We start from the raw sequence: 57671 nt of genomic DNA, 5'->3' as shown, positions 1-57671 counted from the left end.
CACCGGCAGCAGGGCCAGGGAGGCGATGAGCGCGCCGAAGCCGAGGGTGCCGCGGGCCAGGTGGCGCGGGACGCTGTCGCCGGCGAAGCGGCCGGGCGGGGGTGGGTCCGCGCGGACGCCGGTGTCGCCGGCCGGCTCGGTGCGGATGGTCGTCGTCGGGTCAGCTGCCATGGTCGGGGCTCCTCGCTCCGGTCGGTTCCTCGTGCAGGGCCTCACGTACCGCCGAACGGGCCCGGTGCAGGCGGGACTTCATCGCGGTGGTGGTCAGCCCGAGCCGGTCGGCGACGGTGCGGCCGGGCAGGCCCTGGATGTCGCGCATCACCAGCACCCGCCGCTGGTCGTCGGACAGGGCGGCGACGGCGGCGGCGACGCGTTCGGCCTCCAGGCGCTGCAGGGCGTCCTCCTCGGCGGAGCGCGCGGTGACGGCCCCCGCTCGGCCGGTTCCGTCGGCCGGTGCGGGCCGGAGCAGTGTGCGGGTGCGGCGCAGGCACTCGTTGCGGACGATCCGGAACATCCAGGACGCCAGCGCCCCGGAGGCGCGCAGCATGCCGATCCTGCGGTAGAGGATGATCAGCGCTTCCTGGGCGGCGTCCTCGGCGTCCTGAGGAGTGGCGCGGAGCGTGTGCGCGAAGCGGTGCACGTGCGGGGAGGAGCCGTGCACGAGTGCGGTGAGCGGCCGGGGCCGTACTCCTGTCGGCGGACCCGTCAGACCCCGGTGTCAGGCCCCCGTGCCCCGGCCGTGCGGGGCCGTTGCCACTCGTCCCGTCGGCGGGCGGTCCCGCCACAGGCGCAGGGCCACGTCGACCAGCGGGATCCGGGGCAGGCCGGGGACGTCGTCCAGGGGGTGCCAGGCGGCCATGTCGGTCGAGCCGTCGGTCTCCCAGCGCAGTTCGCCGCCGGTGACGCGGGCCTCGTAGACGAGGCGTACCCCGTGGTGGTCGACGGCGCGGCGCAGGCCCCGGCGGGGGCGGGTCAGATTGAGGGAGTGGACGCCGAGGAGCCCGGTCACCTCGACGCGGTAACCGGTCTCCTCGGCCAGTTCGCGCAGGACCGTGTCGTGCGGGTCCTCGCCGTGTTCCATGCCGCCGCCGGGCAGCACCCACTCGGGGGTGCCGTCCTCCGCCGGGGAACGGGCCAGCAGGATCTCTCCGTCACGGACACACACGGCGTAGGCCGCCACCCTCAGATTCCGGCGCACGCCGGGACGTTAACGCGCGGGCCGCGGATTGGCAGGCGAGTATTCGGGCGGGGACCAGCGCAGCGGCAACTCCGCCGGGGTGTCGAGGGCCTCGGTGAGGGTGAAGCGGAGGGTGCGGGTGCCGTCGGGGCCGTGCTCCACGCGCGCCCGGCCGGTCAGGCGCAGGGTGCGGCCGGTCGTCCAGTCCAGGAAGAGCAGGCCGGCCCGCGGGTCGGTGGTGAGGTTGCCGAGGGTGAGGAACATGGAGTTGCCGGGGTAGTCCGGCCAGCTCAGCTCGCGCGGAGAGTCGACGCGGACGAAGCCGGGGTTGCCGCCCCGGTGGCTGGCGTCGGCGCCGTCGTCGTGCACGGTGGCCAGGAAGAACGTGTCGGCGGCCGTGATGAACCCCGCCTGGGAGGGCGTCAGTTCGTCACCGCGCGCCGCCTCGGCCGGCGGGCGGTCCACGAACTCGTAGGACTGCCGTTTCTGCAGGTACTTGGGGCAGTTGGCGAAGACCCGGTCGGCCTCGACGGCGAAGCCGCGTTCCGTCGGCCGGGAGCGGCCGCCCAGGCGCATACGGCGGCGGGTGCGCGGGTCGAGGGCGATGGTGCCCACGTGGGTGCCCGGGGTGGCGAGGGCGGCCGCCAGCGGGTCCGCGGGAGCGGGGCCGCCGATGACGGAGAGCTGTCGGGGCCCGGTGGCCCGGAGGAAGCCCGGGGCACCGGAGAGGACCGACGCCCACACCGCCCCCGTCACCGGGTCGGCGGCGCCGAGGAAGAGCAGCGGCTGGAGCTCCAGGAAGGCGGCGGCCACCGGTTTGATGCCGCCGAGCACGGACCGGCCGACGTGGTCGGCGAGGTCGCGTACGCCGGCCCGGTCCTGCACGGCTCGGGAGCCGGCGTGGTAGACGCCCGTCATCGGCGATCCCTCCATCTCGTGCGTTTCGAGCGTTCCAAGCGTTTCGAGCGTTTCGAGCGTTTCGGCGAAGACCGCTGGCCGGTCAGAAGAAACCGCAGGTCGGGGCGGACTCGGCCGGGGCGGGTGCGCCCTGGACGCCGGTCGGGACGGAGATCTCCAGACGGGTGCCGTCGGGGTCGTGGAAGAAGATGCCGCCGGAGGCCGCGCCCTCGCCGTGGGCGACCACACCGTCGTAGGCGAAGTCGACGCCGTAGGCGCGCAAGGCCGCCTCGTACTCCTCGACCCGGTCCACGGACGCGGCCTCGAAGGCCAGGTGGTGCAGGCCGGCGCGGTGCGGGTCGTAGCCCTCCTCGGCCTGCTGCCACAGGGTGAGGACGAGGCTGTCGCCGTCGCCGAGGAAGGCGTACCGGCGGCCCTCCTCCTTGCCCTCGCCGATCACGGTGAAGCCGAGGACGTCCCGGTAGAAGTCGAGCGAGCGGGCGATGTCGGTGACGTTGAGGCCTATGTGGCCGGTGCGCAGAGCGGTCATGGCTGTGCCCCCCCTTGGGTGGTGGTCCGGCCGGGAAGTTCCCTAACCGGCGTCTTTGACGTTAGTGGTTAGAGAGGGGTGCGTCAACCGGTCACGTACCCTTAAGTGGTTAGTACGCAAGGAGGCCCCGGATGTCCGCACCCCTCGACCCCCGCCCGCTGACCGGGGAACCGCTCTCCCTCGATCTGCTCAACACCCGGTGGCGGGGCGACGGCGGGCCGCAGGACCTGCTCACGGACACCGACGGGCTCGCGGTGTGGCTGGCCGCCAACGGCCTGGACGGCGACTTCGCCGCCGACGCCGCCGCGCTGCGGCACCTGCTCACCGCGCGGGACGCCCTGCGGGCCGCCGTGGACGAGTCACGTCCGGACGGCGTCGACGCCGTGCTCGCCCACGGGCGCGTCCGGCCCACCCTGACCGCCGAAGGGCCCGGCGAGCGGCCGGAGTTCGGCGACCCGGCGTGGGGGCCGGCCTGGCTCGCCGCCCGCGACTACCTCCGGCTGCTCGCCACCGCGCCCGACCGGATCCGGGCCTGCGCGCACGAGGCGTGCGTCCTGCACTTCTTCGACACCTCCCGCAACGGCACCCGCCGCTGGTGCTCCATGGCCGCCTGCGGCAACCGCGCCAAGGCGTCCCGGCACTACGCCCGTTCGAAGGACGCCTGACCCGGCCGGGCCGGCGCCTCACAGGAATGTCACAGCCGGCCCCGTACGCCCGTAACGTCCATCGCGGGTTTTCCCCATAGATCCCCTTCGATTCGGCCAATCTCCCCCAGAACTCCTTCCCTTGGGCAAGGCTGTGCGGTCGTCCGACGCACGTTCCTTCAGCTACAAGGGATGCCGATGACCCACACCCCCCACCGCGGCCCGGCACCGGTCGCGAGACGCGTGGCCCGCACAGCCGTGGCCGCCGGTCTCGTCGCCGCGCTGGCCGCGGCAGGTCCGATACCCGCCGCCCTCGCCGCGACCGCCGACGACCCGGCGCCCGCGCCCGCCACCCAGCCCGCCAAGTCCGCCGACGACAAGCTCGGTTCGGACGACGCGCAGCTACTGGCCGAGGCCAAGGCCGATGGCGACCGGACGGTCACCTTCATGGTGGCGACCACACCCGGCCGGACCGAGCAGGTCCGCGACCAGCTGACCGCCGAGGGCGGCACCCTGATCGGCAGGACCGACGACAAGCTCGGCTACGTCCGCGCCACCGTCCCGACCGGCAAGGCCGACAAGGCCCTCACCGCCGCCACCAAGCTCTCCTCCGTACAGGCCATCGACCTGCGCCAGGAGATCGCCCTGGACGACCCGGCCCCCGGCAGCACCGCCGACGCGACCGGCCACGGCGCCGGCTACCCCGCTCCCGGCCGGAAGACGCCCGCCAGGAACCCGTACAACCCGTCCTTCGAGACGGGCGCGGTGTCCTTCGTGAAGGACCACCCGAGGTACGACGGCCGCGGCGTCACCATCGGCATCCTCGACTCCGGCGTCGACATCGCCCACCCGGCGCTGCAGAAGACCACCACCGGCGAGCGCAAGATCGTCGACTGGGTGACCGCGACCGACCCGGTCACCGACCGCGACGGCACCTGGCTGCGGATGAACGCCTCGGTGACCGGCCCCGTGTTCACCGCCGGCGGCCGCACCTGGAAGGCGCCCGCGGGCGCGTACAAGCTGCAGACCTTCGCCGAGTCCGCCACCCGCGGCGGCGACATGGCCGGCGACCTCAACCGCGACGGCGACACCACCGACGTCTGGGGCGTGCTCTACGACCCCGCCGCCAGCACCGTCCGGGTGGACCTCGACAACGACGGGGACTTCACGGACGAAGAGGCCATGAAGCCGTACAAGGACGGCTTCCAGATCGGCTACTTCGGCACCGACGACCCGGCCACCGCCATCGCCGAGCGCATCCCGTTCGTCGTGGAGATCCGCAAGGACGTCACGTACGACCAGGCCGGCGACAAGTCCGACTACGTCAGCATCGGCGTCATCGAGGGCCGGCACGGCACCCACGTCGCGGGCATCACCGCCGCCAACGGCCTGTTCGGCGGGAAGATGAACGGTGCCGCGCCCGGCGCGAAGATCGTCTCCTCCCGGGCCTGCACCTGGACCGGCGGCTGCACCAATGTCGCGCTCACCGAGGGCATGATCGACCTCGTCACCAAGCGTGGCGTGGACATCGTCAACATGTCGATCGGCGGCCTGCCCGCGCTGAACGACGGCAACAACGCCCGCGCCGAGCTCTACACCCGGCTCATCGACCAGTACGGCGTCCAGCTGGTGATCTCCGCCGGCAACGAGGGCCCCGGCACCAACACCATCGGCGACCCCGGCCTGGCCGACAAGGTCATCAGCGTCGGCGCCTCCATCTCCAAGGAGACCTGGGCGGCCAACTACGGCTCCGTGGTGAAGAAGAAGTACGCCATGCTGCCCTTCTCCTCCGCCGGCCCCCGCGAGGACGGCGGCTTCACGCCGACGCTGACCGCGCCGGGCGCCGCCATCAACACCATCCAGACCTGGGCGCCGGGCTCCCCGACCGCCGAGGCCGGCTACAGCCTGCCGCCCGGCTACGCCATGCTGCAGGGCACCTCGATGTCCTCCCCGCAGGCCGCCGGGGCGAGCGCGCTGCTGCTGTCCGCCGCCAAGCAGCGTCACATCCCGCTGTCGCCGCTGACCCTGCGCACCGCGCTGACCAGCACCGCGCGCACCATCAAGGGCGTGCCGGCGCACGTCCAGGGCGCGGGCCTGATCCGTATCGTGCAGGCGTGGGACGCCATCAAGGACGGCGCGACCGCGCACGACTACACCGTCAAGGCGCCGGTCGACACCGCGATCGACCAGCTGCTGAAGGAGCCGGGCTTCGGCACCGGCCTCTACGACCGTGAGGGCGGCCTGAAGGTCGGCCAGAAGAAGACGTACGACATCACCATCACCCGTACGTCCGGCCCGGCCGGCACCGTCGAGCACGAGCTGGAGTGGAAGAACAACGACGGCACCTTCAAGCTGCTCGGTGACGACGAGGTCGAACTCCCGCTGAACAAGCCGGTCACCGTCAAGGTGCGGGCGAAGGCGAAGAGCGCCGGCGCGCACAGCGCCATCCTGGAGCTGGACGACGAGGACACCGAGGGCGTCGACAAGCAGATCCTCACCACCGTCGTCGCCTCCCACGAACTGGCAAAGCCGTCGTACGCGTTCACCAAGTCCGCCTCGGTGCAGCGCAACAGCAGCACCTCGTACTTCGTGACCGTGCCGCAGGGCGCCAGGACCCTGGAGGTCGCGCTCGGCGGGCTGAAGGGCGACAGCCAGACCCGGTTCATCACCATCAACCCGTACGGCGTGCCGGTCGAGGACAGCTCGACGATCTACTGCTACCCGCACTACTCGGTGCCGGACAGCCCCAACACCTGCCGTCCCGACCTGCGGACCTACACCGACCCGCTGCCCGGCGTCTGGGAGATCGAGGTCGAGTCGCGGCGCACCTCGCCGTTCCTCGACAACCCGTACAAGCTGGACGTCTCGGTGCTCGGCACGGTCTTCGAGCCGGCCGTGCGGACCGTCCCCGAGGCCACGGTCGGCACGCCGGTCACCGCCGAGTGGACCGTGACCAACGACTTCGCGGCCCTTCAGGGCAAGCTGGAGGGCGGCTCGCTGGGCTCCGCGAAGATCGCGACGCCGACCATCGGCCACCACGAGTCGCAGCGCAGCACGGTCGTCGTCCCCGAGGGCGTCGAGCGGTTCGACATCGCCATCGGCTCGACCTCCGACCCGAACGCCGACCTGGACCTGACCGTCCTCAAGGACGGCGTCACCGTCGGCCAGTCCGCCGACGGCGACTCGGAGGAGTCGGTCAGCCTGACCGAGCCCGCCGCCGGGACGTACACGGTCGTGGTCGACGGCTACAGCGTGCCGGCGGGCACCACGACGTTCTCCTACAAGGACGTCTACTTCTCCGCCGACCTCGGCACGGTGAACGTCGACACCACCAGGAGCGTCTCCATCGCCAGCGGCGCGTCCGCGACGATCTCCGGTGACGTGGTCGCCCGGTCGGCCGGCCCCGAGGGCCGTCAGCTCTTCGGCGAGGTCCGGCTGATCAACGCCCGGGGCACCGCGGCGGGCACCGGCACGGTGGTGATCCAGAAGGTCGTCGGCTAGCGGCACACCGGCGGCGACCGTCGCCGGCCTGCCGTACACCGGCGCTCCGCGCGGCCGGCGGTCGCCCGCGGAGCGCCGGCCGAGAGAACGAAAAGAGGGGCGGGTGCTCCCCAAAGCACCCGCCCCTTTTTCCCTGGGCCCGACCGGGCGGTACCGCCCCCCGCGCGGCGCCGTCCTCGGGTCCCGGTCCGGATGGCTACGACCCTAGGCCCGCCCGGGACGCCCCGGACGGCCCCGCACCTGGCACCCGGTGGCCATGGCCGCAGCCTGCCAGCCGGGCGGCTCCCGCGGTGAGGGGCGGAAGATCCGGTACCGTCGGCCCAGCCGACCTGACCGTCACGAACCGCCAGGGGGAACGTTGCTGGACTCCATCGGCATAGACGGCTCCACGCACGACGTCTACCGGGCCCTGCTGCTGCACCCGTCCTGGACCCTGGAGGACATCGCCCGGGAGACCGGTCTGGCCCCCGCCGAGGTCCGTGCGGCGCTCGACCGGCTCACCCAGCTGTCCCTGCTGCACGAGGCCACCGACCACCAGTTCGTGCCGGTCAGCCCCGAGGTGGTCATCTCCCCGCTGCTGCTGCGCAAGGAGGCCGAACTCGACGAGCAGCGCGCCCGGTTGTCCCGTGAGCGGGCCGCGCTGGCCACCCTCGCCGCCGAGTACACCGCGATCACCGCGCACCGCGGGGACAGCGGGGTGGAGCGGCTGGAGGGCGTGGACGCGGTACGGGTCCGGCTGATGGAACTCGCCCACGGCGCCCGCTCCGACGTCCACACCTTCGTGCCGGGCGGCGCGCTCAGCGCCGCCGCGCTGGAGGCGGGACGGCCACTGGACGAGCAGAACCTGGCGCGCGGGGTGCGGATGCGGACCGTCTACCTCGACAGCGTGCGCAACGACTCCGCGACCGTCGAGTACGCGACCTGGCTGGCCTCCGTCGGCGGGGAGACGCGGACCGTGCCGACGCTGCCGATGCGCATGATCCTGTGCGACCGCGCCGCCGCCGTGATCCCCATCGACCCCGACGACAGCAAGCAGGGCGCCCTGCTGATCCGCTACCCCAGCATGGTGCGGGCGCTGGAGGAGCTGTTCGACCTGGTGTGGGAGAGCGCGGTACCGCTCGGCGAGCCGCCCCAGGAACCCTCGGACGACGCGCCCACCGACCGGGAGAGCGCGCTGCTGAGGATGCTGGCGGGGGGCATGACCGACGAGGGCATCGCCCGCAAGATGGGCGTCTCCCTGCGTACCGTCCGCCGCAACACCGCCGATCTGCAGAAACGTCTCGGTGTCCAGAGCCGCTTCCAGGCGGGGGCGGAGGCGGTGCGCCGGGGGTGGTTGTGAGGGGCGACGGGGGACGTACTGGGCAGGGGCAGGGAGACGGGCGGGGCAGGGCCGCGAGGCGGGCGGGGACCAGGGCCGCGAGGCGGGCGGGGGGCTGGTGCCGCAAGGGGTGGCCGCTCCCTGCCATGACCGGTGGCGGTCAGGGCTGACGCGCGGCCGGGCCGCCGTCCGGCCGCCTAAGGTCGCCGGGTGTACGCAGTCAAGGTCGTCCTCCTCCCGCCGCCCGGGCCCGCGTTCGCCGAGGGCCCCGCGCCGCCGGACGTTCTGCCCGGCGACCGGTGGCTCGACGACGTCACACGGCTCAGCCGGGCCGCGCCCCGGCCGGGGATCGCCCATGTGTCGCCGGTCCGCCGGGGCACCTCCGTGGTGGTCATGACCTTCGTGGAGGCCCCGTCCCGCAACGAGGCGACCGTGCTCGCCCGGCACGGCTGGGAGCACTGGCTGACCGCCCCCGGACCGCTCTCCGGCTGGACCCTCGACTGCTGCGCCCCCGACCCCTATCTGAACGCCCCCTGGCAGGTGCGCCCGGCGAGAGCCTGGCCGGCGTGAAACCCCCCGCGTGAAACCCCCCGGGGGGTGGCATGAGGCTGCCATGGCCGCCTCATGCCAGTGGTCACGTACTGACAGCGGCCGGACACACCGCACATGATCGTGTCCGCAGGCGCTTGGGAACCAAGGAATGCAGAGGCACAGCATGAGACAGATCACCAGGCGAGCCGCCCGGACCGCCGTCGGCACCGCGGCGGTCGTCGCGGCCCTGGCACTGCCGCTGACGCTCGGGGCCTCGGCCGCCGTCGCGGCGGACACGCCACCCGCCCCGGTCGTCATCGAGGACGACCTCGGCGACCCGCCGATGCCGAAGCCGGAGAAGCCGACCGAGGACACCGGCAGCTGGGTGTGGGACAAGTTCGAGCCGTAGACCTACTCGGGTCGGGGGACCGGCCGCGGTGGGGGGGGCCGTGGCAGGGGGTGCCGCGGTGGAGGGGAGCCGCGGTGGGGGCCGCGGTGAGGGGAGCCATGGCTGGGGGGAAAGCCGGGGCGGGGGGCCATGGTCGGGGGGGGTGCCGTGGTGGGGACGTACGCCGGCTGCGGCAGGTGTACGGCGGTCAGGGGCGGGCGCGGTGGGGGCGGCGCCCGCCCCTTCGACGTACGGGTGTCGTCGCCCTCCTGCGACGTCCGGTGGCCGGCCGGGCGGGCGTCAGCCACCCGGAGCGCAGTCCAGGTGCTCGGCCGCGGGCAGGGAGCGGTCCAGCGCCGACCGTTCCGCAGCGACACGGCTCTCGCCGACCGCCCAGACGTCCGGGACGGCCGAGCCCGGCGAGAGCGCCAGGAGCACGTGGTCGCCCTCGGCGAGCAGGGGATCGAGGTCGCGGGGGACCGTGACCGTGAGCGAGGCGGCGGCCCGCGCCGGCTTGTAGGAGCGGGTGACGCGCAGGGTGATCCGGCGGTCGCCGGTGCCGGCCCGCTGCCGCACGACGGTGACGTCACCCTCGACGACCGCACGGGCGCACGCGAGGTAACCGGGGTCGCTCAGCGGGCCGTACGCCGCCTCTGCGGAGTCCTCGGCGGTGCCCGACCCGGCGTCCGACCGGGCCTTCTCCGCCCCGCTGGACACAGCCGTGTCCCCCGCGCCCCCGCCCCGCGCGAGCAGCAGCCCGCCCCAGAGCACCATGACCCCGGCCGCGGCGACACCCACCGCCTGCAGCGCACGGCTCCGGGGACGGCGACGCCGGGACGGGGGCAGCGGGTGTACGGGGGCCGGGTCGGGGGCGCGTGCCGGTGCGGGGCGGTCGTCGGTCGCGGGGGGCGTCCCGGTGAGGGTGTCCGCGAGAGCCGTCAGGTGGGTGCGGAGCAGGGCCAGGTCGGCGGTGGCGGCCCGGTGCTCGGCCAGGAAGCCGGGGTCCGCGCGTTCCGCCTCGGAGAGCCCGGCGTCGGAGAGGGCGGCCATCAGAGCGTCCCGGGCGCCGGACACGTCACCGGGGTCCGGCTGGTGCGGGAGGCCACGCGGGGCCCGGTCGTCGCGCGGGTCGGGCTGGTCGGGCTGGTCGGGCTGGTCGGGCTGGTCGGGCTCGTCAATGCCATCACGCTGGTCGCGGCGGTCGAGCTTGTCGCGGCCATCACGCTGATCACGGCCGCCGAGCTCGCCGCGGCCATCACGCTGGTCGCGGCCGTCGCGCTCGTCGTGGCCATCACGCTGGTCGCGGCCGTCGCGCTCGTCGTGTCCGGCGGGCATGTCACACCACCTCGTCCTCGTGCAGGCGGGCGCGCAGGGCCCGGACCGCCGTGTGGAGGCGGCTCTTGACCGTGCCCTCCGGGACGCCGAGTTCCTCGGCGATGGAGCGCACCGGCAGGTCGGCGTAGAAGCGCAGCACCACGACCTGCCGCTGGGCGGCGGGCAGTTCGTCCAGGCCCTGCGCGAGCGCGAGGGAGAGCACGCTGGTGTCCTCACCGGAGGGCTGCTCGAACTGGCGCAGGGAGGCCAGCCGCTCCCCCAGCCGCTCCCGGCGCCGTCGGGCGCGGTGCCAGTCCATGGCGAGGTTGGAGGCGACCACCGCCGCCCACGCCGAGACGTCCCGGGGCGCCTCCCGGCCGCCGGCCGCGCGTTCCAGCAGCCGCAGGCGGACCTGCTGCACCCCGTCCGGCAGGTCCGCCTGCGGTACCCCGCCGAGCGCGAGCACCGCCCGCACCCGGCGTTCCTGCGCCGCGTCCAGCGGATCGCCGCCGGGGCCGCCCCCGTGCTCGGCCACGACCGTCCGCCGGCCGCGGCGGGCCCTCCCGCGCAGCACAGCACGCCCTCCCCTCACCGCGTTTCCCCTATGACGCCGACGGGGGCGGAAACGTTCGGCGCCTTGTGCGCCGGGGGCGCAGAGGCGTACGTCACACTGGGTGTGAGCCGCCGCGCGACGGGCAGGCGAGCTTCCGGCACGGGAGCCCGGCCGGATGAATTCCTCCAGTTCAGCGAGGGTGCGAGCGGTATTTCCGCGCCCCGGGACGAACCGTCGGCCGCTGCCGGGCGTCCCACGGGTTGACCACCGGGACCAAACGATTGGACAGGTGGGCCGGGGTCGGCCGCATGATGGAAAAGCCTCGGTCGGGCATTACGCAGGAAACGAGACAGGGAGTCACCGTGAGGGTCGGAATCGTCGGAGCCACCGGTCAGGTCGGCACGGTCATGCGCAGGATCCTCCAGGAGCGGAACTTCCCGGTCACGCAGCTGCGCCTGTTCGCCTCGGCCCGCTCGGCCGGGTCGGTCCTGGACGGCGTCACCGTCGAGGACGCGTCCACCGCCGACTACACCGGCCTGGACATCGTGCTGTTCTCCGCGGGCGGCGCCACCTCGAAGGCGCTGGCCGAGAAGGTCGCCGCGCAGGGCGCTGTCGTGATCGACAACTCCTCGGCGTGGCGCCGGGACCCCGAGGTGCCGCTGGTCGTCTCCGAGGTGAACCCGCACGCCGTCGCGGACCGCCCCAAGGGCATCGTCGCCAACCCGAACTGCACCACGATGGCCGCGATGCCGGTCCTGAAGCCGCTGCACGAGGAGGCCGGCCTGGAGGCGCTGGTCGTCGCCACCTACCAGGCGGTGTCCGGCTCCGGTCTCGCGGGCGTGGCGGAGCTGCACGGCCAGGCGCAGAAGGTGATCGCCGACGCCGACAAGCTCACCCACGACGGTTCGGCGGTCGACTTCCCCGAGCCCGGCGTCTACCAGCGCCCGATCGCGTTCAACGTGCTCCCGCTCGCCGGGTCGATCGTCGACGACGGTCTGAACGAGACCGACGAGGAGCAGAAGCTCCGCAACGAGTCCCGCAAGATCCTGGAGATCCCCGAGCTGAAGGTATCCGGCACCTGTGTGCGCGTGCCGGTGTTCTCCGGCCACTCCCTGCAGGTCAACGCCCGGTTCGCCCGCCCGATCAGCCCCGAGCGCGCGATCGAGCTGCTGGCGGCGGCCCCCGGTGTCGCGGTCACCGACATCCCGACCCCGCTGCAGGCGGCCGGCCAGGACCCGTCGTACGTGGGCCGCGTCCGCCGCGACGAGACGGTGGAGCACGGCCTGGCGCTGTTCATCTCCAACGACAACCTCCGCAAGGGTGCCGCGCTGAACGCGGTGCAGCTGGCGGAGCTGGTCGCGGCCGAGCTGAAGGGCTGACACCCGGGCGGCCCGGCTCCGACGAACCCTGCCCTTCCCGCCTCGGCGGGGAGGGCGGTCGTCGTTCCGGGCCGGACCGTGTCGCGCGCCCGGCCGGGCGGGGCGCTCAGGCGGCCGGGGACGGGACGCTGCGGGGCCGGGTGCTCGCCGCCCCGCGCCGAAGGAACGGGGGCGCCCGGTGTGCTGCACACCGGGCGCCCCCTCAGACGCGAAGGGGACGGCCGGTCACTGGGCCGCCGCGTCCGCCTGCTGGGCCTTGAGGGCGCGTTCCACGCCCGCGCGGGACTCGGAGACCAGGCGGCGCAGGGCCGCGTTCGGGCCGGTGGCCGCCAGCCAGGTGTCCGTCTTGGTCAGGGTGTCGGCGGAGACCTGGATCGACGGGTAGAGGCCGACCGCGATCTGCTGGGCGATCTCGTGGGAGCGGGAGTCCCAGATGTCCTTGACCACCTCGAAGTACTTGTCCGCGTAGGGGGCGAGCAGTTCGCGCTGGTCGGTCTGGACGAAGCCGGCGATGACGGCCTCCTGGACGGCGTTCGGGAGGTTGCCGGACTCCACGACCGACGCCCACGCCTCGGACTTGGCCGCGGCGGTCGGGCGGGCGGCGCGGGCCGTGGCGGCGTGGCGCTCGCCGGCGGCGGTCCGGTCGCGCTCGTACTCGCCGGCGATCTCCGCCTCGTCGAAGCGGCCGACGGCGGCCAGCCGCTGCACGAGCGCCCAGCGCAGCTCGGTGTCCACGGCCAGCCCGTCGATCGTCTGCGTGCCGTCCAGCAGCCCTTCCAGCAGGTCCAGCTGCTCGGGCGTGCGGGCGGTCGCCGCGAAGGCGCGGGCCCAGGCCAGCTGGTGGTCTCCGCCGGGCTCGGCCGCGCGCAGGTGGGCCAGGGTGGCGTCGGTCCAGCGGGTCAGCAGGGCGTCGCGGGCGGTCGGGTCGGCGTACAGGTCGATCGCCAGCTTCACCTGCCGGTGCAGCGACTGCACGACACCGATGTCCGACTCCTTGCCGATGCCGGACAGGACGAGGGACAGGTAGTCGCGGGTGGCCAGTTCGGCGTCGCGCGTCATGTCCCACGCCGACGCCCAGCACAGGGCGCGCGGCAGGGACGCCTCGAAGTCGCCCAGGTGCTCGGTCACGAAGGCGAGGGACGCCTCGTCGAGGCGGACCTTGGCGTAGGAGAGGTCGTCGTCGTTCAGCAGCACGACCGCCGGGCGGCGCTTGCCCACGAGCTGCGGCACGGCCGTCAGTTCGCCGTCCACGTCCAGCTCGACGCGCTCGGCGCGCAGCAGCTTGCCGGAGGCCTCGTCCAGGTCGTACAGGCCGACGGCGATGCGGTGCGGGCGCAGGGTGGGCTCGCCCTTGGCGCCGGCGGGCAGCGCGGGGGCCTCCTGGCGGACGGCGAAGGAGGTGATGACCCCGTCCGCGTCCGTCTCGATCTCAGGGCGCAGGACGTTGATGCCCGCGGTCTCCAGCCACTTCGTCGACCAGGTGCCCAGGTCGCGGCCGGAGGTCTCCTCCAGGGCGCCGAGCAGGTCGGACAGGCGCGTGTTGCCGTAGGCGTGGCGCTTGAAGTACGCCTGTACGCCCTGGAAGAACTCGTCCATGCCGACGTACGCGACGAGCTGCTTCAGGACGGAGGCGCCCTTGGCGTAGGTGATGCCGTCGAAGTTGACGAGCACGTCGTCGAGGTCGCGGATCTCCGCCATGATCGGGTGGGTGGACGGCAGCTGGTCCTGCCGGTACGCCCACGTCTTCATGGAGTTGGCGAAGGTGGTCCACGAGTGCGGCCAGCGCGACCCGGGGGCGTATGCCTGGCAGGCGATGGAGGTGTAGGTGGCGAACGACTCGTTCAGCCAGAGGTCGTTCCACCACTCCATGGTGACCAGGTCGCCGAACCACATGTGGGCCAGCTCGTGCAGGATGGTCTCGGCGCGGATCTCGTACGCCGCGTCCGTGACCTTCGAACGGAACACGTACTGGTCGCGGATGGTCACCGCGCCGGCGTTCTCCATGGCGCCCGCGTTGAACTCGGGCACGAACAGCTGGTCGTACTTCTTGAACGGGTACGCGTAGTCGAACTTCTCCTGGAACCAGTCGAAGCCCTGCCGGGTGACCTCGAAGATGGCGTCCGAGTCCAGGAACTCGGCGAGCGAGGGGCGGCAGTAGATGCCGAGCGGGACGCTCTGGCCGTTCTTCTCGTACACGCTGTGCACGGAGTGGTACGGGCCGACGATCAGCGCGGTGATGTACGACGAGATCCGCGGCGTCGGCTCGAAGGCCCAGACGTCGTCCTTGGGCTCGGGCGTGGGCGAGTTGGAGATGACCGTCCAGCCGGCCGGCGCCTTCACGGTGAACTGGAAGGTGGCCTTCAGGTCGGGCTGCTCGAAGGAGGCGAAGACGCGGCGGGCGTCCGGTACCTCGAACTGCGTGTAGAGGTAGGCCTGCTCGTCGACCGGGTCGACGAACCGGTGCAGGCCCTCACCGGTGTTGGTGTACGCGCAGTCCGCGACGACCCGGAGGACGTTGCGGCCCTCCAGCAGCCCCGGGAGCGCGATCCGCGAGTCCTTGAAGACCTCGTCGGGGTCGAGGGCGTCGCCGTTGAGGGTCACCTCGTGCACGGCCGGCGCCACCAGGTCGATGAAGGACTCGGCACCGTTCTCGGTGACGTCGAAGCGCACGATGGTCACGGACCGGTAGGTGCCGCCCTCTTGCGCGCCGGAGAGGTCGAGATCGATCTCGTACGAGTCAACGGTCAGCAGCTTCGCCCGCTGCTGTGCCTCTTCGCGAGTCAGGTTTGTGCCAGGCACGCGGTCATCTCCTCGTTATGTGTGGGTTCGGCCATCCTTCCACGGGGCGGGGTGCGGTGCGACGAGGGAAACCCCTTGACCTGTCCGGATCCGTCCGGGCCGGCGGGGGCCACTGGCCGGCCCGGGCGGGAGGCTCCCCGCGGCCGGGCCCGGACCCGGTGCAGCACCGGGTCCGAAAGCCGCCGGTGCGACGGGCGGGCAGGCGTCAGCCTGGGCGTATGACGACGACGTACGACACCCCGCACCCCCGCGCCATCCCGCCGCACGTCCTGAAGGACCTGCTGGACCGCGACGACGCCGGCCGCCCCGCAGCCCCCTTCACCGACTCGGAGGGCGGCTCCCCGCTGCGCTGCTGTCTGCGGCACAGCACACCCGGCGAACGGATCGCGCTGGTGTCGTACGCCCCGCTGCGCCGCTGGGCGGCCGGGACCGGGGCCGAACCCGGGCCCTACGACGAGCAGGGCCCCGTCTTCGTGCACGCGGTGCCCTGCGCGGGACCGGCGGCCGGTTCCGGCCTGCCCTTCACCAACGACCGCCGGGTGCTGCGCCGCTACTCCGCCGAGGGGCGCATCCTCGGCGGGCGGCTGGTCGACGGCGGCTTCGGCGACGCGCTGCGTGAGGCGTTCGCCGACCCGGCGGTGGCGGTGGTGCACGTACGGGCCGTGGAGTACGGGTGCTTCCTGTACGCGGTGGAGCGCGGCTGAGGCGGTGCCGGTCAGCCGAGGGGGGTGAGGCCGTCCAGTGCCGCGAGGATGTCGGCCGGTTCGGCGCGGGCGGTGTAGTCGGTGTCGACGAAGGCCCAACGGACCGTGCCCGCGGTGTCGATGACGTACGTGGCGGGGAGCGGGAGGGTGCGGGCGTGGCCGCCGTTGGCACGGTGGAGGTCGGAGCCGATGCGTGCGTAGATGGCGGCCAGGTCGTCGGGCAGGTCGAAGGCGAGGCCGTACTGCTTGGCGGTGTCGCACCCCAGGTCGCTGAGGACGTCGAAGGCCAGGCCGTGCTTACGGCCTCAACCTGCGCTCCCGCGCGGGGACCGCCCCGGAGACGCTGCGGCGGACGGTGACGGCGGCGATCGACGCGGTGGCGGGGGCACGACGGCCAGCGACGTGGCGGGCGGGCGGCGCGCAGAGGCCAGCGACGCGGAGGCCGGGGGCGCAGAGGCCAGCGACGCGGAGGCCGGGCGTGCAGAGGCCAGCGACGCGGAGGCCGGGCGCGGCGAGAGCAAGGGCGGGCGCGAGGACGACCACGCATGGCGAACGGGTCAACTCGGTTCATCAGCAGCCCTTTCGGGGCGCCGAACCGGCGTGCCCGTCCTCGGACTACGGTGATCGTCCGCCGAGCCGAGGGAGACCATGCAGACCGCCACGACGCCGGGGACGACCCGCCGAGGGCCACTGGGCAGCGCCGGCTTCCGGCGCTTCCTGATGGCCCACCTGATCTCGTCGACCGGCTCCGCGATGGCGCCGCTGGCCCTTGCCTACTCGGTCATCGGGGGCGGCGGGGGCGCCGGTTCGCTGTCGCTGGTGCTGGCAGGCAACACCGTGCCGGCCATCGCCTTCCTCCTGGCGGGCGGGGTGCTCGCGGACCGGCTGTCGCGCAGCCGGATCCTGTTCGCCGGCAATCTGCTCGCGGCCGCCGCGCAAGGCGCGCTCGCTCTGATCGTCGCCGGGGGTCACGCGACGACCGCCGCCATCGCCGCCTGCGGCCTCGTCTCCGGTGCGGCCACCGCCGTGACGGCGCCCGCCGCGCAGGGCGCCGTGCGCCTGCTGGTCACCGCCGAGCAGTTGCAGCGGGCCAACGCGCTGCTGCGGCTGCCGGGCAACGCGGTCAAGTTGCTCGGTCCGGTCATCGGCGGGCTGGTCGTCGCCGCGAGCGGTCCGGCCTGGGCGCTGGCCTGGGACGCGGCCACCTTCGCCGTCGCCGCGACGCTCCTGCTCGGGCTGCGCCTGGACGCCCCGCTCACCGTGACCAGCGCGCTCGACGACCTGCGGGCGGGCTGGACCGGCTTCTGGTCGCGCGCCTGGCTGTGGACGTACACGGCGGCGGGAACGGTTCTCGTCGCCGCCTGGCTGGCCGGATTCCAGCTCCTCGGCCCGGTGGTGGCCGCTCGGCGGTACGGGGGCGCCCCCGACTGGGGGTTGGTGCAGGCCACGTTCGCGGGCGGTCTGCTGGCCGGCACCCTCCTCGCCCTGCGCCTGCGCACCCACCGCCTGCTGCTGGTGTCGGTCACGACCGGTTCCGGGCTCGCCCTGCCCCTGCTCGCCCTGGGCGTGGGACTGGCGTTGCCGTACGTGCTCCTCGCCGCCGCGCTCGCCGGGGTCGGACTGGACCTGGCGATCGTCGCCTGGACCACCGCCTTCCAACGCCACGTCCCACCGGCCGAATTGGGCCGCATGAGCGCGTTCAACCAGGTCGGGGAGCGACTCGCCGTCCCCCTCGGCTACCTCGTCGCCGGTCTCGCCGCCGACGTCTGGGACAGCCGTACGGTCCTCCTGGCCTGCGCCACCCTCATCGTGGCCGCCACGGCAGTCAACCTGTGCGTGCCGGACGTGTACCGGGTCGACCGGGCGGGAAGGGCGGGGCCGGCGGAGCGGCCCTGACCTGGGCCGGCCGCGTAGGGCGGCGCCGGGTGCCTGGGCAGGCGGGGCATTTGCGGTGCGACCCGTCTCGATGACTTCGACCCACTCGGTGGACTGGTCCATGAGGCCGGCCACTACGGGACCACCGCACGGCCCCGACACCGCGCCCAACCAGTGCGTGCCGGACGTGTCCTGCAGACCGGGCGGGGGCGGCGAGCGGGGCGGAGGGGACCTGAGGAGGTGGCGGTGGGTCAGCGGCCCGAGACGGCGGGTGCGGGCTCGGCCGTCGGGACGGTGGTGCCGCCGGGACGGGCGGGGGCCGTCGGCCGGACCGTGCCGGTGCCCGCCGGGAGCTGGCCCGCCACCGTGGCGCCGAAGGCGAGGAGCAGGCCGGTCAGCTGGAGCGGGGTGAGGGACTGGCCGAGGGCAGCCCAGCCGAGGACGGCGGCGGTCAGCGGGGAGAGCGGGCCGAGGAAGGTGACCTGGGTGGCGGTGAGGCGGCCGATGCCGCGGAACCACAGCCAGTAGGCGAGGGCCGTGTTGGCGAGGGCGAGATACATGTAGCCGCCGACCGCGGGGGCGTCCAGGGCGGGCGGGGCGCCCTCGACGAGCAGGGCGACCGGGGCGATGAGCAGGCCGCCCGCGGTCAGCTGCCAGGCGGTCAGGGCCAGCGGACCGACACCCGCGGGGCGGCCCCACCGCTTGGTGAGGACCGTACCGGCGGACATGGCGGCGGTGGCGGCGAGGGCCGCGAGCACGCCGAGGGCGTCCAGCGCGCCGGCCGCTCTCAGGACGACCAGGCTGACGCCGAGGGCGGCCACGACGCCGGTGAGCAGCGCGCGAAGGGTGGGGCGCTGGGCCAGCAGCAGCGCCGAGAGGCCGACCACGAACAGGGGGCCGACCGAGCCGACGACCGCCGCCATGCCGCCGGGCAGCCGGTACGCCGCCAGGAACAGCAGCGGGAAGAACGCGCCGATGTTCAGCGCACCGAGCACCGCCGCCTTGGCCCACCAGATGCCGCGTGGCAGCACCCGGGCCAGGGCCAGCAGCAGCAGGCCGGCGGGCAGGGCCCGCAGCAGGCCGGTGAACAGGGGGCGGTCGGCCGGCAGGAACTCCGTGGTGACCGCGTAGGTCGTGCCCCAGGAGACGGGGGCGAGGGCGGTGAGCAGGACGGTGGCGGATCGCTTCATGGCCGGACCCTCTCCAGCAGTGGGATAGCTCGTAGGTGGCTTACAGGAGAGTAGCTTAGCGCTAAGCAACTTGCTGGCAAGTTGCTTTCTTGCGGGCGAACGGGAATCCGGCCGATACTGGGCGCATGAGCTCAGAACCCCAGGCCACCGGGGACGCCGTCGACGCGATCATCGAGCAGTGGGCGGCGGTCCGGCCCGATCTGGACACGGCCGCCATGGAGGTGTTCGGCCGGGTGTTCCGCCTCGCGCGGGCGATGGGCGACCGGATAGAGAAGGCTTACGCGCCACTCGGCCTCGCCCGCGGCGAGTTCGACGTCCTCGCCACCCTGCGCCGCTCGGGCGAGCCGTACGCCCTCTCGCCGCGCGAGCTGTCCGCGACGCTCATGCTCACCACCGGCGGCATGACCGGCCGCCTCGACAAGCTCGAACGGGCCGGCCTGCTCAGCCGCTCCCCCGACCCGCACGACCGGCGGGGACTGCGCGTGACGCTCACCGAGCGGGGCCTCGACCTCGTCGAACGCGCGGTCGGCGCCGGCCTCGCCGTCCAGACGGAGGCCCTGTCCTCCGCCCTCGACGCCGAACAGGCCGGCCAACTGGCCGACCTGTTGAGAGAGTTGCTGTCCGCGACGGAACGTTAGCCGCGCCGGTACCGGCCGCCGCCGGGCTCAACCGACGTGCGCGGCGAGCGCGGCCTCCAGCGCGGCGGCGTCGGGGGCGTCGGACGCCCAGGCGGCGTATCCGTCGGGGCGGACCAGGACCGTCGTACGGCGGGCACTCGCCCAGCGCGCCACCGTCACCCCGTCGGCGCGGACGCCCTTCGGGTCGGCCCCGGGGCCGTCGGCCGGGGCGAGCAGGACGAACCGGCCGCCGCGCAGCGCCTCGTAGAGGCGGCCGCCGTCGGCCAGGGCCACGTCCGGGACGCGGGTGCCGGTGAGGCGGTGGGCACCGCGCGGGGCGGGGTACCGGTACCCGATGCCGGAGATCTGCCCGAGCGCCTTGCGCTGGGCGGGCCGGGCCACGTTGACGAACGCCGAGACCAGGCCGCGCACGGCTCGCAGCACCGGGTTCCGCGCCCGGGCCAGCCGCACCAGGCCGCCGCTGCTGCGCAGCACCGCCTTGCCGACCGGGTGCCGCTCGGTCTGGTAGGTGTCCAGGAGCGCCTCGGGGGCGTGCCCCTTGACCACGGCCGCGAGCTTCCAGCCGAGGTTGGCGGCGTCCTGCAGGCCGGTGTTCATGCCCTGACCGCCCGCCGGGGAGTGCACGTGCGCGGCGTCCCCGGCGAGGAAGACCCGCCCGACCCGGTACCGCGGCGCCTGCCGCTCGTCGCTGTGGAATCGCGACAGCCAGCGCGCGTCGTGCATGCCGTAGTCGGTGCCCAGCGCCCGGCGCGTGACCTCCTTGACCTCGTCGAGGTCGAGCGGGGCGTCGTCCGGGACCTCGTGACGGCGGTTCCAGCCCATCACCCGGTACCAGCCGTCACCGAAGGAGGCGATCATCGCGAAGGCGTCGCCGGCGCCGTTGACGGTGAGGACGCCGTCGGGCCGCTCCGCGAGCCGGACGTCGGCCAGGAACAGCGACTTGATGACGGCCACGCCGGGGAACGACACGCCGATCGCCTGCCGTACGGCACTGCGGTGACCGTCCGTGCCGACCACGTAGGCGGCGCGGCGGGTGACGACCTCCCCGTCCGGGCCGCGCACGTCGAGGTCGACCCCGTCGCCGTCCTGCCGCAGCGCGACCACCTCGCTCTGGTGGGAGAACTCGACGCCCAGCTCCAGCACCCTCCGCTCCAGCAGCCGCTCGACCTCGTACTGCGGGGTGATGAGCAGGAACGGGAAGCGGGAGCGGAGCGTGCCGAGATCCAGGGAGAGCCGACGGAAGAGGCTCAGCTCGGTGATGGTGTCGCCGGTGGCGATCAGCTGGTCGGCGAGACCGCGGGCGTCGAGCTGCTCCAGGGTGCGGGCGTGCACGCCGAAGGCGCGGGAGAGGTTGCTGATGCCGTGGGGGCGCTTCTCGAGGACGGTGACCGGGACGCCGGCGGCAGCGAGGTCGCCGGCGAGGAGGAGGCCGGTGGGGCCCGAGCCCACGACGATCACGGGGTGCGGTGTTCCGGCGGCGGCTTCGGTGAGGGTTTCGGTGTGGGTGCCGGGGCGGGGCGCGGTCATTCTTGGCCTCCTGATGCCAACGGTTGTTGGTCAACGGCTGTTGGTCAACGCTTGTAGGCAAGCTTAGGTCCACCGTCGATGGCGGTCAACGGGTGTTGGCAAACAACTGTTGGCATCACGGGCGGGAGGCTGAGGCTCACGCCGAGCCGGAGGCCAAGGCTCGCGCCGAGCGGGGGGCCAAGGCTCGCGCCGAACGACCCCACCCACACCAGAGGGCCCACACTGGTTGGCCAACACGAGTTGGCCTACGCTCGTTGGCATGACGGACACCAAACGCCGCTCCGACGCCACCCGCACCGCGATCCTCGACGCGGCCCGGGAACGCTTCGCCGCCGACGGCTACGACCGGGCCACCATCCGGGCCATCGCCCGGGACGCGAACATCGACCCCTCGATGGTGATGCGCTACTACGGCAGCAAGGAGGGCCTCTTCGCGGCGGCGATCGCCGTCGATCTCAAGCTGCCGGACCTGACCGCGTTCCCCCGCGAGGAGGTCGGGCAGGCACTGGTGGGCCACTTCCTCGACCTGTGGGAGGCGAACGAGGTGCTCACCGCCCTGCTGAGAGTGGGCATCACCAACCAGGCCGGCGCCGAGCGGATGCAGATCATCTTCCGTGAGCAGCTGCTGCCCGTGGCCCGCACGGTGTGCCCGGACCCGGAACAGATCCCGATCCGTGCCGCGCTCTGCTCGACGCAGCTCCTGGGGCTGGCGCTCACCCGATACGTACTGCGTTTCCCGCCTGCCGCGGCGCTGTCCCGGCAGGAGGTGCTGGCCTGGCTGGCCCCCACCGTCCAGCGCTACCTCACGGCGCCGCACCCGTGAGCCCGGGACCGCCCCGCCCCGCCCCGCCCGCACGGTCACAGGCACCCATCCGCAGGACCACCCACCCGCATGACCACCCACCCGCATGACCGACCGATCGCGTGACCGTCCGACCGCCCGGCCGCGTGGCCCTGCGACCGCGCAGCCGCAGCGAGCCCGCAAACGCCGAAGCAGCGCCGCACCAACGCCGCACCAACGCCGAGGGCGCCCTCCCTGTCGTCGTTCGGCACGGGGCCGTACGGCGGTGGGGAGGGCGCCCTCGGAGTGGAGCGGAGCGCGTCCTGAGACGCGGCGGGTCAGGCCTTCGCTTCGGCCTTGGTGGTGATGTTGGTGCTGGTGGTGTCGCTCTTCTTCTGCGAGCGGTCCAGGACCATGACGAGGCCCGCGATGATCGCGAACAGCGCGAGCGGGGCCAGGACGAACAGGCCCAGCGTCTCGATGACGCTCAGGCCCGGGCCGGGGTCGTCGCCGTCGTCGCGGGTGAGCGCGAGCGCGGGGGACGACATGAGCAGCATCATCAGCGTCGTACCGGCGGCCAGGGCGCCGGCGCGCAGGGCGTTCTTCTTGTCCACGGTGCCAAGGTAGCGAACGGCGGGCGGGCGGGCTCGCCCGGGGTGCCTTATGAGTGGCCGAGGCCGGTCACACGTGGCCGGTACCGGCGCCGTCCGCCTCGGCCTCAGCCGCGGACCCGGGATCCCGCAGGACGTCGACCAGCGCGCGGAGTCTCGCCGACCCGGTCAGCTCCTCCAGCGTGACCGGCCGGCCTTCCGCGTCCGCGATCGGCAGACGCCAGTTCGGATACTGGTCCCAGGTGCCGGGGAGGTTCTGCGGCCGGCGGTCACCGACGCCGTCGGGCAGCCAGACGCCGATCATGCGGGCGGGGGTGTGCCGCAGGAACCGGTGGACGGCCTGGATCTGGGCCTCCTCGGAGCCGCGGTCGGCGCCGCCGCCGGTGCCGGCCAGCAGCCCCAGCTGGGTGAGTTCGCCCAGCCACTCCCCCGTGTCGGCGGCGTCGGCGGCGCGCTCCTCCTCCAGCGGGCGGGTGAGCAGCCCGAGGCGGTCGCGCAGGGCGACGTGGTCGCCGGTGAGGCGGGCGGCGGTGGGCGGCAGGTCGTGGGTGGTGGCGGTGGCCAGGCAGTCGGCGCGCCAGCGGTCGGGGGGCAGCGGGCGGGCGTCGCCCTCCCAGTCGCGCTCGAACCACAGGACGGAGGTGCCGAGCACCCCGCGCTCGCGCAGCGCCTCGCGCACGCCGGGCTCCACGGTGCCGAGGTCCTCGCCGATCACCACGGCGCCGGCCCGGGACGCCTCCAGGACGAGGACGGCGAGCATGGCGTCGGCGTCGTAGTGGATGTACGTGCCCTGGGTGGGCGGTTCGCCCTGCGGGACCCACCAGAGGCGGAACAGGCCCATGACGTGGTCGATGCGCAGGGCACCGGCGTACCGGAAGAGGGCGCGCAGCAGCCGTCGGTAGGGCGCGTAGCCGGACGCGGCGAGGCGGTCCGGGCGCCAGGGCGGCAGGCCCCAGTCCTGGCCGCGGGCGTTGAAGGCGTCCGGGGGCGCGCCGATCGACATGCCGGACGCGAGGTAGTCCTGCTGGGCCCAGGCGTCCGCACCGGTGGGGTGCACGCCGACCGCCAGGTCGTGGACGACACCGACCGGCATGCCGGCCTCGCGCGCGGTGCGCTGGGCGGCGACGAGCTGGGTGTCGGTGAGCCAGGCGAGCCGGCAGTGGAAGTCGACGCGGTCGGCCAGGTCGGTGCGGGCGCGGGCGGTCTCGGCCGAGCGGGGGTCGCGCAGGCCCGCCGGCCAGCGGCTCCAGTCGGAGCCGTGGACCTCGGCGAGGGCGCACCAGGTGGCGTGGTCCTCCAGGGCCTCACCCTGTTCGGCGAGGAAGTCGCAGTAGGCGGCGTGCCGTCCGGGCCCCAGGGGCACCTCGGCCAGCAGGTCGAGCGCGGCGCGCTTGAGGGCCCAGGTCGCGTCGCGGTCGATCAGGGCGCCCTCGTCCAGTACGGCGGCGCGCAGCCGGGACGCGCGGTCGCGCAGGTCGCGGGTGCGGTCGGGGTCGGCGACGAAGGCGTACTCGGGGATGTCCTCGATGCGCAGGTGCACCGGGTCGGGGAAGCGGCGGGAGGACGGCCGGTAGGGGGAGGGGTCGGTGGGGGTGCCGGGTACGGCCGCGTGCAACGGGTTGACCTGCACGAACCCGGCGCCGAGGGCCCGCCCGGCCCAGCCGGTGAGTTCGGCCAGGTCACCGAGGTCGCCCATGCCCCAGGAGCGGGTGGACAGCAGGGAGTAGAGCTGGACGAGCAGTCCGTACGAGCGTCCGGGCGGCGCCGGGAGCCGGGCCGGGGCCACGATCAGGTGGGCGCGGGCGGTGCGGCCGTCCGGGGCGGTGGCGGTCAGGGCGTGGACGCCGGGCGGGAGGTGGGCGGGCGGGCCCGGGGCGGGCATCGGCGCGTGGGCCCGGCCGTCCTCGGTGGTGATGTGCAGCTGGGTGCCCTCGGGGAGGGCGGCCAGGGCCCGGGGCGGCCGGGTGGAGCCGTTCCAGACGACGACCGTGGGCGGAAGCAGTCGTCGTGCCAGGTCCCGCTCGCGGACGGCGAGCGCCTCGCGCACGGCCTCCGGGTCGCTCGCGTCGACGCCCAGGGCGGCCAGGGCGCGGATGACGGCGAGGACGGAGGCGGGGACCGTGCGGTCCGGGGCGGGGCGGTAGGACGTGGCGACGCCGTGCAGGTCGGCGAGCCGGGCCAGTTCCTCGGAGAGCGCCCCGCTCGCGTCCGGCGGGTCCGGTGGCTCGGTCGGGGCCGGCTCCGGCCCTGGCGCGGTCATCTAGGACCTCATGAAGTCGGGGTCTACGGCGGCGAGCGGCGGCTCGCTGGTCAGCGGCTCGACGGCGGCGAGCGGCGGCTCGCTGGTCAGCGGCTCGACATCGGGCAGGGGCGGTTCGCTGGTCAGCGGCGCCTCGGTGCAGGCGCTCTCGGCGCTGAACGCGCAGGCACGGGATTCGGCTGCGTCGGCGTACTCGGCAGACGCGCGGTATGCGGCGGACGCCCGGTGATCGGCGGATGCCGTGCGCTCGGCGATGCCGGTGCGCTGGACGGGCAGTTCCGCCGGGCGTTTGGAGTGGATGGGGAGCCGGGGGTGGGCGGGTGCGACCACGGTGACCTCCTAGTCGGGCCGTTGCGGGATTACCGCAGCCCTACCCAGTGGGCGCGGCCACAGACGTACCTGATGGAACAACGCGCTGTTCATCACATTCTGTCCCATCTTGGCGGGGGCTCGGCAACCGTGCCGGAGGGGCGTGGGGCGAGGTGGGGGCGCGGAAGTGCGCCGCGTGCGCGTCCCGCAAGAGCGCCGTGCGTGCCCGGGACACGCCCGCGTGCACGCCCGCACGCCGGGCGCGGGAGACCTGCGCCATGCCGCGCGCCCCGGGGCGTGCACAGCGCGGAGGGCACGGCGGGGGCGCGAGAGGCTTACCGAGGGGGGCGGCGAGGGTGCGAGGACCATGGCGGGGCGGTGAGGGTACGGCAGGGAGGCGAGAGCCATGCCGGGGCACCGGGAGCACGGCGGGAGCGCGACAGCCATGCTGGGGCGCGAGGCGTCCGACGCGCGCCGGCGGCGACTGTCGAGCACGGGCGGGCGGCCGTCGAGTACGGGCACTGTCGAGCACGGGCGGCACCGGCAAGGGCGGCGCCCGGCGCGGGACGGACGACGCCCCGCCCCGGCCGGACCGGCGGCGGCCTCCCGGTGGTGGGGCGGGTGCGCGAAGGCCCGGACCTCAGGCGGAGATGCCGTCGATCCGGGCCAGGGCGTCGTCCGCGCCGTACGGCTGCAAGTAGGGCAGCCAGCGCGGGTCACGGTGGCCGGTGCCGATGATGCGCCAGGCCAGGCCGGTCGGAGGAGCGGGTTTGTGGCGCAGCCGCCAGCCGATCTCACCGAGGTGACGGTCGGCCTTCACGTGGTTGCAGCGGCGGCACGAGGCCACCACGTTGTCCCAGACGTGCTTGCCCCCGCGGCTGCGCGGAATGACGTGGTCGACGCTGGTTGCGACGCCACCGCAGTACATGCACCGGCCGCCGTCGCGCGCGAAGAGCGCACGGCGGGTAAGAGGAACGGGCCCCCGATAGGGAACCCGGACGAATCGCTTGAGCCGGACCACACTTGGCGCGGGGACAGTGACGGTTGCGCTGTGCAGGAAGGCGCCCGACTCCTCAAGGCACACGGCCTTGTTCTCCAGGACGAGGATGAGCGCGCGGCGGAGCGGTACGACGCCGAGCGGCTCGTACGACGCGTTGAGGACCAGGACATGCGGCACGGATGCCTCCTTGGGCGTCGGCGGCGCGTGGCTCGCGCCGGGACGATCTGCAGTCAGTCTCCCCTCATGCCTGGTGAACGCGCCACCATGTCCCGGTAACGGGCTGGGAGTGTTTTCGACCACATCTGGATGTGTCCCCCGGATCGAGGGGCCGCTAAGCGCAGGTGGGCACGTTCCGCGCGCCGGGCGTCCGGCGGGGGCACGCCCCGGACCCCGTTAGTGTGTTCTTCCCGCCCGTACGGTGACCTTTTCGTGACCTTGGTGAGCGCCGGGGGTGGGCCGACGCACCTGGAGGTACCCCGCCGTGTCCCTGTTCGCCGCTCCGTCGGCCGCCGATCCCTCGCCGTCCCCGTCGTCGACCGAGACGCCGGCCGTGACGGTGCCCTCGCTGCAGGACGCCCAGCAGAGCGCGACGAGCGCCGCCGGGTGGGTCGAGGAGAACTGGGCGACGTGGCTCGCGATCGGGCTGCGGGTGCTGCTGATCCTGGTGATAGCGGCGGTGCTCCGGGTGGTGGTGCTGCGGGCGATCACCAAGCTGATAGACCGCATGAACCGCACGGCGCCGGGGGTGGACGGGACCACGCTGGGCGGTCTGCTGGTGAACGTGGAGCGCCGCCGTCAGCGCTCACAGGCGATCGGGTCGGTGCTGCGCTCGGTGGCGGGCTTCCTGATCCTGGGCACGGCGGCCCTGATGGTGCTGTCCACCTTCGAGATCAACCTGGCTCCGCTGCTGGCGTCCGCCGGTGTCGCGGGCGTGGCGATCGGCTTCGGCGCGCGCAACCTGGTCACCGACTTCCTCTCCGGCGTGTTCATGATCCTGGAGGACCAGTACGGCGTCGGCGACACGATCGACGCGGGGGTCGCCTCCGGCGAGGTCGTCGAGGTCGGGCTGCGGGTCACCAAGCTGCGCGGCGACAACGGGGCGATCTGGTACGTCCGCAACGGCGAGGTCAAGCGCATCGGCAACATGTCCCAGGGCTGGTCCACGGCGCACGTCGAGGTCACCCTGCGCCCCGACGAGGACCTGACGCTGGTCAAGGAGGTCCTCACCACGGCCGGCGAGGCGATGTCGCGGGACGAGCCGTGGAACGAGCGGCTGTGGGGCCCGGTCGAGGTGCTCGGCCTGGACAGCGTGAAGCCGGACGCGATGGTGATGCACGTCGCCGCCAAGACCATGCCGGGCAAGGCCGCGCCGGTGGAGCGCGAGCTGCGCTGGCGCCTGAAGCAGGCCCTGGACGCGGCCGGCATCAGCGTCGTCGCCCCGGCGGAGGAGGCCGGGGCGGAGGAGACCGCGCCGGACCCCTCGGCGTCGATCGCGGCCCCGTCGGCCTTCGCCAACGCCCTCTCCCCGCAGTCCCGGGCTACGGCGCCGCTGACCCCGCCCGGTGCCACGAGGTAGCACCGGACCGCCCGTCCGACCACCGCCCCGGCGCCTTCGTGCCGGGGCGGTGGTGTGTCGCCGCCGGAAGCACCCCCTTGACGCCTTGCTCCGCCAAGCCCTACCGTCCTCGCACACCGACGATAGGAAACTTTCCTAACAGTCGCCTCGGAAGGGGCGCCGTATGGGAAGCTGGGCAGCCGAGAGGCAGGTGTCGAACTCCATGGCAGGAACCGCCGGTACGCCGGGCACCCCGCGGGTGCTGCGCGCCATGAACGACCGCGCGGCCCTGGACCTGCTGCTGGCGCACGGGCCGCTGTCGCGCACCCGGATCGGCAAGCTCACCGGCCTGTCCAAACCGACCGCCTCCCAGCTGCTCGCCCGCCTCGAAGCGGCCGGGCTGGTGCTGGCCACCGGCACCAGCGAGGGCCGGCCCGGACCCAACGCACAGCTCTACGAGGTCAACCCGGACGCCGGGTACGCCGCCGGGCTGGACGTCACCCCCGAGCGCGCCCTCGCCGCCGTCGCCGACATCACCGGGCGCACCGTCGGCACCCACGAGGTGCCCGCGCCGGGCCGCAAGACCGCCGAGGCGGTCGTACGCCAGGTCACCGACGCACTGGACGGTGCCGTGAAGGCGGCGGGGCTGGCCCGGGACGACGTGCGCCGGCTCGTGGTCGCCACCCCGGGCGCCTTCGACCCCACCACCGGACGGCTGCGCTACGCCTCGCACCTGCCCGGCTGGCACTCCCCCGCGTTGCTCGACGAGCTCGCCGCCGCGCTGCCGATGCCGGTGGAGTACGAGAACGACGTCAACCTGGCCGCCGTGGCCGAGCAGCGGCTCGGGGCGGCCCGGGGGCACCAGGACTTCGTGCTGCTGTGGAACCAGGAGGGGCTGGGCGCGGCCCTGGTGCTGGGCGGACGGCTGCACCGCGGGTGGACCGGTGGCGCCGGCGAGGTGGGTTTCCTTCCGGTTCCCGGCGCGCCGCTCGTACGCCATGTCACCAAGGCCAACAGCGGCGGCTACCAGGAGCTGGCCGGCTCGCAGGCCATTCCGCAGCTCGCGGCCGCACTCGGCTTCTCCGACATCCCCATGGGGCCGTACGCCGAGTCCGCCGCCGAGCTGGTCGCCCGTGCGGCCGCCGAGGACACCGCGCAGCACCAGCTGCTGCTGCGGACCTACGCGACACGGCTGGCGACCGGTCTGGCCTCGCTCGTCTCCGTCCTCGACCCCGAACTCGTCGTGCTGAGCGGCGCACTGCTCACGGCCGGCGGCGAGCCGCTGCGCGCCCTGGTCCAGGCCGAACTGGCGGAGCTGGCCGCGTCCCGGCCGAAGCTGGTCGTCGGCGACGTACGCGAACACCCCGTGCTGCGCGGCGCGTTGGAGAGCGCGCTGGCAGCCACCCGCGACGAGGTCTTCGACACCTCCCGCTGACCGCACGGCGCACGGCGCGCACCCGCCCCCTGCTCCCCCTCGCGTTCCCCTCACCCCCGCTTTCTCCTCATCCACCGCCCCGTCCCTGGGAGGCCCCGTCATGCCCGCAGCCATGCCCGAGAAGACAAGAAAAGCGGCTTTCACCCTGATTGCGGTGACCGCGCTCTCGCTGCTGGCCACCGCCTGCACCGGCCAGAGCGGCGGCACGGCCGCCGACGACGCGTCCGGGGAGGCGACGATCACCTTCTGGCACGCGTGGAGCGCGCCCGGCGAGGTCAAGGCCGTCAAGGAGCTGGTGGCCGGCTTCGAGAAGGCGCACCCCGACATCCATGTGAACGTCGTCGGCAACATGACCGACGACAAGATCAACCAGGCGCTGCGCGCGGGCGGTTCCAAGGCGCCCGACGTGATCTCCTCGTTCACCACGAACAGCGTGGGCCGGTTCTGCGCGTCGGGCGCGCTGGTCGACCTCAACCCGTTCTTCGAGAAGGCCGGTCTCGACCCGGAGAAGACCTTCCCGAAGGCGATGAACGAGTACACCCAGTACGACGGCGACCGGTGCACGGTCCCCTTGCTGGGCGACGCGTACGGGCTCTACTACAACAAGACGGCGTTCGCGAAGGCCGGGATCGCCGCCCCGCCGAAGACCTGGTCCGAGTTCGAGACGGTCGCGAGGAAGCTGACGATCCCCCAGGGCGACGGCTACCGGCAGCTCGGCTTCATGCCGAACTACCACGGCTGGGAGAGCACCACCGAGCACTACCTGGGGCAGTTCTCCCCCACGTACTTCGACCGGGACGGCAGGTCGACCGTCGGCACCGACCCGGCCGTCGCCGCCGGCTTCACCCTGCAGAAGAAGCTGGTGGACTCGCTCGGCGGCTACCGGCGGCTGGAGAAGTTCCGCGCCGGCCTCGGCGACGAGTGGGGCCCCCGGCACCCCTTCCACACCGGTCAGGTCGCCATGCAGATGGACGGCGAGTGGCGGCTCGGCATGGCTCTGGAGGCCAAGCCGGACTTCGAGATCGGTGTCGCCCCGCTGCCCGTCCCGGACGACCGGGCGGACGAGTACGGCAAGGGCTACATCACCGGCACCATCGCCGGCATCGCCGCCACCAGCCGCAAGCAGAACGCGGCCTGGGAACTGGTGAAGTACATGACCACCGACACCGACGCGGTGGTGGGCTTCGCCAACGCCATCCACAACGTGCCGTCGACGCTGGCCGCCCTGAAGTCGCCGAAGCTGACGTACGACCCGCGCTTCAAGACCTTCCTCGACATCGCGGCGAACCCGCACTCGACCACGGCCCCCGCGACCGTCAACGGAGGCGTCTACCTCGCCACGCTCCAGCAGTTCGGCTACGACTACGAGAGCGGCAAGGCCACGGACCTCAAGGCCGGACTGCGCGAGACGGCCGAGCAGATCGACACCGACATCGCCCAGGCGAAGTAGCCAGCCGATGCGCACCGTCACCCTCGCCGCCAAACGCCGCCGGGCCGCGCTGCGGACCGTTGCCTTTCTTTCCCCCTGGCTGATCGGGTTCTCGGTCTTCTTCGCGTATCCGCTGCTGTCGACCGTCTACTTCTCGTTCATGCACTACGACGGCTTCCGGCCGCCGACGTGGAACGGCACCCGCAACTGGACGTACGTCTTCGCGCACTACCCCTACTTCTGGCCCGCCCTGCGCAACACGCTGTGGCTGGTCCTCGTGGCGGTCACCCTCCGGGTTGCGTTCGGCCTGGGCGTGGGGCTGCTCATCACGAAGATCAAGACGGCCACCGGGGTCTTCCGCACCCTGTTCTACCTGCCCTACCTGGCCCCGCCGGTGGCCGCCACCATGGCCTTCGCCTTCCTGCTCAACCCCAGCACCGGGCCGGTGAACTCGCTGCTGGAGAAGACCGGCGTGCCGGCACCGGGCTGGTTCAACGACCCCGCCTGGTCCAAGCCGGCACTCACCCTGCTCGCCCTGTGGGGCGTCGGCGACCTCATGGTCATCTTCATGGCCGCGCTGCTCGACGTACCGAGGGAACAGTACGAGGCGGCGGAGCTGGACGGGGCGTCGGCGTGGCAGCGGTTCCGGTACGTGACCCTGCCCACCATCTCGCCGATCGTGATGTTCGCCGTGGTCACCGGCGTGATCCAGACCATGCAGTACTACACGCAGCCGCTGGTCGCCGGGAAGGTCGCCTCGGGCGTCATCCAGGGCGCCGGCACCCTCTTCGAGCCCGGCTACCCGGAACACTCCACCCTGACCCTCCCCCAGCTCGTCTACAACCTCGGCTTCCAGCGCTTCGACTACGGCTCGGCGTGTGTGGTGGCCCTCGTCCTGTTCGCCCTGTCGACGGCGTTCACAGCGCTGCTGATGCGCCGCCGGGGCGGACTCGTACAGGCAGGTGACTGACCAGTGAACCGCCGTACGACGGCACTGCGGTGGATAGCGGTGCACTCGCTGGGCGTGGCGGCCGCCCTGTTCTTCGTGCTGCCCTTCGTCTTCGTCCTGCTGACCTCCCTGATGAACGACAGCCAGGCACTGAGCCGGGACCTGATCCCCGACACCTGGGAGTGGGGCAACTACCGGAAGGTCTTCGACACCCCGGGCTTCGCGCTCTGGTGGAGAAACACCCTGCTGTACGCGGGGCTGGGAACGGTCCTGACGGTCGTCTCCTCGATCCCCGTGGCCTACGCGCTCGCCAAGTTCCGCTTCAGGGGCCGGAACCTGGCGCTGATGCTGGTGATCTCGATGATGATGCTGCCGCCGCAGGTGGTGATCATCCCGATGTACCTGTTCTGGGCCCGGCAGCTGGACCTGTCCGGCACGCTGTGGCCGCTGATCGTGCCGATGGCGTTCGGCGACGCGTTCTCGATCTTCCTGCTGCGGCAGTTCCTGACGACGATCCCCGACGAGTACGTCGACGCGGCCAAGGTGGACGGCTGCGGTGATCTGCGGACCCTGCTGAAGGTCGTCCTGCCCATGGCGAAGCCCGGCATCGCGGCCGTCGCCCTGTTCCAGTTCTTCTACGCCTGGAACGACTACTTCGGCCCGCAGATCTACGCCTCGGAGAACCCGGACGCCTGGACCCTGTCCTACGGCCTGGAGTCGTTCAAGGGCATGCACCACACCGACTGGAACCTCACCATGGCCGCCACGGTGCTGGTCATGGCCCCCGTCATCCTCGTGTTCTTCTTCGCGCAGAAGGCGTTCGTCGAGGGTGTCACGCTGACCGGAGTGAAGGGCTGAACCGGCGATGAAACTGACAGTGGTCGGCGGAGGCTCGACCTACACCCCCGAACTCGTCGACGGGTTCGCCCGTCTCAGGGACACCCTGCCCGTCGAGGAACTAGTGCTCGTGGACCCGGCGGCCGACCGGCTGGAGCTGGTGGGCGGCCTGGCCCGGCGGATCCTCGCCCGGCAGGGCCACCCGGGCCGCATCGTCACCACCGCCGACCTGGACGCGGCCGTGGAGGGCGCCGACGCGGTGCTGCTGCAACTGCGGGTCGGCGGCCAGGCGGCCCGCGAACAGGACGAGACGTGGCCGCTGGAGTGCGGCTGCGTGGGCCAGGAGACCACCGGTGCCGGCGGGCTGGCCAAGGCGCTGCGCACGGTCCCGGTGGTCCTCGGCATCGCCGAACGGGTGCGCCGCGCCAACCCGGACGCCTGGATCATCGACTTCACCAACCCGGTCGGCATCGTCACGCGCGCGTTGCTGCGCGCCGGGCACAAGGCGGTCGGGCTGTGCAACGTGGCGATCGGCTTCCAGCGCCGGCTCGCCGGCCACCTCGGCGTGCCGCCGGCCGAGGTCCACCTGGACCACGTGGGCCTGAACCATCTGACGTGGGAGACCGGGGTGCGGCTCGGCGGCCCGGAGGGCGCGGACGTCCTGCCCCGGCTGCTCGCCGACCACGCGGAGGCGATCGCCGACGACCTGCGGCTGCCGCGCCCGCTGCTGGACCGCCTCGGCGTGGTCCCGTCGTACTACCTGCGCTACTACTACGCGCACGACGAGGTGGTCCGCGAGCTGCGCGCCAAGCCGTCGCGGGCGGCCGAGGTGGCGGCCATGGAGCGGGACCTGCTGCGGCTGTACGCGGACCCGGCGCTCGACGAGAAGCCCGAGCTGCTCGCCCGCCGGGGCGGCGCCTACTACTCGGAGGCCGCCGTGGACCTGGCGGCGGCGCTGCTCGGCGGCACGGGCAGCCCGTACCAGGTGGTGAACACGTACAACAACGGCACGCTGCCCTTCCTGCCGCCGGACGCGGTGATCGAGGTGCAGGCCGCCGTCGGCCCCACTGGCCCCGTCCCGCTGCCGGTCACCGCGCCGGACCCGCTGTTCGCGGGTCTGATGGCGGGCGTGACGGCGTACGAGGAACTGGCGCTGGAGGCGGCTGTCGGGGGCGGCCGGGAGCGGGTGTTCCGGGCGCTGCTCGCGCATCCCCTGGTCGGGCAGTACGCGCACGCGGAAGCCCTCACCGACCGGCTGCTCGCGCACAACCGGGAGCACCTCGCGTGGGCCTGAGCGCGAGTGTCCTCGCCATCGACGCGGGCAACAGCAAGACCGACGTGGCGGTGGTGGGGGCCGACGGGCGGGTGCTGGCCGTCGCGCGCGGGGGCGGCTTCCGGCCGCCGACGGTGGGCGTGGAGCGGGCCGTGGACGGGCTCGCGCGGACGGTCACGCGCGCGTACCGGGCGGCGGGTGTGGACACGGCCGCCCATGTCTCGGCCTGCCTCGCCAACGCCGACCTCCCGGTGGAGGAGGAGCGGCTGACGGCCGCGCTGCACGCCCGCGCGTGGGGCGCGTCGGTGGACGTGCGCAACGACACCTTCGCGATCCTGCGGGCGGGGGCCGCCGAGCCGCGGGGCGTGGCCGTGGTGTGCGGCGCGGGCATCAACTGCGTCGGCATGCGCCCCGACGGCCGTACCGCCCGCTTCCCCGCCCTCGGCCGTATCTCCGGGGACTGGGGCGGCGGTTGGGGCCTTGCGGAGGAGGCGCTGTGGTTCGCTGCGCGCGCCGCGGACGGGCGGGGCGAACCGACCGCGCTGGCCCGCACCCTGCCCGCCCACTTCGGCCTCGACTCGATGGACGCGCTGATCGAGGCGCTGCACCTGGAGCGGGTCGAGCCGCGCCGCCGCCACGAGTTGACGCCGGTGCTGTTCGCGACGGCCGCGGGGGGCGACGCCGTCGCCGGGGGGATCGTCGACCGGCTGGCCGGCGAGGTGGTGGCCATGGCGACCGTCGCGCTGACCCGGCTCGACCTGCTGGCGGAGGACGTCCCGGTGCTGCTGGGCGGCGGTGTCCTGACCGCCGGTCACCACCGGCTCGACGACGGGATACGGCGGCTGCTCGCGGCCCGGGCACCCAAGGCCGTACCCCGGGTGGTGCGGGCCAGCCCGGTGCTGGGGGCGGCGCTGCTGGGGCTGGACCGGGTGGGCGCTCCGCCGGAGGCGCACGCGCGCGTGAGGGCGCACTACGGCGGCTGAACCGAGCCGCCCGCACCGTCGCCCGCACGGGGGCGCGGCGGTCCCGGGAACGTCTCCCCGCGGGAGCGGCCGGGTGCCGCGCCCGCCCCGGCGCACGCGCGGCGGGCGCCGGGGCGCGCGCCGCCCAGGTTCGCGTGCGCCAGGTTCCCGTGCGCCGGGTTCCCCTGCACCTGCGGGTTTAGGGCGGCGGCCCTCCGCCCCGGCCACGCTCCCAGGTACCGGCGACGCCGGCCGGCCGGAACCGAACAGGGCCCCCGGACGTGTACCCCGGTGGTCACGCTCGGCCACGCTGCGATCCGATCAAGATCCAGTGAAGGCCGGTGCGGATGTCGGTCCCGGCAGGGATACTTGCGGCGAGGGATGACCATGGGGGAGGTCGTACGTGATGAACCCGCCGAACGGCAGCGCGGCGCCACCGGGTTCCGGCGCGTCCACGGTGCCGGCGGTACCACCGCAGCCCGGGCCCCCGCCCCGCCCCGCCGCACCGCGTCCCCCGCGTCCGACGGGACCGGCCGCGCAGGCCGCCCCGCCCCGCCGTACCGCGTTCGCCGAGGGTGTGGACCGGCTACGGGCGTCCGCCACCACCGAGCCGGGCCGGCTGCGGGCCATCGGCGCGGTCCTCGCCCTGCTCGTCGTCGCGTTCGGCGCGGTCACCGCCTGGCAGACGGCGGAGCGGGCGGCCGCGGCCGACGCCGTACTGCACCGCAGCCAGCCGCTGAGCTCCGCCGCCGCCGACATCTACCGCTCCCTCGCGGACGCCAACACCGCCGCGTCCAGCGGCTTCCTGGCGGGCGGCCAGGAGACCGCCGCGACCCGGGAACGCTACGAGCGGGACATCGACACGGCCGCCGCCAAGCTCGTCACCGCCGCGAACAACGCCGAGCCGGGCTCCGCCTCGACGGAGGCCGTCACCAAGCTGAACACCCTGCTGCCGGAGTACAAGGGCCTGGTCGAGCGGGCCCGCACCTACAACCGGCAGGGATTCCCGGTCGGCGGCGCGTACCTGCGCTACGCCAACCAGAAGATGCAGCAGGAGATGCTCCCGGCGGCCGAGGACCTGTACAAGCGGGAGAACCAGCGGCTGCGCGACGACTACGGGGACGCCACGCCGTACCCGTGGGCGGCGATCGCGCTCGGTGCGCTCGCGCTCGCCGCGCTCGCCTGGGCGCAGCACCGCACGTACCGCCGTACCAACCGGGTCCTCAACCACGGCCTGGTGGCCGCGACGGCGGCGGTCACGGCGGTGCTGCTGTGGCTGGTCGTCGGCCACACCCTCGCCCGCGCGGGCCTGAACGACTCCTACGACCACGGCGTGCGATCGCTGAACGCCCTGCACGACGCGCGCATCGCGTCCCTGAAGGCGCGCGGCAACGAGAACCTGACGCTGGTGGCGCGCGGCGCGGAGACGGTGAAGCGGGGCGGCGAGACGGTCGACCGCTACGACAGCGACTTCGCCGAGGAGATGGGTCTGCTCGGCAGGGACCTGGCCAGGGCCGCGCGGATCGCCGACGACGGCGCGGGCCGGGAACCGGTCGCCTCGGCCGAGGGCAACATGGCGGAGTGGAAGAAGCGGCACACCGCCGCCCGCGCGCAGGACGACAACGGCAACTACCGGCAGGCGCTGGCGATGGTGATCGGCGCCGAGGGCGCCACCGGCGAGTGCTTCGACAGCGTCGACGCCAACCTGGCCAAGGCGCTCGACCACGAGCAGGACGAGTTCCGGCGGGCGGCCGGCGACGGCTCGGACGCCTTCGACGGGCTGCCGGTGGGCGCCGCCGTCCTCGCCGTCCTGGGCGCGGCGGGCGCCCTGTCGGGCATCGGCCGCAGGCTGTCGGAGTACCGGTGAGAGGGGGCATGGTGACCAAGCGCGCGCGACGGATGCGGGCGGCCCTCAAGGGCTGGGGCGGAGTGGGAGCGATGGCGGCGGTGTGCGCGCTCGCGGCGGCGCTGGTGCTGCTGCCGGCCGTGCGCTCGGCCGGACCCGGGGCCAAAGCGGCCGGCGTCGGCGGTCCCGGCCTGGCCGCGGGCACCCCGGCGAAGGACACCACGTGCACGGCCCCCGAGGAGCAGACCCTCGCCCCGTCGGGCGTGGACGGGCCGTCCATCGAGGCCATCAAGAGCCGGCCGGGCGAGAGGCGCAAGCTGGTCGTCGGCGTCGACCAGAACAGCTACCGCTGGGGCTACCGCGACACCAACAACGCGGACGCCGGGCTGGAGGGCTTCGACATCGACCTGGTGCACCGGATCGCCCAGGACATCCTCGGCGACCCGGACGCGGTGCAGTTCAAGGCGATACCGACCAACCAGCGGGTCCCGGCGATCCAGGAGGGTCGGGTCGACATGGTGGTGCGGACCATGACGATCACGTGTGGCCGGCTGGAGGAAGTCGCCTTCTCCGCGCCCTACTTCAAGACGGGGCAGCAAGTGCTCGCCGCCAAGTCCTCGCCGATCACCGGCTACGACGGCTCGCTGGCCGGCAAGAGGATCTGCACGGCGGCCGGTTCGACGGCTTACGCCAAGCTGGAGGGCGATCTGAAGGCGGGGCGGCTGCCGTCCGACACGGACATCTCCCTGACGGTGCCCAACCAGTTGGACTGCCTGGTCCGCCTCCAGCTCGGCGAGGCCGACGCGGTGGTCACCGACGGCGCCCTCGCCGCCAGCCAGGCCGCGCAGGACCCGAGGGTGGAGCTGAAGGGGGCGCCGTTCACGACCGAGTACTACGGCGTGGCGATGAAGAAGGACGCCGACGATCTGGTACGCCGGGTCAACCAGACCCTCGTGCGGTACCGCGCGAACGGCTGGCAGACCTCGTACGACACCTGGTTGTCGGCGACACTGGGGAAGGACGCGAGCGGGTCGCAACCGCCGGCCCCCCGGTACCTGCGCACCAGCTGACGGCGGACACGGCACGGCGGGCGGGCACGACGGGGCGGGGCAGCAGCGGACGAACGGCAGCACACGGCGAGCGAGAGGTGATCGATGAGCGTCACGGGGCCTCCTGGGCCGGTGATGGACCGGGACGAGGTGGACCGTGCGCTGGCGCGGCTCGGCCAGGAGCACGAGGCCATCGAGACCTCGCTGCTGGCCCTCCAGGACCACGCGGGCCGCAGGCTCCTGGAAGGGGCCGAGCTGACCGGTGTCACCCAGGAGCGCTGGCGGGCCGCGGAGGCGGCGATATCACTGCTGTGGACCTACTTCGACGCCTACACGGACGCCTTGCGCACCGCCCGGGACATCCGCTCCCGGCGCCGCTGGTCCAGCCGTGAGGATCTGGCGGAGCTGACCGAACTGCTGCGCGGAGACGCCGTGACGGTGGCGGGCGGGACCACCCCCGGCCATACCTCCGTCCCGGACGGCGCCGGCCTGCTCAGCCGGCGCTTCACCCTGGCCGCGCTGGTCGACCGGATGAACGAGCTGTACGCGTCGTCGCTGGACATGGTCGTCGCCGCCGACGCGGTCTGGTCGGCGCTGCCCGCGCGGATAGACCTCCTCGCCGCCGAGCTGCAGCGCACCCGCCGGCTCGCGCACTCCGTGGGCGTGCGGCCCGGCGAGCACCCGGCCGGCGACGACCTGGAGCGCATCACCCGCACCCTGACCGGCCTGCGCGAGCAGGTGGTCCGCGACCCGCTGGCGTTCTGGCAGCCCACGCAGGGCAGTTCGGCACCGGGCGGCGGCCGGCCGGACACCACGGTGTACGACCGGGAGGCACGCGCCCTGGAGGACGTGCGCCGGGAGATCGACGCCGTGCTCACCGTCCGCCAGGACGCCGAGCAGCGGCTGGTGCGGCTGCGGGACGTGCTCAGCCGAGCGGACCGCACCCTCGCCGAGGCGCGCACCGCGCGCGGGGAGGTGCTGGCGAAGATCGCCGCGACGGAGGTGCCGGTGGTCAGCGGCCCGCCGACCGCGCTGCAGGAGCAGCTGGCGACGGCCGCCGAGTACCGCCGGCGGGCCCAGTGGCACCGCCTGTCACCGCTGCTGGAGTCGCTGGAGGAGAAGGCGGAGGACGAACTGCTGCGCGCCCGTGAGTCGTTGACCGCGGTGACCGCCCCGCTGGCGGTCCGCGCGGAGCTGCGCGGCCGGCTCGACGCCTACAAGGCGAAGGTCGCCCGGCACGGCCTCGCCGAGGACGCGCTGCTGGTCGAACGGTACGACGCGGCCCGCCGGATGCTGTGGAGCGCGCCCTGCGACCTGCGCGTGGCCGAACAGGCCGTGCTGCGCTACCAGCAGGCCGCCGCCGAACTGCTCGGCGGGCCGCGGGTCCCGGAACAGGGCGGGCAGCAGGACCGCACGGGGGGAAGGTAGGCCATGAGTCAGGCAGGACAGTCGTGCCAGCGGCCCGGCTGCGACGGGTCGTACGAGGACATGGGCGGCGGCGAGCTGTACTGCGGGACCTGCGGGCTCGCCCCCGTCGTCGCGGCCGCGGGAGGCATGGTCGCATCGAAGCCGACCGGGATCACCTCGGGCGGCAAGGACTCGGCGGGCGGCGGCGGTTCGGGCTCCGGGCGGTCCGCCCGCTCCTCGCGCACGTCGTCGCAGTCCTCGCGGTCGCGGCGCTCGGTGTCGGGTCGCCTGTCGCGGTCGCTGTCGGGCCGGTCCACGGGCCGCTCGGTGTCCGTGCGCAGCTCCGGCTCCACCGCCGGGTCGTCCGGGCGGGCTCGGCTCGGCGTCGGTCTGGTCACCGTGCCGCAGGTGCCGCGCCCCGACCCGCGCGCGATGGTGCTGCAGAACCCGGAGGTGCCCGAGCGCAAGCGGTTCTGCTCGCGCTCCGACTGCGGTGCGCCGGTGGGCCGTTCGCGCGGCGACCGGCCGGGCCGCACCGAGGGGTTCTGCACCAAGTGCGGCCACCCCTATTCCTTCGTGCCCAAGCTCGCGGCCGGTGACATCGTGCACGGCCAGTACGAGGTGGTGGGCTGCCTGGCGCACGGCGGCCTGGGCTGGGTCTACCTCGCCGTGGACCGGGCCGTGTCCGACCGGTGGGTCGTCCTCAAGGGCCTGCTGGACACCGGCGACCAGGACGCGATGGCCGCCGCGATATCCGAGCGGCGCTTCCTCGCCGAGATCGAGCACGCCAACATCGTGCGGATCTACAACTTCGTCGAGCACCTCGACCAGCGCACCGGCTCGCTGGACGGGTACATCGTCATGGAGTACGTCGGCGGCAAGTCGCTCAAGGAGATCGCCAACGCCCGCCGCACGCCGGACGGCCGGCGCGACCCGCTGCCGGTGGAGCAGGCGTGCGCGTACGGCATCGAGGCGCTGGAGGCCCTGGGGCACCTGCACAGCCGCAACCTCCTCTACTGCGACTTCAAGGTCGACAACGCCATCCAGACCGAGGACCAGCTCAAGCTGATCGACATGGGTGCGGTGCGGCGGCTGGACGACGACGAGTCCGCGATCTACGGCACGGTGGGCTACCAGGCCCCCGAAGTCGCCGACGTCGGCCCGTCGGTCGCCTCCGACCTGTACACGGTCGGCCGTACCCTCGCGGTCCTCACCTTCGACTTCCAGGGCTACACCACCGCCTACGCGGACTCGCTGCCCGACCCCGACACCATCGAGGTGTTCCGCGCCTACGAGTCCTTCTACCGGCTGCTGGTGCGCGCCACCGACCCCGACCCGGCGCGCCGGTTCGCCTCCGCGCAGGAGATGGCCGAGCAGCTGACGGGGGTGCTGCGGGAGGTGGTGTCCCTGCAGACGGGACGCGCCCGGCCCGCGCTGTCGCCGCTGTTCGGTCCGGAGACCCGGGTCACGGACACCGAGCTGGTGCCGCTGCTGGACGGCGACGTGTCGCGGCTGGGTGCCCGCCGGGCGCGCGGGAGTGCCGGGCGGCCCGGTGGTGGTGCCGCCGTCGGCCCCGGCCTGGTCAAGCCGGTGGACGCGCCGGCCGCCGCTCTCGCCCTGCCGGTGCCGCACGTCGACCCGGCGGACCCCGACGCCGGTTTCCTCGCGGGGCTGCTGGCCTCCGCGCCCGGCGAGCTGGTGACCGCGCTGGCCGCCGCGCCGACGCCGTCCGTCGAGACCCGGCTGCGGCTGGTGCGGGCGCGGCTGGAGCAGGGTGACGTACCGGCCGCGCTGACGGAACTGGACGAGCTGGAGGACGAACGGCCCGACGACTGGCGGGTGGTGTGGTATAGGGGCGTCGCCGCGCTGGTGACCGCCGACCACGAGGGAGCCGCCCTCGCCTTCGACGCGATCTACGACGCCTTCCCCGGCGAACCGGCTCCCAAGCTGGCCCTCGGGCTGTGCGCGGAGCTGCTCGGCCAGCTCGACAACGCCGCCGAGTACTACCGCCTGGTCTGGTCGACCGACCCCAGCTACGTCAGCGCCGCCTTCGGCCTGGCCCGGGTCCAACTCGCCGCCGGGGACCGGCGAGGCGCCGTACGGACCCTGGAGTCGGTACCGGAGTCGTCCATCCACTGCACGGCCGCCCGGGTGGCCGCCGTGCGGGCCCGGCTGCGGCAGCGGACCGCCGCCGCCGGCGACGTACCCTTTGTGGAGGACCTCACCGCCGCGGCGGCCCAGGTGGAGGCGCTGGACGCGTTCGGCCTCGACCCGGCCCGGCGCGAGCGGCTGGCCGCCGAAGTCCTCGGCAGCGCGCTGGACTGGATACTCTCCGGGGGCCAGGGCACCGGCCGGCAGCCGCTGCTCGGCAGCGACCTGGACGAACGGGGGCTCCGCTTCGGCCTGGAGCGCTCGTACCGCACGCTCGCCCGGCTGGCGACCGGCGGTGAGGAGAGGATCGAACTGGTGGAACGTGCCAACCGTTACCGCCCCCGGACGTGGGTGTAGTTGATGTCGCAGATGCCCCGGCAGGCCGCCCTGTCGACGTGTCCGAGCTGCGCGGAGCCGCTCGAATCGGGTGACCGGTTCTGCGGCGCGTGCGGATACGACCTGTCCGCCGTGCCGCCGCCCCCGGACGACCATCCGACGCTCGCCATGCGGGACCCGGTGCCGTTCCGCACGGACGACCCGGACCCCGGTCCGCGGCCGGGCGGGCCGCCGCCGGCCGCCGACGCCGTTTCCGTGACGGTCCCCGCTCCTCCGGCGGGCGTACGGTTCCACCGGCCGCCGGAGCCGGAGGAGTACCCGTTGCAGGCGCCGGACCCGCGGGTGGCCGCCGACGCGGCCAAGGTGTGCGTGGCGTGCCGCGCGGGCCGGGTCGACGGCGACGGCTACTGCGAGAACTGCGGGCACGCCCAGCCGCGCGAACGCGACCACGTGGAGCAGGAGTCGGGCCCGGTCGCTGCGGTCAGCGACCGCGGTCTGCGCCACCACCGCAACGAGGACGCCTTCGCCCTGGGCACCGCCGCGCTGCCCGACGGCTCGCCCGCCTGTGTGGCCGTCGTCTGCGACGGCGTGTCCTCCGCGACCCGCCCCGACGACGCCTCGCTGGCCGCCGCGCGCGCCGCGAGCGAGTCGCTGCTGGCCGCGCTGCCCCTGGGCACCCACCCGCAGCAGGCCATGCACGACGCGATCTTCGCCGCCTCCCGGGCGGTCAACGCGCTCGCCGAGGAACCGGCCACCGCCCGTGAGCACGCCCCGCACCAGAACGCCCCCGCCTGCACCCTGGTCGGCAGCATCGTCGCCGCCGGCCTGCTGGTGGTCGGCTGGGTCGGTGACAGCCGCGTCTACTGGGTCCCCGCGGACCGCTCGGCGCCCGCCGCCCGGCTCACCGAGGACGACTCCTGGGCCGCGCAGATGGTCGCGGCCGGCCTGATGAACGAGGCAGAGGCGTACGCCGACGAGCGCGCCCACGCGATCACCGGCTGGCTCGGCGCCGACGCCTACGAACTGGAGCCGCACACCGCCTCGTTCAAGCCCGACCGGCCCGGTGTCGTGGTGGTCTGCACCGACGGCCTGTGGAACTACGCCGAGTCCGCCGAGGAGATGGCCGGCGCGCTCCCCCTGGACGCCGCCGTGCGCCCCCTGCACGCCGCCCGCGTACTGGTCGGGCACGCCCTGGACGGCGGGGGCCACGACAACGTAACAGTGGCCGTCGTACCGTTCCCGGCGCCGCCCCAGGGGGCAGGATCGGCCTGAGGCGACAGACACGGGGACACCTCCCCGGACCGGAGGGGACCGGTCCGGGCTGACTCATCACTCCGCCGCCGGCGGGGTCCGCGAGGGGGATGCTGATCTGGCATGGCCAATTTCTCGAAGCCGAACATGCCGCGGTTCTCGGTGGACGTCTACCAGAACGAGTACCTGCCCGAGGGCGGCCGCGAGGTCAACGCGATCGTCACCGTGACCGCCACCGGCGGCGGCACGACCGGCGGCGCGGTCGCCGCCCCGCACCTCTACGCACCCGGTCAGGATCCCGACGCCGCCGTGGCGATCATGGTGGACTGCTCGGGGTCGATGGACTATCCGCCGACCAAGATGCGCGGCGCCCGGGACGCCACGGCCGCCGCCGTCGACACCCTGCGCGACGGGGTGCGCTTCGCGGTGATCGCCGGTACCCACGTCGCCAAGGAGGTCTACCCCGGCGGCGGGGGGCTCGCGGTCGCCGATCCCACCACCCGCGCGCAGGCCAAACAGGCACTGCGCCGGCTGAGCGCGGGCGGCGGCACCGCGATCGGGACCTGGCTGCGGCTCGCCGACCGGCTGCTGTCCTCGGCCGACGTCTCCATCCGGCACGGCATCCTGCTCACCGACGGCCGCAACGAGCACGAGTCGCCGCAGGAGCTGCGGGCCGCACTGGACGCCTGCGCCGGGCGGTTCACCTGCGACGCCCGGGGCGTGGGCACCGACTGGGAAGTGAAAGAAGTCACAGGGATCGCCTCCGCCCTGCTCGGCACCGCCGACATCGTCGCCGACCCGGCGGGTCTGACCGCCGACTTCACGCGGATGATGGAGACGGCGATGGGCAAGGAGGTCGCCGACGTGGCGCTGCGGCTGTGGACGCCGGTCGGCACCACCATCCGGTTCGTCAAGCAAGTCGCCCCCACGGTCGAGGAGCTGACCGACCGTCGCGCCGAGGCGGGGCCGCGGGCCGGGGACTACCCCACCGGTTCCTGGGGGGACGAGTCCCGCGACTACCACCTGTGTGTGGAGGTTCCGGCCGCCGCGATCGGCCAGGAGATGCTGGCCGCACGGGTCTCCCTGGTGGTTCCGCAACCCGACGGGGGCGTACAGAACTTGGGCGCGCAGGGCCTCGTACGGGCCGTGTGGACCGACGACATGGTCGCCTCGACGTCGATCAACCCCCAGGTCGCGCACTACACCGGGCAGGCGGAACTGGCGCAAGCCATCCAACAGGGCCTCGATCTCCGCAAAGCGGGCGATATGGACGGAGCGACGGCCAAACTCGGGCGAGCGGTTCAGCTGGCAAGCGCTTGCGGAAACGCGGATACTGCGAAACTGCTTGCGAAGGTGGTGGACGTCGTCGACGTCACGACGGGTACTGTGCGGTTGAAGGCGAAGGTCGCGGAGGCGGACGAGATGACTCTCGAAACCCGGTCCACCAAGACCGTTCGCGTCAAGAAGTGACCGTTGCTGACGTTGAGGACTCCCTAGCAGGACCCTGAGGAAAGGGGGAAGCGCCGACATGCCGACCTGCCCGAACGGACACCAGTCGGGTTCCGACGACTGGTGCGAGGTCTGCGGTCACCGCATGGCCGGTGCCGTGCCCCCGCCCCCGCCCCCGCCGCCCCCGACCGGTGGCGGTTACGGCTTCCCGCCGCCGCAGGGCACCCAGCCCGGCGGCCGGCCGCCGCACCTGTCCGCGGTGCCCGAACCAGAACCCGAGCTCTGCCCGCAGTGCCGCACGCCCCGCGAGGGCGGTGCGCCCTTCTGCGAGGAGTGCCGGTGGAACTTCCTCACCAACACGGCGACCTCGTACACGCCGGCCGCGCCGCGGCCCACGGGCTCCGCGCCGGGCGGCCCCGGCGGTGACCCTTCGGGGGGTCCCGGCCGCCCGGGCGGCCCCGCTGGTCCCGGCGGTCCCGGTGGTCCCGGCGGGCGCTTCACCCCGCCGCCCTCCTTCGGCGGCGGTGACGCCTTCGACTACCAGGGCTCCCGGCCGTCCCAGGTGAACCGGCCGGCCGAGCCCATCCCGACCGGCCCGCCGTTCGGCGGGGAGCCCGGCAGGCCGGGCGGTCACGGCGGCGGCCCTTCGGGCGGCCCGGGTGCGCCCGGCGGCTCCGGTGGTCCGGGTGCGCCCGGCGGCCCGTTCGGCGGTCAAGGCGCTCCAGGTGGCCAGGGGGCTCCAGGTGGCCAGGGCGGTCCCGGTGCGCCCGGCGGCTCCGGTGGTCCGGGCGGGCCCGGCGGTCCCGGTCCGGGCATGCCGTTCGGACGGGAGACTTCCGGCTCCGGCGGCCACGCCGGTCCCGGTGGAGCCCAGCCCGGTGGCTACGGCTATCCGCAGCCCGGCGGCCCGCAGGCCCAGTCCGGTGGCTACGGCTACCCGCAGCCCGGCGCCACCCAGGCCCCGCCCACCCCCGGCGGTCAGGGCGCTCCGGGCGGCCCCGGCCGCCCCAACGGTCCCGGCGCCCCCCAGGCGTTCCATCAGCCCGGCAATCCCGGTGGTCCCGGGGGCCCCGGCGCGTCGCCGTTCCAGCAGCCGCAGCGGCCCGCCGGCCCCGGTGGACCGCCCTTCGGCGGCGGTGAGGACGACTGGGTGCTCTCCCCGCCGTCCGGCCCCGCCCCCGGCGGACCGGGCGCAACCGGCGCTCACGGCGGTCACGGCGGCGGTCATGGCGGTCAGCAGTCCGGCGGCTACGGCTACCCCCAGCCGGGCGGCGCCACCCAGGCCCCGCCCCCGCCCGGCCCTGCGTTCCCGCAGCAGCCGACCACCTGGACGGCCACCATCGGCCCGGACCGCGACTACTTCATGGCGATGATGCAGCGCTCCGGCCCCGAGGCAGCGGGCCTGAACCTGCCCGCCTACTCGCCCGAGCAGCAGCGCACCCTCACCGGCAACCAGATCACCATCGGGCGCCGCCGGCACTCCACCGGCGAGACCCCGGACATCGACCTGTCGGTGCCGCCGGAGGACCCGGGTGTCTCGCACCAGCACGCGGTGCTGGTCCAGCAGCCCGACGGCGGCTGGGCGGTCGTCGACCAGAACTCGACGAACGGTACGACGGTGAACGGCTCCGACGAGCCGATCCGCCCGTTCGTACCGGTACCGCTGCAGGACGGCGACCGGGTGCACGTCGGCGCCTGGACGACGATCACCGTCCGCCGCGGCTGAGCTGCGCCGCCGCAGCGGCGCCGCGTCGGCCGTGGCGGCGCACACGGCCGGAAGGACCGAAAGAGTCAGGAAGGGTCAGGAAGGGTCCGGCAGGGGCCACGCGTAGGGCCCCGCCGGATCGTCCAGCCATGCCCAGGCCCGGCCCTCCGCCACCGTGATGCCGTACCGCTCCCGGCCCGGCATCCCCTCGCGCCGCCACAGCGCGAACGCCTCCTGGGGTGCGAGGACGCCCCGGGTCAGCGCCACCAGGAACCGGAACAGTTCGTTCTCCCGGGCCCGGTGCGGCACCCCGCCCAGGGCGACGGGCTCCGGGCCGGGCCGGCCGCGCAGCGGTACGAAGTAGGCCGGGGACCGCAGGAAGGACCCTTCGGCGTGGTCCGCGTCCCGGACGGTCAGCGTGAGCAGTCCGGTGGCCAGCGGCGTCAGCACCCGCGCACCCGGCCGGCACTGGGCGAGCCAGGCGCCCGGCACGGTGTCGAGGGCGCAGGTCGCGATGATCCGGTCGTAGGGGGCCCGCTCGGGCACGCCCCGCGCCCCGTCGCCCGTGACCACGGCGGGGTGGTGGCCGGCGGTGGCCAGATGGCGGCGCGCGGACTCGGTGATCTCCGGGTCGAGGTCGACGGTGGTGACCCGGTCGTCGCCGAGGCGGTACGACAGCAGCGCCGCGTTGTAGCCGGTGCCGGCCCCGACCTCCAGCACCCGGTCGCCGTCCTCGACGCGCAGCTCGGCGAGCATCAGGGCCATGAGGGAGGGCTGGCTGCTGGAGGACACCAGTTCGCCGTCGCGCAGCCGGGTGGCCAGCGGGGTGTCGGCGTAGGCGCCGCGCAGCCAGCGTTCGCGGGCCGCCGGGTCGGGGCTCTCGCCCCAGCGCCGTTCGTACCCGCCGGTCGTGGCGACGTAGTAGTACGGCACGAAGAGGTGGCGCGGCACCACCGCGAACGCCTCCCTCCAGCGCGGATCGGCGGCCAACGCCCCGCTGGCCTCGATCTCGCGCACCAGCCCGGCCCGCGCCGAGACCGCGAGGTCCGCCAGGTCCTGATCGCGTGCGTCCGCACCCATGTCTCCACTGTGCGGCCCCACCGCGCGGGAGGCGAGCACCCCCGCCGGGGCGGGGCGGACCGGAGGGGACCTACGCCCCGAGTCCTCGGTCGCCGCGTCTGAGACCATGGGGTGCGTGAAAGAGATTCGGCGCGGCACGCTTCAGGAGCAGACCTTCTACGAGCAGGTCGGCGGGGAGGAGACCTTCCGCCGGCTGGTCCACCGTTTCTACCAGGGGGTGGCCGAGGACCCCCTTCTGCGGCCGATGTACCCGGAGGAGGACCTGGGCCCGGCCGAGGAGCGGCTGACGCTGTTCCTCGTGCAGTACTGGGGCGGCCCCACGACCTACAGCGACCACCGCGGCCACCCGCGGCTGCGCATGCGGCACGCACCCTTCGTGGTGGACCGCGCGGCGCACGACGCCTGGCTGCGGCACATGCGGGTGGCGGTCGACGAACTCGGGCTGTCCGAGGAGCACGAGACGACGCTGTGGAACTACCTGACGTACGCGGCCGCGTCGATGGTGAACGCCCCCGACTGACCCCTCCCGCGGCACGGTCTCGTCCCACGGCACCGTCCCGTCCCACGGCAGCGTCTGGTGGCGCGCCACGGACCCTTCCCGCCGTCCAGAATCCCGAATTCCGGTCACCGCACGCCGATTTCCGGTCACAATCCGGTCAAGGCTGATCCACAATCGCTTACCGCGGACGCGACCGGTCTGACAGCATCACCGAAGATCTGGTCAGCGAAGGCTTGGGGGAAGCCGGGTGGCGTCGTACGCGGGTTTCGCTCGACTGGTCGTACGGCGGATGCGGCCGCACCGGCCGCTGCTGGCCGCCGCGCTGCTCACCGTCCTGCTGACGACGGCCGTGCTGGCCGCGCTCACCGCCTACTCGGGCGCGATCGGCGACGCCGCGCTGCGCCACTCCCTGGCCCGGCCGCGCAACGCCGCCGACACCGCGCTGGTCGTCACCGCCGAGGTGCCCGCCGACCGGCGCGCGGCGGCCGACACCGCGGTCCGCGAGGGGGCGCGCAAGGCGTTCGACGGGCTGTCGGTGACGGTGCGCACCCTGGTGCGGTCCGGCCCGTACGGGCTGCCGCGCTCCCTGCAGCCGCCGGAGAAACGGTCCGGCGACCCGGATCTGACCCACTTCGCGGCGCTCGACCGGAGCCAGCTGCGGCTCGCCTCGGGCCACTGGCCGAGGGCCGCCGACGACACCGGCGCGATCGAGGCCGCCCTGCCGCAGCCCGCCGCCCGCGTCCTCGGGGTGGAGCCGGGCACCCGGATCCACCTGGCCGACCGGCTGGGCGGCCCCCCGGTCGACGTCGTCGTCACCGGGCTGTACCGCCCGCTCGACCCGGCCGCCCCGTACTGGCGGCTGGACGCGCTGGACGGCCGCGGGGTGAAGAAGTCCAGCTTCACCACCTACGGCCCACTGCTGGCCGACCCGTCCGTCGTGACCGGCGGCCGGGTGAGCGCCGGTCCCTCCGGGTGGCTCGCCTCCGCCGACTTCGCCTCGCTGACCACCGGCCGTCTCGACGCCCTCGGCGACTCGGCGCGCTCCGCCCGCGCGGCCCTGCGCGCGGACCCCGCGCTGAACGGCGGCACCGCCACCACCGCCCTGCCCGATGTCGTCGACCGCGTCCAGCGCTCCCTGCTGGTCTCCCGCTCCACCCTGCTGGTCGTCGCCCTGCAGCTCGCGCTGCTCGCCGTGTGCGCGCTGCTGCTGGTGGCCCGGCTGCTGAGTACCGAACGCCTCGGCGAGACCCGGCTGCTGCGCTCCCGGGGCGCCTCCGGAGGACAGCTCGCCGCCCTGGCCGCCCTGGAGGCAGTGCTGCTGGCGGTCCCGGCGCTGGTCCTCGCCCCGCTGCTGGCGGCACCGGCGACCCGGCTGCTGTCCGCCTGGGGCGCACCCGCCCGGATCGGACTGCACCTGGACGTACCCGTCGGCGGGCGCACCGGGGTGTGGCTGGTGACCGCCGGTGTCGCCCTCACGTGCGCCCTCGCGGTGAGCGTGCCGGCCCTGACCGGCTCCGGCCTGCGCGAACGGCGGGCCCGCGCCCTGCCCATGCCGCTGCGGGCCGGCGCCGACCTGGGGCTGGTCGCCGTGGCGGGCGTCTCCTACTGGCAGCTGGACCGGCGTACCTCCGGCGCGGTGGCCCCGGACCGCGGCGGCGCCCTGGGCATCGACCCGCTGCTGGTGGCGGCGCCCGCGCTGCTGCTGCTCGCCGGAACCGTGCTGACGCTGCGGCTGCTGCCGCCGGTGGCCAGGCTCGCCGAACGCCGGGCGACCAGCGGGCGCGGCCTGACGTCGGCGCTGGCGGGCTGGCAGGTCAGCCGTCGCCCGATGCGGGGCGCGGGCCCGGTCCTGCTGCTGGTCCTCGCCGTCGCGCTCGGCATGCTGGCGATCGGCCAGGTGTCCTCCTGGGGCCGCTCGCAGGAGGACCAGGCCGACTTCGCGGCGGGCGCCCCGCTGCGCGTCCTCGGCGCGGGCGACGGCGAGCTGGGCCGCACCCAGGAGTACGGTGCCGTGCCGCACGTCGCCGCCGTCGCGCCGGCCGTGCGCAGCACCCTTCCGGTGGCCGGCGACCGCACGGCGACCGTGCTGGCCCTGGACACCGAGCGCGCGGCGGACACCGTGCTCATGCGCCCCGACCTGGCGCCCGCCCCGGCGCGGGAGCTGGTGGCCGGGCTGGCGCCGAAGGGTACGGCGGTGGGTGCCGCCGTACCGGCCGACAGCACCCGGCTGGTGCTGACGGCGACGCTGCGCAGCTCGGTCGCCGGGTCGGAGTCCGCGCCCACCGTCGCGCTGACCGTGCAGGACGACCACGGCACCCCCTACCGGCTGCCCGTCGGCCGGCTCCCCGCCGACGGCCGCCCGCACCGGCTGACCCTGGAACTGGGCGGCGGACAGGGCGAGCTGACCCTCACCGGGGCGGAACTGGTGCTGCTCGTGCCGTCCGGCCGCGCCGAGCACCACACCCTCACCCTGGACGCCCTGAGCGCGGCCGGGACCGACGGCACGGCACACCCGGTGCCCCTGCCCACCTCGTGGACGGCGAGTTCCGCCACCGACGGCCAGGTCTCCTCGCGGCCCTCCCCCGACGCCCCCACCCGGCCCGCCGAACCGCGCGTCACCACGGGCCCGCCGCTCACCCTCGAGTACGGCACCGGGTACGTGCCCGCCGAGGAACCCTGGCTCACCCCCGGCCTCACCGTCCGGCTGCACGTTCCCCAGCCGCCCGCCGGCGCCGTGACCGCCCTGGCCACCGACCGCTTCCTGACCGCCACCGGCGCCCGTCCCGGCCAGAGCCTCGACATCACCTTCGAGGGCCAGACCGTTCCCGTACGGATCGGGCACGCGGTACGCGAACTGCCGACGGCCGGGCCCGCCGAGGAGGCGAGCGGCGACGGCGGCGCCCTGCTCCTGGACCTGCGCGCCGTGAACCGGGTCCTGCAACAGTGCTACGGCGTCTTGGCCGCGCCCACCGAGTGGTGGCTGCGCCCCGGCTCACCCGGTGCGACCGCCCAGGTCGCGGCCGCGCTGCGGGCCCGCCCGGACATGGACCCGGCCCAGGTGGTGGTGCGCGACGAGATCGCCGCCGAGCTGCGCGACGACCCGTTCGGGGCCGGCCCGGAGGCCGCGTTCACGGCGGCGGCGGGCGCGGCGGCGGTGCTGGCCGCGCTGGGCTTCGCGGTGAGCGCCGCCGGATCGCTGCGCGAGCGGGACGCCGAGTTCGCGGTGTTGCGGGCGCTGGGCGCGCCCCGCCGGCGGCTGGCCCGCACGGTCGCCGCCGAACACGGCGTGCTGGTGGCGCTGGCACTGGCCGTGGGCACCGCCCTGGGCACCGTGCTGACCCGGTCCGTGCTGCCGCTGATCGTCCTGACCGGCCAGGCCACCCGCCCGGTGCCGGATCTGCTGGTGGAGCTGCCGCCGACGCGGGTGGCCGCGCTGCTGGCCGCGGTGGCCGTCGTGCCCGTCCTGGTCACGGCGGTGCTGTCGGTACGGCGGGCGGATCCGGTGCAGGTGCTGAGGGAGGCCGACTGACATGCCGAACCCGATCAGGCGCCCCCCGCGGGTCGCCGCCCCGTGGCTGCGCACCCGGCTGCGCGCGGCCCCCGGCGCCGCCCTCGCCCTCGCCGTCCTCGTCGCGGTGACCGCCTGCCTCGCCGCCGCGTTCCCGCGCGCCCTCGGCCGGTACGAGGACGCCGCGCTCCGGCACACCGTGGACAAGGCGCCGCGCAACTGGAGCTCCGTCCAGCTGTCCGCGCCCGAACCGTACGCGACACTCCCCCAGGCCGAGCGGGAGAGGCTGCTGAACGCGGAGGTCCTGGCCCAGCAGTACGCCAGGGTCCGCGCCCTTCCGCGCGCGCCGCTCACCACCGACCCCGGGCAGTCGACGTACGGGGTGCGGACCAAGGTCGACCTGGAGACCGCCGATCCCTGGCTGCCCCGGCCGAGCGAACTGCCCGCCCGGATGTCGCTGGTGGCCCAGGCGGGGCTGGCCGAGCACGCCCGGCTGCGCGGGGGCCGGCTGCCGCACCTGTCCGGCCCGGTCACCGCCCGGACGGCCGAGGTCGAGGGCGCGGTCACCGCCGCGACCGCCCGGACCCTGCACATCGAGGTGGGTTCGGTCATCCATGTGCCGGCGCTGGACCGGGGCTGGTTCGCCGTCCGGATCACCGGCATCGTCGAACCGCTGGACCGGGACGACGCCTACTGGTCGTACGACCCGCTGCTCCACGAGCCCCTTCTGGTGAAGCTGCCGCCGGGCGGCCCCGACTCCCCCAGCTACTGGCTCGGCGCGCTGCTGCTGCCGCCCGAGGCCGGGCCCGCGCTCCTCGGCACGACCGGGAACCCGTACCCGTTCTGGCGGCTGACGCCCCGGCAGGACGCGCTGCACCACCAGGACCTGGACCGGCTGCGGTCCGCCGTCGGGTCCCTGGTGTCCGGACCCGATCTGCGCACGATCCGCGGCTTCACCAGCCCGTACACCGACGCGAACACCAAGCTCGACCGGGTCCTCGGCTCGTACGACCGCCTGCAGTCCGCGATCTCACCGCTGATCGCGGTCGCCGTGTTCGGCACCGGCACGGTGGTCGTGGTGGTGCTGATGATGGCGGGCGGTCTCGCCGCCGACCGCCGCCGCACCGAGCTGGCCCTGCTGCGGGCGCGCGGCGCCTCACTGAGCGGCCTCACCGTCCGGCTGCTGGCCGAGACCGCGGTGGTCGCCGTGCCGGCCGGCGCCCTGGGCCTGGCGGCGGCGCTGCTGGTCCTGCCGGACGCGCGCGCCCTGCCCGCCGCCCTGGCCGCTCTCGCCGTGACCGTCCTGGCCTGCGTCGCGCTCCCGCTGCGCGCGGCCGCCGCGCACCGCGTGGTCCGCCTGCACGCGGCCCGTCAGGACGTGACGTCCGTACGGCCGTCGCGGCGCCGCACCGTCGCGGAGCTGACCCTGGTGGTGATCGCGGCCGGCGCGGTGGAGGCGCTGCGCCGGCAGGGCACGTCCGGTGACCAACTGGTGTCCGCCGCGCCGGTCCTCGTCGGCGTGATCGCCGCGCTCGTGCTGGTGCGTCTCTACCCGCTGCCGCTGCGCGGCCTGGCCCGCCCGGCCGGCCGGCTGCGCGGCTTCGTCGCCCATCTGTCGCTGGCCCGCGCCGGCCGCACCTCCGCCTCGGCGGTGCTGCCGCTGCTCGCCCTGCTCACCGCGCTCACGACCGCCGCGTTCGGCGGTTCGGTGCTGGCGGGCGTGGACCAGGCGCGGGACCGGGCGGCGCTGCTGGAGGTCGGCGCGGACGCCCGGATCGAGTCGATCACGTATCCGCTCGCGACCGGGCTGGCCGACCGGGTCGGGAACGTCTCCGGGGTGCGGAACGTGACCGCGGTGAGCGTCGACTACCAGGGCAGGCCCGGCAACGGACGGCACTCCGTACCCGTGGTGGGCGTCGACCCGGCCCGCTACGCGGACCTCGCGCGGGAAACCAAGCTCGGTGCCTTCCCCGCCGGTGAGCTGGCCGGGGGCGGCCGGGGCGAGGCGCTGCCCGCGCTGGCCTCGCAGGCGGTGGCCGAACGCTACGGCAGGGCGCCCTTCGAGGTCGCTCTGGCGGACGGCAGCACCGTCACCGTCCGCATCACCCTGGTACGGGCCGTCACCCCCGCCGTGCCCAGCGAGAACTTCCTGGTCGTGGACCGCGCCGGGCTCGCCACCGAGGCCGCCCGGCCGACCGCGCTGCTGGTCAGCGGGGAGCACGCGGACGGCGACGCGCTGCGCCGGGCGGCCGGGAGCGCCGTGTTCGTCCGGGTCCGCGCCGCGGAACGGGCCCGCTACGCCGACTCGCCCCTGCAGTCCGGCACGGAACGCCTGTACGCGGCGGCCGTCGCGGCGGGCGCGGGCTACGCCGTGCTCGCCCTGATGCTGGCCCTGCTGCGCACCGCCCCCGAACGCGGGGCGCTTCTGGCCCGGCTGCGCACCATGGGCCTGACCCGGGCGCAGGGCCGCCGCCTGCTCGTCCTGGAGTCGCTGCCGCAGGCCGCGCTGGCCGCGCTGGGCGGCGTGCTCACCGGGTGGGCCGCGATCCGGCTGCTCTCCCCCGGCCTGGACCTCACCGTGATCGCCCTGCCGGCGTCGTCCTCGACGCCGAGCCGCGCGGAACTCCACACCGACCCGTTGTCCCTGACCGTCCCGGCCCTGGCCGTGATCGCGGTGACGGTGGGCGTGGCGGCCGTCCAGGCATGGTGGTCGGGGCGGCGGGGGACGGTACGGGAACTGAGGGTGGGGGACGGCAGGTGAACGGGCGGGACGAGGTGGCCTCTCGGGGGGACCGGGACCCTCGGGGGCACCGAGACCGCCGTGGAGACCGAGACCGCCGTGGAGACCGAGACGACCGTGAAGCCCGAGACGACCGTGGTGGAACCGGAATGAGCCGGCCGCGAAGGAGTGCCATGACGACGACCGACCCCACTCTGGCCGAGCTCACCGACCGGGTCACCAGCGCCCGCGAACAGCCCGGCTACGGACACGACGCGCTGATCACCTGCGACCGGCTGGTCCGGGTCTTCTCCACGGACGGCGTGGAGGTGCAGGCGTTGCAGGGCCTGGACCTGCTGGTCCGCGAGGGCGAGCTGATGGCGCTGGTCGGCGCCTCCGGAAGCGGCAAGTCCACGCTGATGAACATCCTGGCCGGTCTCGACACCCCCACCGCCGGTGCGGCCCGGGTCGCCGGCCACGACCTGCTGGCCATGACCGCGAAGGACCGCCTCCGCTACCGCCGCAAGGTGGTCGGCTTCATCTGGCAGCAGACCTCCCGCAACCTCCTGCCCTATCTCACCGCCGCCCAGAACGTGGCCCTGCCACTGCAGCTGACCGGCCACCGCGCCCGAGCCCGGGACGAACGCGCGCTCGCCCTGCTGGAGTTGCTGCAGGTCGCCGACTGCCGGGATCGCCACCCTCACCAGATGTCCGGCGGGCAGCAGCAGCGCGTGGCCATCGCCGTGGCCCTCGCCAACGACCCGTCCGTGCTGCTCGCCGACGAACCCACCGGCGAACTCGACTCACACACGGCGGAACAGATCTTCGCCGCGTTCCGCACGGCCAACGAGGAACTCGGCACGACCATCGTCATCGTCACCCACGACAGGGCCGTCGCGACCGAGGTCCGCCGCACGGTCGCCATCCGCGACGGCCGCACCTCCACCGAGGTGCTGCGCCGCAGCGAGGTCGACGCGAGCACCGGCCACGAGACGGTCGTCGCCCGTGAGTACGCCATGCTCGACCGGGCCGGCCGGCTCCAACTGCCCGCCGAGTACACCCGGACGCTGGATATGCGGGACCGGGTGGCGCTCGATCTGGAGGAGGACCACATCACGGTGTGGCCGGATGACAGCGCGGGCTGAGCGGCGGGGGCGGGTCGCTCGTCCGGCGGGCGCTCGTCAGGTGGGCGCTCGTCAGGTGGGGGCTCCTCCGGTGGGGCTCCTCCAGCAGCCGCCCGTCCGGCAGGCGCTCGTTCGGTGGGGCTCCTCCGGCAGGCGCCCGTCCGGTGGGCTCCTCCAGCAGGCGCTCGTCCCGCGGTTCGTCAGCGGACGCTGAGGCCGAACGTCCCCAGCCCCGACCGCCGTACGGCGACGGAGCCGTAGGGCGTGCGCAGCCGCAGCCACGCGCCGGAGGCGACCAGCCGCGCCGGTGCCGCGGCGCCCGCGCGCAGGAAGCCGAGCGACTGGGCCGCGTGCACGGCGCGCACCGGCAGCCCGGTGTCGGCGATCGTCCGGGACCATATCTCCCGCCCGATCAGGTCGAGTCGGGAGCGGGTGCGCTCCTCGGGCGCCAGTTCCTCCGTACGGCCGCGGAACTCCGCGACGGCCGTCGAGACGAGCCGGCGCAGCTCCTCCGCGCCCGGCAGCCCGGCGACCGGCTGCCAGCCGCCGCGCGGCGGCAGCACACCCGCCCAGGGCGGGCCGGTGACCGCCGCCGGCACCGCGGCCGTGGCACCCGCCTCGTCGACGGACTCCAGCAGCTCACCGGCGGAGACGGTCACGTCGAGGGTGTCGTCCAGCCCGTGCTCGTAGGGCTTGGCCAGCCGTACCGCGCGTACCGCCAGCACCTCGAAGGAGGGGGGCCGCCCGAAGACGGCCAGCGCGGTGCCGACCGCCTGAAGGCGGACCGCGGCGCCCCGGTCGTAGTGGAGCAGCCGGGAGAGGAAGGCGGCGAGATCCGCCGCCTCCCCCTCGTCGGCCAGGTGGAGCACGGTCATGCGGCGACGGCCTCCTCGTCGCCGACATCGTCCGTGTACTCCCGGAGGAACTCGCGTTCCTCCTCGGTGATCCGGCGGGGCCGCTGTGCCTCGAAGTCGAAGGGCACGATGACCGTGGAGGCCCGCACGTAGACGACCTCGCCGTCCTTCACCTCATAGGTGAGGGTGAACGACGCGGCCCGTATCTCGGTGACCCACAGCTCGATGTCGACCGGGGTGTGCCGGTGGACGAGCTGCCGCTTGTAGTCGATCTCGTGGCGGGCCACCACCGACCCCTGCTGGAAGTCCTTGTCCGGGCGGAACAGGAAGTCGATACGGGCTTCCTCCAGGTAGCGGAGGAAGACCACGTTGTTGACATGGCCGTACGCGTCCATGTCCGCCCAGCGCAGCGGGCAGCGGTAGAGGTGCCGCAAGATCGATCAGCCCCGGGTCAGCTTCTTGTACGTCGCACGGTGCGGACGGGCCGCGTCCGGGCCGAGCCGCTCGATCTTGTTCTTCTCGTACGACTCGAAGTTGCCCTCGAACCAGAACCACCTGGAATCACCCTCGTAGGCGAGGATGTGGGTGGCGACGCGGTCGAGGAACCAGCGGTCGTGGGAGACGACCACGGCGCAGCCGGGGAACTCCAGCAGCGCGTTCTCCAGGCTGGACAGGGTCTCGACGTCCAGGTCGTTGGTCGGCTCGTCGAGGAGCAGCAGGTTGCCGCCCTGCTTGAGGGTGAGCGCCAGGTTGAGGCGGTTGCGCTCACCGCCGGACAGCACACCGGCCGGCTTCTGCTGGTCGGGACCCTTGAAGCCGAACGCGGACACGTACGCCCGGGACGGCATCTCGACCTGGCCGACGTTGATGTAGTCGAGCCCGTCGGACACGACCTCCCAGAGCGTCTTCTTCGGGTCGATGTTCTCGCGGCTCTGGTCGACGTAGGAGATCTTGACGGTCTCGCCGACCTTGATGTCGCCGGAGTCCGGGGTCTCCAGACCCTGGATCATCTTGAACAGGGTGGTCTTGCCGGCGCCGTTGGGGCCGATGACGCCCACGATGCCGTTGCGCGGGAGGGTGAAGCTGAGGCCGTCGACGAGGACCTTCTCGCCGAAGGCCTTGTTGAGCTTCTCGACCTCGACGACCACGTTGCCCAGGCGGGGGCCCGGCGGGATCTGGATCTCCTCGAAGTCCAGCTTCCGCATCTTCTCGGCCTCGGCGGCCATCTCCTCGTACCGCGCGAGGCGGGCCTTGGACTTGGCCTGCCGTCCCTTGGCGTTGGAGCGGACCCACTCCAGCTCTTCCTTGAGCCGCTTCTGCCGCTTGGCGTCCTTCTGGCCCTCGACCTTGAGACGGGTCTGCTTGGTCTCCAGGTACGTGGAGTAGTTGCCCTGGTACGGGTAGGCGCGGCCGCGGTCGAGTTCGAGGATCCACTCGGCCACGTTGTCGAGGAAGTACCGATCGTGGGTGATGGCCACGACGGTGCCCTCGTACTTGGCGAGGTGCTGCTCCAGCCAGTTCACCGACTCGGCGTCGAGGTGGTTGGTGGGCTCGTCGAGCAGCAGCAGGTCGGGCTGCTCCAGCAGCAGCTTGCACAGTGCGACGCGGCGCTTCTCACCACCGGAGAGGTTGGTGACGGGCCAGTCGCCGGGCGGGCAGCCCAGGGCGTCCATGGCCTGCTCCAGCTGGGCGTCGAGGTCCCAGGCATTGGCGTGGTCCAGCTCCTCCTGCAGCTTGCCCATCTCGTCGAGCAGCGCGTCGGAGTAGTCGGTGGCCATCAGCTCGGCGATCTCGTTGAACCGGTCGAGCTTGCCCTTGACCTCGGCGACGCCCTCCTGGACGTTCTCCAGGACCGTCTTCTCCTCGTTGAGCGGCGGCTCCTGCAGCAGGATGCCGACGCTGTAGCCGGGCGACAGGAACGCGTCGCCGTTGGAGGGCTGCTCCAGCCCCGCCATGATCTTCAGAACGGTCGACTTACCGGCACCGTTCGGCCCGACGACGCCGATCTTCGCCCCGGGGAGGAAGTTCAGGGTGACGTCATCGAGGATCACCTTGTCGCCGTGCGCCTTGCGCGCCTTGCGCATGGTGTAAATGAACTCAGCCAAGAGAAACCGTCCGGCAGCTTGAAATCAGGCAGTGGGCAGATACACCCCATCTTGCCGGATCGCCACCCCTGGGGGGAAACCCGTATGGGCCTGCCCCCCTGACCTGGGCTTTCGCCACTGCCGGTCACGACTCGCCTGTCACTGTCGGTCGCCATCGGTCGGCCTCGGGCACCCTCGCACGGCCCAGAGACGGCCCAGGGTT

47 protein-coding genes and 1 pseudogene (1 of these 48 running past the window's edge) are annotated in these 57671 nt (G+C 74.0%); 28 read left to right on the top strand and 20 right to left on the bottom strand.

Annotated elements, in window-relative coordinates; genetic code table 11:
• From AC3ET3_RS28760 to AC3ET3_RS28740, 5 genes are all read right to left on the bottom strand, one after another.
• Positions 1-171: the 5' portion of a hypothetical protein gene (locus AC3ET3_RS28760; protein WP_435613143.1), read on the bottom strand. 162 nt of this gene lie to the left of the window's left edge; the window shows 171 of its 333 coding nt (coding positions 1-171); it begins with the start codon at positions 169-171; its stop codon lies beyond the left edge, outside the window.
• Positions 161-709, bottom strand: a complete 549-nt coding sequence (locus AC3ET3_RS28755) for an RNA polymerase sigma factor (protein WP_435613147.1) — start codon at positions 707-709, stop codon at positions 161-163. Before AC3ET3_RS28755 ends, AC3ET3_RS28760 begins: the two co-directional genes overlap by 11 nt.
• Positions 710-718: 9 nt before the next feature.
• Positions 719-1198, bottom strand: a complete 480-nt coding sequence (locus AC3ET3_RS28750; protein WP_432133034.1) for an NUDIX hydrolase — start codon at positions 1196-1198, stop codon at positions 719-721.
• 9 nt (positions 1199-1207) lie between these two features.
• Positions 1208-2095 carry a pyridoxamine 5'-phosphate oxidase family protein gene (locus AC3ET3_RS28745; protein ID WP_432157903.1) on the bottom strand — a complete coding sequence of 296 codons (888 nt, stop codon included), beginning with the start codon at positions 2093-2095 and terminating at the stop codon, positions 1208-1210.
• 82 nt (positions 2096-2177) lie between these two features.
• Positions 2178-2624, bottom strand: coding sequence for a VOC family protein (locus AC3ET3_RS28740; RefSeq protein ID WP_432157902.1), 447 nt, complete (start codon positions 2622-2624; stop codon positions 2178-2180).
• Positions 2625-2755: 131 nt separating this feature from the next.
• Here AC3ET3_RS28740 and AC3ET3_RS28735 point away from each other — a divergent pair, with 131 nt between their 5' ends.
• The 5 genes from AC3ET3_RS28735 (at position 2756) to AC3ET3_RS28715 (ending at position 9027) form a co-directional block, all read left to right on the top strand.
• Positions 2756-3289 carry a CGNR zinc finger domain-containing protein gene (locus AC3ET3_RS28735; RefSeq protein WP_435613142.1) on the top strand — a complete coding sequence of 178 codons (534 nt, stop codon included), beginning with the start codon at positions 2756-2758 and terminating at the stop codon, positions 3287-3289.
• 177 nt (positions 3290-3466) lie between these two features.
• Positions 3467-6769, top strand: a complete 3303-nt coding sequence (locus AC3ET3_RS28730; protein WP_435613141.1) for a S8 family serine peptidase — start codon at positions 3467-3469, stop codon at positions 6767-6769.
• Between the two features lie 358 nt (positions 6770-7127).
• Positions 7128-8108: a LuxR C-terminal-related transcriptional regulator gene (locus tag AC3ET3_RS28725; protein ID WP_432133039.1), complete on the top strand. Its 981-nt coding sequence runs from the start codon at positions 7128-7130 to the stop codon at positions 8106-8108.
• Between the two features lie 189 nt (positions 8109-8297).
• Positions 8298-8657 carry a hypothetical protein gene (locus AC3ET3_RS28720; RefSeq protein WP_432133040.1) on the top strand — a complete coding sequence of 120 codons (360 nt, stop codon included), beginning with the start codon at positions 8298-8300 and terminating at the stop codon, positions 8655-8657.
• A 145-nt stretch (positions 8658-8802) separates the two neighbouring features.
• Positions 8803-9027, top strand: a complete 225-nt coding sequence (locus tag AC3ET3_RS28715; protein WP_432133041.1) for a hypothetical protein — start codon at positions 8803-8805, stop codon at positions 9025-9027.
• Positions 9028-9306: 279 nt separating this feature from the next.
• On the opposite strand, the gene AC3ET3_RS28710 is transcribed toward AC3ET3_RS28715, so the two are convergent.
• Together AC3ET3_RS28710 and AC3ET3_RS28705 are read right to left on the bottom strand one after the other, a co-directional pair.
• A complete protein-coding gene (locus AC3ET3_RS28710; protein WP_435613140.1) occupies positions 9307-10341 on the bottom strand; it encodes a hypothetical protein in 1035 nt (344 codons plus the stop codon).
• 1 nt (position 10342) lies between these two features.
• Positions 10343-10894 carry a sigma-70 family RNA polymerase sigma factor gene (locus tag AC3ET3_RS28705; protein WP_432133043.1) on the bottom strand — a complete coding sequence of 184 codons (552 nt, stop codon included), beginning with the start codon at positions 10892-10894 and terminating at the stop codon, positions 10343-10345.
• Positions 10895-11235: 341 nt separating this feature from the next.
• Between AC3ET3_RS28705 and AC3ET3_RS28700 the strand changes: the two genes are divergently transcribed.
• Positions 11236-12252 carry an aspartate-semialdehyde dehydrogenase gene (locus AC3ET3_RS28700; RefSeq protein WP_432133044.1) on the top strand — a complete coding sequence of 339 codons (1017 nt, stop codon included), beginning with the start codon at positions 11236-11238 and terminating at the stop codon, positions 12250-12252.
• Between the two features lie 225 nt (positions 12253-12477).
• Here the strand turns inward: AC3ET3_RS28700 and pepN are convergent, their stop codons facing one another.
• Complete coding sequence (pepN, locus tag AC3ET3_RS28695; protein ID WP_432133045.1) at positions 12478-15051, bottom strand: aminopeptidase N; 2574 nt, start codon at positions 15049-15051, stop codon at positions 12478-12480.
• 218 nt (positions 15052-15269) lie between these two features.
• Between pepN and AC3ET3_RS28690 the strand changes: the two genes are divergently transcribed.
• Positions 15270-15755, top strand: coding sequence for a DUF1203 domain-containing protein (locus AC3ET3_RS28690; RefSeq protein WP_432133046.1), 486 nt, complete (start codon positions 15270-15272; stop codon positions 15753-15755).
• A gap of 11 nt (positions 15756-15766) precedes the next feature.
• Here AC3ET3_RS28690 and AC3ET3_RS28685 read toward each other — a convergent pair.
• Positions 15767-16054, bottom strand: a pseudogene (locus AC3ET3_RS28685) (redoxin domain-containing protein); the annotation flags it as partial.
• 349 nt (positions 16055-16403) lie between these two features.
• On the opposite strand from AC3ET3_RS28685, the gene AC3ET3_RS28680 reads away from it, so the two are divergent.
• Entirely contained in the window at positions 16404-17651 is a 1248-nt protein-coding gene (locus tag AC3ET3_RS28680) for an MFS transporter (RefSeq protein WP_435613139.1), read from the top strand.
• 230 nt (positions 17652-17881) lie between these two features.
• Here AC3ET3_RS28680 and AC3ET3_RS28675 read toward each other — a convergent pair whose 3' ends face one another.
• Positions 17882-18820: an EamA family transporter gene (locus AC3ET3_RS28675; RefSeq protein WP_432133048.1), complete on the bottom strand. Its 939-nt coding sequence runs from the start codon at positions 18818-18820 to the stop codon at positions 17882-17884.
• Between the two features lie 125 nt (positions 18821-18945).
• On the opposite strand from AC3ET3_RS28675, the gene AC3ET3_RS28670 reads away from it, so the two are divergent.
• Positions 18946-19458: a MarR family winged helix-turn-helix transcriptional regulator gene (locus AC3ET3_RS28670; protein WP_435613138.1), complete on the top strand. Its 513-nt coding sequence runs from the start codon at positions 18946-18948 to the stop codon at positions 19456-19458.
• A gap of 27 nt (positions 19459-19485) precedes the next feature.
• On the opposite strand, the gene AC3ET3_RS28665 is transcribed toward AC3ET3_RS28670, so the two are convergent.
• The gene (locus AC3ET3_RS28665) at positions 19486-20985 is read right to left on the bottom strand and encodes an FAD-dependent monooxygenase (protein WP_435613137.1); all 1500 of its coding nucleotides are present in this window, start codon (positions 20983-20985) and stop codon (positions 19486-19488) included.
• Positions 20986-21244: 259 nt separating this feature from the next.
• On the opposite strand from AC3ET3_RS28665, the gene AC3ET3_RS28660 reads away from it, so the two are divergent.
• Positions 21245-21808: a TetR/AcrR family transcriptional regulator gene (locus tag AC3ET3_RS28660; RefSeq protein ID WP_432133051.1), complete on the top strand. Its 564-nt coding sequence runs from the start codon at positions 21245-21247 to the stop codon at positions 21806-21808.
• 296 nt (positions 21809-22104) lie between these two features.
• Here the strand turns inward: AC3ET3_RS28660 and AC3ET3_RS28655 are convergent, their stop codons facing one another.
• The 4 genes from AC3ET3_RS28655 to AC3ET3_RS28640 form a co-directional block, all read right to left on the bottom strand.
• A complete protein-coding gene (locus AC3ET3_RS28655) occupies positions 22105-22380 on the bottom strand; it encodes a hypothetical protein (protein WP_432133052.1) in 276 nt (91 codons plus the stop codon).
• Positions 22381-22447: 67 nt separating this feature from the next.
• Positions 22448-24637: a 4-alpha-glucanotransferase gene (gene malQ, locus AC3ET3_RS28650; RefSeq protein WP_435613136.1), complete on the bottom strand. Its 2190-nt coding sequence runs from the start codon at positions 24635-24637 to the stop codon at positions 22448-22450.
• On the bottom strand, positions 24638-24892 hold the full coding sequence (locus tag AC3ET3_RS28645) for a hypothetical protein (protein ID WP_432133360.1): 255 nt from the start codon (positions 24890-24892) through the stop codon (positions 24638-24640).
• A gap of 694 nt (positions 24893-25586) precedes the next feature.
• Positions 25587-26123: an HNH endonuclease gene (locus tag AC3ET3_RS28640; protein ID WP_362765675.1), complete on the bottom strand. Its 537-nt coding sequence runs from the start codon at positions 26121-26123 to the stop codon at positions 25587-25589.
• Positions 26124-26427: 304 nt separating this feature from the next.
• On the opposite strand from AC3ET3_RS28640, the gene AC3ET3_RS28635 reads away from it, so the two are divergent.
• From AC3ET3_RS28635 to AC3ET3_RS28590, 10 genes are all read left to right on the top strand, one after another.
• On the top strand, positions 26428-27522 hold the full coding sequence (locus AC3ET3_RS28635) for a mechanosensitive ion channel family protein (protein ID WP_432133054.1): 1095 nt from the start codon (positions 26428-26430) through the stop codon (positions 27520-27522).
• A 202-nt stretch (positions 27523-27724) separates the two neighbouring features.
• Positions 27725-28936 carry an ROK family transcriptional regulator gene (locus tag AC3ET3_RS28630; RefSeq protein ID WP_432133055.1) on the top strand — a complete coding sequence of 404 codons (1212 nt, stop codon included), beginning with the start codon at positions 27725-27727 and terminating at the stop codon, positions 28934-28936.
• A gap of 112 nt (positions 28937-29048) precedes the next feature.
• Entirely contained in the window at positions 29049-30386 is a 1338-nt protein-coding gene (locus AC3ET3_RS28625; protein ID WP_432133361.1) for an ABC transporter substrate-binding protein, read from the top strand.
• A gap of 7 nt (positions 30387-30393) precedes the next feature.
• Positions 30394-31335 carry a carbohydrate ABC transporter permease gene (locus AC3ET3_RS28620; protein WP_432157896.1) on the top strand — a complete coding sequence of 314 codons (942 nt, stop codon included), beginning with the start codon at positions 30394-30396 and terminating at the stop codon, positions 31333-31335.
• A 3-nt stretch (positions 31336-31338) separates the two neighbouring features.
• Entirely contained in the window at positions 31339-32172 is an 834-nt protein-coding gene (locus AC3ET3_RS28615) for a carbohydrate ABC transporter permease (protein ID WP_432133057.1), read from the top strand.
• Positions 32173-32179: 7 nt separating this feature from the next.
• A complete protein-coding gene (locus tag AC3ET3_RS28610; protein WP_435613135.1) occupies positions 32180-33445 on the top strand; it encodes a 6-phospho-beta-glucosidase in 1266 nt (421 codons plus the stop codon).
• Positions 33436-34407, top strand: coding sequence for an N-acetylglucosamine kinase (locus AC3ET3_RS28605; RefSeq protein ID WP_435613134.1), 972 nt, complete (start codon positions 33436-33438; stop codon positions 34405-34407). The genes AC3ET3_RS28610 and AC3ET3_RS28605 overlap by 10 nt, the downstream gene beginning before the upstream one ends.
• Before the next feature lie 385 nt (positions 34408-34792).
• Entirely contained in the window at positions 34793-36253 is a 1461-nt protein-coding gene (locus AC3ET3_RS28600) for a hypothetical protein (RefSeq protein WP_435613133.1), read from the top strand.
• 8 nt (positions 36254-36261) lie between these two features.
• Complete coding sequence (locus AC3ET3_RS28595) at positions 36262-37302, top strand: glutamate ABC transporter substrate-binding protein (RefSeq protein WP_432133061.1); 1041 nt, start codon at positions 36262-36264, stop codon at positions 37300-37302.
• 84 nt (positions 37303-37386) lie between these two features.
• On the top strand, positions 37387-38709 hold the full coding sequence (locus AC3ET3_RS28590) for a coiled-coil domain-containing protein (protein ID WP_432133062.1): 1323 nt from the start codon (positions 37387-37389) through the stop codon (positions 38707-38709).
• Between the two features lie 8 nt (positions 38710-38717).
• Here AC3ET3_RS28590 and AC3ET3_RS28585 read toward each other — a convergent pair whose 3' ends face one another.
• Positions 38718-39086 carry a hypothetical protein gene (locus AC3ET3_RS28585; protein WP_435613132.1) on the bottom strand — a complete coding sequence of 123 codons (369 nt, stop codon included), beginning with the start codon at positions 39084-39086 and terminating at the stop codon, positions 38718-38720.
• A 10-nt stretch (positions 39087-39096) separates the two neighbouring features.
• Here AC3ET3_RS28585 and AC3ET3_RS28580 point away from each other — a divergent pair, with 10 nt between their 5' ends.
• The 4 genes from AC3ET3_RS28580 (at position 39097) to AC3ET3_RS28565 (ending at position 45601) form a co-directional block, all read left to right on the top strand.
• On the top strand, positions 39097-41196 hold the full coding sequence (locus AC3ET3_RS28580) for a serine/threonine-protein kinase (RefSeq protein ID WP_435613131.1): 2100 nt from the start codon (positions 39097-39099) through the stop codon (positions 41194-41196).
• 3 nt (positions 41197-41199) lie between these two features.
• On the top strand, positions 41200-42447 hold the full coding sequence (locus tag AC3ET3_RS28575; RefSeq protein ID WP_432157891.1) for a PP2C family protein-serine/threonine phosphatase: 1248 nt from the start codon (positions 41200-41202) through the stop codon (positions 42445-42447).
• Between the two features lie 102 nt (positions 42448-42549).
• Entirely contained in the window at positions 42550-43896 is a 1347-nt protein-coding gene (locus AC3ET3_RS28570) for a VWA domain-containing protein (RefSeq protein WP_432133065.1), read from the top strand.
• 58 nt (positions 43897-43954) lie between these two features.
• Positions 43955-45601 carry an FHA domain-containing protein gene (locus AC3ET3_RS28565; RefSeq protein ID WP_435613130.1) on the top strand — a complete coding sequence of 549 codons (1647 nt, stop codon included), beginning with the start codon at positions 43955-43957 and terminating at the stop codon, positions 45599-45601.
• Between the two features lie 75 nt (positions 45602-45676).
• Here AC3ET3_RS28565 and AC3ET3_RS28560 read toward each other — a convergent pair whose 3' ends face one another.
• A complete protein-coding gene (locus AC3ET3_RS28560; protein ID WP_432133067.1) occupies positions 45677-46660 on the bottom strand; it encodes a methyltransferase domain-containing protein in 984 nt (327 codons plus the stop codon).
• 106 nt (positions 46661-46766) lie between these two features.
• On the opposite strand from AC3ET3_RS28560, the gene AC3ET3_RS28555 reads away from it, so the two are divergent.
• The 4 genes from AC3ET3_RS28555 to AC3ET3_RS28540 all read left to right on the top strand — a co-directional run bounded on the left by AC3ET3_RS28555 (position 46767) and on the right by AC3ET3_RS28540 (position 54531).
• Positions 46767-47180, top strand: a complete 414-nt coding sequence (locus tag AC3ET3_RS28555; protein ID WP_432133362.1) for a globin — start codon at positions 46767-46769, stop codon at positions 47178-47180.
• A 268-nt stretch (positions 47181-47448) separates the two neighbouring features.
• Entirely contained in the window at positions 47449-50688 is a 3240-nt protein-coding gene (locus AC3ET3_RS28550; RefSeq protein ID WP_435613146.1) for an FtsX-like permease family protein, read from the top strand.
• A 1-nt stretch (position 50689) separates the two neighbouring features.
• Complete coding sequence (locus AC3ET3_RS28545) at positions 50690-53428, top strand: ABC transporter permease (RefSeq protein WP_435613129.1); 2739 nt, start codon at positions 50690-50692, stop codon at positions 53426-53428.
• A gap of 152 nt (positions 53429-53580) precedes the next feature.
• Positions 53581-54531: an ABC transporter ATP-binding protein gene (locus AC3ET3_RS28540; protein WP_435613128.1), complete on the top strand. Its 951-nt coding sequence runs from the start codon at positions 53581-53583 to the stop codon at positions 54529-54531.
• 179 nt (positions 54532-54710) lie between these two features.
• On the opposite strand, the gene AC3ET3_RS28535 is transcribed toward AC3ET3_RS28540, so the two are convergent.
• From AC3ET3_RS28535 to ettA, 3 genes are read right to left on the bottom strand one after another with little or no spacing between them, the layout of a single operon-like run.
• Positions 54711-55385: a DUF8185 domain-containing protein gene (locus AC3ET3_RS28535; RefSeq protein WP_432133070.1), complete on the bottom strand. Its 675-nt coding sequence runs from the start codon at positions 55383-55385 to the stop codon at positions 54711-54713.
• A complete protein-coding gene (locus tag AC3ET3_RS28530; protein ID WP_432133071.1) occupies positions 55382-55798 on the bottom strand; it encodes an acyl-CoA thioesterase in 417 nt (138 codons plus the stop codon). Before AC3ET3_RS28530 ends, AC3ET3_RS28535 begins: the two co-directional genes overlap by 4 nt.
• Before the next feature lie 6 nt (positions 55799-55804).
• Entirely contained in the window at positions 55805-57469 is a 1665-nt protein-coding gene (gene ettA / locus AC3ET3_RS28525) for an energy-dependent translational throttle protein EttA (RefSeq protein WP_432133072.1), read from the bottom strand.
• Positions 57470-57671: the final 202 nt, after the last annotated feature.

Source organism: Streptomyces sp. bgisy159, assembly GCF_057707805.1.
This window is presented reverse-complemented; position numbering and strand designations above follow the sequence as displayed.

What these genes read in the sequence shown, in the direction of transcription:
- AC3ET3_RS28745 (WP_432157903.1), bottom strand. Translation starts at nt 2,095, where the DNA reads ATGACGGGCGTCTACCACGCCGGCTCCCGAGCCGTGCAGGACCGGGCC.
- AC3ET3_RS28740 (WP_432157902.1), bottom strand. Translation starts at nt 2,624, where the DNA reads ATGACCGCTCTGCGCACCGGCCACATAGGCCTCAACGTCACCGACATC.
- AC3ET3_RS28735 (WP_435613142.1), top strand. Translation starts at nt 2,756, where the DNA reads ATGTCCGCACCCCTCGACCCCCGCCCGCTGACCGGGGAACCGCTCTCC.
- AC3ET3_RS28730 (WP_435613141.1), top strand. Translation starts at nt 3,467, where the DNA reads ATGACCCACACCCCCCACCGCGGCCCGGCACCGGTCGCGAGACGCGTG.
- AC3ET3_RS28715 (WP_432133041.1), top strand. Translation starts at nt 8,803, where the DNA reads ATGAGACAGATCACCAGGCGAGCCGCCCGGACCGCCGTCGGCACCGCG.
- AC3ET3_RS28710 (WP_435613140.1), bottom strand. Translation starts at nt 10,341, where the DNA reads ATGCCCGCCGGACACGACGAGCGCGACGGCCGCGACCAGCGTGATGGC.
- AC3ET3_RS28690 (WP_432133046.1), top strand. Translation starts at nt 15,270, where the DNA reads ATGACGACGACGTACGACACCCCGCACCCCCGCGCCATCCCGCCGCAC.
- AC3ET3_RS28680 (WP_435613139.1), top strand. Translation starts at nt 16,404, where the DNA reads ATGCAGACCGCCACGACGCCGGGGACGACCCGCCGAGGGCCACTGGGC.
- AC3ET3_RS28675 (WP_432133048.1), bottom strand. Translation starts at nt 18,820, where the DNA reads ATGAAGCGATCCGCCACCGTCCTGCTCACCGCCCTCGCCCCCGTCTCC.
- AC3ET3_RS28670 (WP_435613138.1), top strand. Translation starts at nt 18,946, where the DNA reads ATGAGCTCAGAACCCCAGGCCACCGGGGACGCCGTCGACGCGATCATC.
- AC3ET3_RS28665 (WP_435613137.1), bottom strand. Translation starts at nt 20,985, where the DNA reads ATGACCGCGCCCCGCCCCGGCACCCACACCGAAACCCTCACCGAAGCC.
- AC3ET3_RS28660 (WP_432133051.1), top strand. Translation starts at nt 21,245, where the DNA reads ATGACGGACACCAAACGCCGCTCCGACGCCACCCGCACCGCGATCCTC.
- malQ (WP_435613136.1), bottom strand. Translation starts at nt 24,637, where the DNA reads ATGACCGCGCCAGGGCCGGAGCCGGCCCCGACCGAGCCACCGGACCCG.
- AC3ET3_RS28630 (WP_432133055.1), top strand. Translation starts at nt 27,725, where the DNA reads ATGGCAGGAACCGCCGGTACGCCGGGCACCCCGCGGGTGCTGCGCGCC.
- AC3ET3_RS28625 (WP_432133361.1), top strand. Translation starts at nt 29,049, where the DNA reads ATGCCCGAGAAGACAAGAAAAGCGGCTTTCACCCTGATTGCGGTGACC.
- AC3ET3_RS28620 (WP_432157896.1), top strand. Translation starts at nt 30,394, where the DNA reads ATGCGCACCGTCACCCTCGCCGCCAAACGCCGCCGGGCCGCGCTGCGG.
- AC3ET3_RS28610 (WP_435613135.1), top strand. Translation starts at nt 32,180, where the DNA reads ATGAAACTGACAGTGGTCGGCGGAGGCTCGACCTACACCCCCGAACTC.
- AC3ET3_RS28600 (WP_435613133.1), top strand. Translation starts at nt 34,793, where the DNA reads ATGAACCCGCCGAACGGCAGCGCGGCGCCACCGGGTTCCGGCGCGTCC.
- AC3ET3_RS28595 (WP_432133061.1), top strand. Translation starts at nt 36,262, where the DNA reads ATGGTGACCAAGCGCGCGCGACGGATGCGGGCGGCCCTCAAGGGCTGG.
- AC3ET3_RS28590 (WP_432133062.1), top strand. Translation starts at nt 37,387, where the DNA reads ATGAGCGTCACGGGGCCTCCTGGGCCGGTGATGGACCGGGACGAGGTG.
- AC3ET3_RS28575 (WP_432157891.1), top strand. Translation starts at nt 41,200, where the DNA reads ATGTCGCAGATGCCCCGGCAGGCCGCCCTGTCGACGTGTCCGAGCTGC.
- AC3ET3_RS28570 (WP_432133065.1), top strand. Translation starts at nt 42,550, where the DNA reads ATGGCCAATTTCTCGAAGCCGAACATGCCGCGGTTCTCGGTGGACGTC.
- AC3ET3_RS28565 (WP_435613130.1), top strand. Translation starts at nt 43,955, where the DNA reads ATGCCGACCTGCCCGAACGGACACCAGTCGGGTTCCGACGACTGGTGC.
- AC3ET3_RS28560 (WP_432133067.1), bottom strand. Translation starts at nt 46,660, where the DNA reads ATGGGTGCGGACGCACGCGATCAGGACCTGGCGGACCTCGCGGTCTCG.
- AC3ET3_RS28555 (WP_432133362.1), top strand. Translation starts at nt 46,767, where the DNA reads ATGGGGTGCGTGAAAGAGATTCGGCGCGGCACGCTTCAGGAGCAGACC.
- AC3ET3_RS28550 (WP_435613146.1), top strand. Translation starts at nt 47,449, where the DNA reads ATGCGGCCGCACCGGCCGCTGCTGGCCGCCGCGCTGCTCACCGTCCTG.
- AC3ET3_RS28545 (WP_435613129.1), top strand. Translation starts at nt 50,690, where the DNA reads ATGCCGAACCCGATCAGGCGCCCCCCGCGGGTCGCCGCCCCGTGGCTG.
- AC3ET3_RS28540 (WP_435613128.1), top strand. Translation starts at nt 53,581, where the DNA reads ATGACGACGACCGACCCCACTCTGGCCGAGCTCACCGACCGGGTCACC.
- AC3ET3_RS28535 (WP_432133070.1), bottom strand. Translation starts at nt 55,385, where the DNA reads ATGACCGTGCTCCACCTGGCCGACGAGGGGGAGGCGGCGGATCTCGCC.